This is a genomic window from Paenibacillus sp. FSL R5-0928 (genome assembly GCF_037970385.1).
Taxonomy (GTDB): Bacteria; Bacillota; Bacilli; order Paenibacillales; family Paenibacillaceae; genus Paenibacillus_AQ; species Paenibacillus_AQ odorifer.
In genome coordinates, this window is record NZ_CP150225.1 from 1,557,127 (window position 1) to 1,614,797 (window position 57,671).

Annotated in this window: 42 protein-coding genes and 1 pseudogene (2 of these 43 only partly in view); 33 read left to right on the top strand and 10 right to left on the bottom strand. The window is 42.9% G+C overall.

Going from position 1 to position 57,671, the window contains the following annotated elements; genetic code table 11:
- The 8 genes from MKZ16_RS06835 to MKZ16_RS06870 form a co-directional block, all read left to right on the top strand.
- On the top strand, positions 1-1,377 hold the end of the coding sequence (locus MKZ16_RS06835; protein ID WP_076107215.1) for a glycoside hydrolase family 2 TIM barrel-domain containing protein. 1,695 nt of this gene lie to the left of the window's left edge; only the last 1,377 of its 3,072 coding nucleotides appear in the window; its start codon lies beyond the left edge, outside the window; it ends in the stop codon at positions 1,375-1,377.
- 187 nt (positions 1,378-1,564) lie between these two features.
- On the top strand, positions 1,565-2,275 hold the full coding sequence (locus MKZ16_RS06840; RefSeq protein ID WP_076107213.1) for a lantibiotic protection ABC transporter ATP-binding protein: 711 nt from the start codon (positions 1,565-1,567) through the stop codon (positions 2,273-2,275).
- Positions 2,272-3,018: a lantibiotic immunity ABC transporter MutE/EpiE family permease subunit gene (locus MKZ16_RS06845; RefSeq protein WP_076107211.1), complete on the top strand. Its 747-nt coding sequence runs from the start codon at positions 2,272-2,274 to the stop codon at positions 3,016-3,018. The genes MKZ16_RS06840 and MKZ16_RS06845 overlap by 4 nt, the downstream gene beginning before the upstream one ends.
- Before the next feature lie 2 nt (positions 3,019-3,020).
- Positions 3,021-3,782: a lantibiotic immunity ABC transporter MutG family permease subunit gene (locus tag MKZ16_RS06850; RefSeq protein ID WP_038569276.1), complete on the top strand. Its 762-nt coding sequence runs from the start codon at positions 3,021-3,023 to the stop codon at positions 3,780-3,782.
- Positions 3,783-3,797: 15 nt separating this feature from the next.
- Positions 3,798-4,457 (top strand): response regulator transcription factor, encoded by a 660-nt coding sequence (locus MKZ16_RS06855; RefSeq protein WP_076107288.1) that lies wholly within the window; start codon positions 3,798-3,800, stop codon positions 4,455-4,457.
- A 113-nt stretch (positions 4,458-4,570) separates the two neighbouring features.
- Positions 4,571-5,821 carry a HAMP domain-containing sensor histidine kinase gene (locus tag MKZ16_RS06860; protein ID WP_339815492.1) on the top strand — a complete coding sequence of 417 codons (1,251 nt, stop codon included), beginning with the start codon at positions 4,571-4,573 and terminating at the stop codon, positions 5,819-5,821.
- A gap of 289 nt (positions 5,822-6,110) precedes the next feature.
- Positions 6,111-6,884 (top strand): SDR family NAD(P)-dependent oxidoreductase, encoded by a 774-nt coding sequence (locus tag MKZ16_RS06865; RefSeq protein ID WP_036675873.1) that lies wholly within the window; start codon positions 6,111-6,113, stop codon positions 6,882-6,884.
- 499 nt (positions 6,885-7,383) lie between these two features.
- Positions 7,384-7,743, top strand: coding sequence for a hypothetical protein (locus MKZ16_RS06870; protein ID WP_036675871.1), 360 nt, complete (start codon positions 7,384-7,386; stop codon positions 7,741-7,743).
- A gap of 64 nt (positions 7,744-7,807) precedes the next feature.
- Here MKZ16_RS06870 and nrdF read toward each other — a convergent pair whose 3' ends face one another.
- From nrdF to MKZ16_RS06900, 6 genes are all read right to left on the bottom strand, one after another.
- The gene (gene nrdF / locus MKZ16_RS06875) at positions 7,808-8,767 is read right to left on the bottom strand and encodes a class 1b ribonucleoside-diphosphate reductase subunit beta (RefSeq protein ID WP_076099522.1); all 960 of its coding nucleotides are present in this window, start codon (positions 8,765-8,767) and stop codon (positions 7,808-7,810) included.
- Between the two features lie 39 nt (positions 8,768-8,806).
- Complete coding sequence (gene nrdE, locus MKZ16_RS06880) at positions 8,807-10,891, bottom strand: class 1b ribonucleoside-diphosphate reductase subunit alpha (RefSeq protein WP_076099523.1); 2,085 nt, start codon at positions 10,889-10,891, stop codon at positions 8,807-8,809.
- A complete protein-coding gene (gene nrdI / locus MKZ16_RS06885) occupies positions 10,878-11,237 on the bottom strand; it encodes a class Ib ribonucleoside-diphosphate reductase assembly flavoprotein NrdI (protein WP_036675861.1) in 360 nt (119 codons plus the stop codon). Before nrdI ends, nrdE begins: the two co-directional genes overlap by 14 nt.
- A 404-nt stretch (positions 11,238-11,641) precedes the next feature.
- Positions 11,642-13,291 carry a helix-turn-helix domain-containing protein gene (locus MKZ16_RS06890; RefSeq protein ID WP_052096847.1) on the bottom strand — a complete coding sequence of 550 codons (1,650 nt, stop codon included), beginning with the start codon at positions 13,289-13,291 and terminating at the stop codon, positions 11,642-11,644.
- A gap of 30 nt (positions 13,292-13,321) precedes the next feature.
- On the bottom strand, positions 13,322-13,462 hold the full coding sequence (locus MKZ16_RS06895; protein ID WP_256715557.1) for a hypothetical protein: 141 nt from the start codon (positions 13,460-13,462) through the stop codon (positions 13,322-13,324).
- On the bottom strand, positions 13,432-15,048 hold the full coding sequence (locus tag MKZ16_RS06900; protein ID WP_339815494.1) for a histidine kinase: 1,617 nt from the start codon (positions 15,046-15,048) through the stop codon (positions 13,432-13,434). The genes MKZ16_RS06895 and MKZ16_RS06900 overlap by 31 nt, the downstream gene beginning before the upstream one ends.
- A gap of 323 nt (positions 15,049-15,371) precedes the next feature.
- Here MKZ16_RS06900 and MKZ16_RS06905 point away from each other — a divergent pair, with 323 nt between their 5' ends.
- The 4 genes from MKZ16_RS06905 to MKZ16_RS06920 all read left to right on the top strand — a co-directional run bounded on the left by MKZ16_RS06905 (position 15,372) and on the right by MKZ16_RS06920 (position 25,443).
- Positions 15,372-16,715: a sugar ABC transporter substrate-binding protein gene (locus tag MKZ16_RS06905; RefSeq protein WP_038569278.1), complete on the top strand. Its 1,344-nt coding sequence runs from the start codon at positions 15,372-15,374 to the stop codon at positions 16,713-16,715.
- Between the two features lie 98 nt (positions 16,716-16,813).
- Positions 16,814-17,758 (top strand): sugar ABC transporter permease, encoded by a 945-nt coding sequence (locus MKZ16_RS06910; protein ID WP_339815496.1) that lies wholly within the window; start codon positions 16,814-16,816, stop codon positions 17,756-17,758.
- A 15-nt stretch (positions 17,759-17,773) separates the two neighbouring features.
- Positions 17,774-18,613 (top strand): carbohydrate ABC transporter permease, encoded by an 840-nt coding sequence (locus tag MKZ16_RS06915; RefSeq protein WP_080742424.1) that lies wholly within the window; start codon positions 17,774-17,776, stop codon positions 18,611-18,613.
- Positions 18,614-18,762: 149 nt separating this feature from the next.
- The gene (locus MKZ16_RS06920; RefSeq protein WP_339815497.1) at positions 18,763-25,443 is read left to right on the top strand and encodes an S-layer homology domain-containing protein; all 6,681 of its coding nucleotides are present in this window, start codon (positions 18,763-18,765) and stop codon (positions 25,441-25,443) included.
- 160 nt (positions 25,444-25,603) lie between these two features.
- Here the strand turns inward: MKZ16_RS06920 and MKZ16_RS06925 are convergent, their stop codons facing one another.
- Positions 25,604-26,446 carry an AraC family transcriptional regulator gene (locus MKZ16_RS06925; protein WP_076107207.1) on the bottom strand — a complete coding sequence of 281 codons (843 nt, stop codon included), beginning with the start codon at positions 26,444-26,446 and terminating at the stop codon, positions 25,604-25,606.
- 180 nt (positions 26,447-26,626) lie between these two features.
- On the opposite strand from MKZ16_RS06925, the gene MKZ16_RS06930 reads away from it, so the two are divergent.
- The 11 genes and pseudogenes from MKZ16_RS06930 (at position 26,627) to MKZ16_RS06980 (ending at position 41,414) form a co-directional block, all read left to right on the top strand.
- Positions 26,627-27,769: a DUF2264 domain-containing protein gene (locus MKZ16_RS06930; RefSeq protein ID WP_076107205.1), complete on the top strand. Its 1,143-nt coding sequence runs from the start codon at positions 26,627-26,629 to the stop codon at positions 27,767-27,769.
- A 73-nt stretch (positions 27,770-27,842) separates the two neighbouring features.
- Positions 27,843-29,651: a heparinase II/III family protein gene (locus MKZ16_RS06935; RefSeq protein WP_076107203.1), complete on the top strand. Its 1,809-nt coding sequence runs from the start codon at positions 27,843-27,845 to the stop codon at positions 29,649-29,651.
- A 72-nt stretch (positions 29,652-29,723) separates the two neighbouring features.
- A complete protein-coding gene (locus MKZ16_RS06940) occupies positions 29,724-30,860 on the top strand; it encodes a glycoside hydrolase family 88 protein (RefSeq protein WP_036675853.1) in 1,137 nt (378 codons plus the stop codon).
- A 10-nt stretch (positions 30,861-30,870) separates the two neighbouring features.
- Positions 30,871-32,730: a DUF2264 domain-containing protein gene (locus MKZ16_RS06945; RefSeq protein WP_038569286.1), complete on the top strand. Its 1,860-nt coding sequence runs from the start codon at positions 30,871-30,873 to the stop codon at positions 32,728-32,730.
- Between the two features lie 206 nt (positions 32,731-32,936).
- Positions 32,937-33,140: pseudogene (locus tag MKZ16_RS06950) on the top strand (RNA polymerase subunit sigma-70); the annotation flags it as partial.
- A 776-nt stretch (positions 33,141-33,916) separates the two neighbouring features.
- Positions 33,917-34,882, top strand: coding sequence for a CBASS cGAMP-activated phospholipase (locus tag MKZ16_RS06955; RefSeq protein WP_339815501.1), 966 nt, complete (start codon positions 33,917-33,919; stop codon positions 34,880-34,882).
- A complete protein-coding gene (locus MKZ16_RS06960) occupies positions 34,882-35,853 on the top strand; it encodes a cyclic GMP-AMP synthase DncV-like nucleotidyltransferase (protein ID WP_076107197.1) in 972 nt (323 codons plus the stop codon). The genes MKZ16_RS06955 and MKZ16_RS06960 overlap by 1 nt, the downstream gene beginning before the upstream one ends.
- Positions 35,837-37,624: a ThiF family adenylyltransferase gene (locus MKZ16_RS06965; protein WP_076107195.1), complete on the top strand. Its 1,788-nt coding sequence runs from the start codon at positions 35,837-35,839 to the stop codon at positions 37,622-37,624. Before MKZ16_RS06960 ends, MKZ16_RS06965 begins: the two co-directional genes overlap by 17 nt.
- On the top strand, positions 37,624-38,088 hold the full coding sequence (locus MKZ16_RS06970; protein ID WP_076107193.1) for a Mov34/MPN/PAD-1 family protein: 465 nt from the start codon (positions 37,624-37,626) through the stop codon (positions 38,086-38,088). The genes MKZ16_RS06965 and MKZ16_RS06970 overlap by 1 nt, the downstream gene beginning before the upstream one ends.
- Before the next feature lie 491 nt (positions 38,089-38,579).
- On the top strand, positions 38,580-39,914 hold the full coding sequence (locus MKZ16_RS06975; protein WP_076107191.1) for a diadenylate cyclase: 1,335 nt from the start codon (positions 38,580-38,582) through the stop codon (positions 39,912-39,914).
- Between the two features lie 900 nt (positions 39,915-40,814).
- Positions 40,815-41,414: an RNase H1/viroplasmin domain-containing protein gene (locus MKZ16_RS06980; RefSeq protein ID WP_076107189.1), complete on the top strand. Its 600-nt coding sequence runs from the start codon at positions 40,815-40,817 to the stop codon at positions 41,412-41,414.
- Positions 41,415-41,470: 56 nt separating this feature from the next.
- On the opposite strand, the gene MKZ16_RS06985 is transcribed toward MKZ16_RS06980, so the two are convergent.
- From MKZ16_RS06985 to MKZ16_RS06995, 3 genes are read right to left on the bottom strand one after another with little or no spacing between them, the layout of a single operon-like run.
- Positions 41,471-42,430, bottom strand: a complete 960-nt coding sequence (locus tag MKZ16_RS06985; protein WP_076107187.1) for a tyrosine-type recombinase/integrase — start codon at positions 42,428-42,430, stop codon at positions 41,471-41,473.
- A gap of 1 nt (position 42,431) precedes the next feature.
- Positions 42,432-43,496 (bottom strand): tyrosine-type recombinase/integrase, encoded by a 1,065-nt coding sequence (locus MKZ16_RS06990; protein WP_076107185.1) that lies wholly within the window; start codon positions 43,494-43,496, stop codon positions 42,432-42,434.
- Between the two features lies 1 nt (position 43,497).
- Positions 43,498-44,631 (bottom strand): site-specific integrase, encoded by a 1,134-nt coding sequence (locus tag MKZ16_RS06995; protein WP_076107183.1) that lies wholly within the window; start codon positions 44,629-44,631, stop codon positions 43,498-43,500.
- Between the two features lie 932 nt (positions 44,632-45,563).
- Here MKZ16_RS06995 and MKZ16_RS07000 point away from each other — a divergent pair.
- The 10 genes from MKZ16_RS07000 to MKZ16_RS07045 all read left to right on the top strand — a co-directional run.
- A complete protein-coding gene (locus MKZ16_RS07000) occupies positions 45,564-46,337 on the top strand; it encodes a helix-turn-helix transcriptional regulator (RefSeq protein WP_076107181.1) in 774 nt (257 codons plus the stop codon).
- 71 nt (positions 46,338-46,408) lie between these two features.
- The gene (locus tag MKZ16_RS07005; protein WP_256715555.1) at positions 46,409-46,531 is read left to right on the top strand and encodes a hypothetical protein; all 123 of its coding nucleotides are present in this window, start codon (positions 46,409-46,411) and stop codon (positions 46,529-46,531) included.
- The gene (locus tag MKZ16_RS07010) at positions 46,524-46,646 is read left to right on the top strand and encodes a hypothetical protein (RefSeq protein WP_256715554.1); all 123 of its coding nucleotides are present in this window, start codon (positions 46,524-46,526) and stop codon (positions 46,644-46,646) included. The genes MKZ16_RS07005 and MKZ16_RS07010 overlap by 8 nt, the downstream gene beginning before the upstream one ends.
- A 205-nt stretch (positions 46,647-46,851) precedes the next feature.
- A complete protein-coding gene (locus MKZ16_RS07015) occupies positions 46,852-48,522 on the top strand; it encodes a recombinase family protein (RefSeq protein WP_076107180.1) in 1,671 nt (556 codons plus the stop codon).
- Positions 48,523-48,730: 208 nt separating this feature from the next.
- Positions 48,731-49,432, top strand: a complete 702-nt coding sequence (sigK, locus tag MKZ16_RS07020; RefSeq protein WP_042125228.1) for an RNA polymerase sporulation sigma factor SigK — start codon at positions 48,731-48,733, stop codon at positions 49,430-49,432.
- Between the two features lie 450 nt (positions 49,433-49,882).
- Positions 49,883-50,068, top strand: a complete 186-nt coding sequence (locus tag MKZ16_RS07025) for a hypothetical protein (RefSeq protein ID WP_076099596.1) — start codon at positions 49,883-49,885, stop codon at positions 50,066-50,068.
- 1,251 nt (positions 50,069-51,319) lie between these two features.
- On the top strand, positions 51,320-53,020 hold the full coding sequence (locus tag MKZ16_RS07030; RefSeq protein ID WP_076099595.1) for a histidine kinase: 1,701 nt from the start codon (positions 51,320-51,322) through the stop codon (positions 53,018-53,020).
- Between the two features lie 2 nt (positions 53,021-53,022).
- Complete coding sequence (locus tag MKZ16_RS07035; RefSeq protein WP_076107178.1) at positions 53,023-54,429, top strand: response regulator; 1,407 nt, start codon at positions 53,023-53,025, stop codon at positions 54,427-54,429.
- Positions 54,430-54,453: 24 nt separating this feature from the next.
- Complete coding sequence (locus MKZ16_RS07040) at positions 54,454-56,085, top strand: extracellular solute-binding protein (protein WP_042125232.1); 1,632 nt, start codon at positions 54,454-54,456, stop codon at positions 56,083-56,085.
- 218 nt (positions 56,086-56,303) lie between these two features.
- On the top strand, positions 56,304-57,671 hold the 5' portion of the coding sequence (locus MKZ16_RS07045; protein WP_052414504.1) for a glycoside hydrolase family 66 protein. Its footprint extends 417 nt past the window's final position; the window shows 1,368 of its 1,785 coding nt (coding positions 1-1,368); its start codon is at positions 56,304-56,306; its stop codon lies beyond the right edge, outside the window.

A 57,671-nucleotide genomic window follows, 5' to 3' on the forward strand; every position in this document is an offset into this window, starting at 1 on the left:
GATCAGGTGATTGTGAAAAATGATCGATACGGTAAGCCCTTCATGGCTTATGGAGGAGACTTCGATGACCGTTCAACCGACTACAACTTCTCCGGTAACGGAATTGTGTATGCGGATCGGAGATGGTCGCCAAAAATGCAGGAAGTGAAATTTCTGTATCAGAACTTCAAGCTGCTCCCGGACAGTCAGGGTTTTACAATCAGAAATGAAAACTTATTTGTGGGCTTGGATGCTTATGAATTACAATACGCTCTCAACTATGAGGGTAGGGTCATCCAGCGTGGAACTGTCTTCGCTCAGGTTAATCCGGGCGAGGAAAAATATGTAGAAGTTGATCTACCCGATATTAAGAATCAGCCTGGCGAGTATAGCTTGGATGTTTCTCTTGTTCTGAAGGAAGATTCATTATGGGCGAATAGCGGTTATGAAATCGCTTTTGGCCAGCATGTTTTTCAAGTGGCAAATACGTCAACCGAGGAGTCTTTAACAGATGCTAAGATAACATCTGTCGTGAATGATTTTCGCGTGGTTGAAGGAGATGTGAATATTGGTGTACATGGTCGTGACTTCTCCGTAATGTTCTCAAAGCAGGCGGGTACATTAATTTCTGTTAAATATTCAGGACAGGAAATGATCTCTTCACCGCCGGGACCGCTCTTCTGGAGAGCAATGACAGACAATGACAAGGGGGCGGGAATGCATTTTGACTCTTCCCCTTGGTATGCAGCAAGCTTGACCCGTAGAACGTTAAGCTTCGAGCTCGTGGAGGAGAAAGACCGTGCGACGGTGACTTACGTGTATAAGCTTAGTGTATCAGAGGGAGTACGGGTAAGTGTAACTTACACAGTGTTCTCCGATGGAAGCATACAGGTGAAATCAAGCTACCATGGAGCAGCGGGTTTACCAAAGCTTCCGCTCTTTGCTTTAAGCTTTAAGGTGCCAGCGGATTATCACCAGCTGAATTGGTATGCAAATGGCCCGGAAGAAAATTATATCGACCGTGCGTGTGGGGCGAGATTGTGTCGCTTCCAGAATCATGCGGTGGACAATGTGTCGTCCTATTTGGTGCCGCAGGAATCGGGCAACCGCACAGGTGTGCGCGAAGTATCGATTAAGAACGATTATGGCCAAGGCATTATAATATCGGCACCAGCTACAGCCCCTGTTGAAGCCAATATCTCGCCTTACTCGGCAATGGAGCTGGAGAATGCGACACATCATTATGAGCTGCCGAACGTTCACTATACCGTTGTTACCATTGCTGGACGTCAAATGGGCGTAGGCGGGGATGACAGCTGGGGAGCTCCAGTTCTTGATGAATATCAAATCAATCCATCCTTAGATATGGATTTTGAATTTACAATTCGCAGAGCATGATTTTTTTGCAATATTTGAAGTTCATGTATTAGATGATAAATATTCCAGGCTCGGTTCAACGTTAAATTTGAACCGAGCTTTTTTATGCTCGTTATAATCCCGTATAATTTGAGCTCAGTAAAACCTTATAAAGTCCTTAGATTTGCTATATATGATCAACGTATAGCAAATGAGAGGATGATAAAGGATGGGAGAGTATATTTTACAAACTAATAATTTATGCAAGAATTTCAGGGGGCAGCGTGCGGTTAACGATATCAGCATAACCGTAAAAACTAATTCGATTTATGGACTGTTAGGCCCAAACGGCGCAGGTAAATCGACGACTCTAAAAATGATAACAGGAATACTTCGAGCGACGTCAGGACAAATTTTATTTGACGGTCATCCATGGACACGTAAGGATTTACTACACATTGGAGCGCTGATTGAGTCCCCGCCACTTTATGGGAATCTGACTGCTGTCCAAAATTTGAAGGTACACACGACAATATTAAACTTACCGGATTCTCGGATTCGGGAAGTTCTTGAAATTGTTGATTTAACAACAACAGGCAAAAAAAGAGCGGGACAATTCTCTATGGGCATGAAGCAACGTCTCGGGATTGCGATCGCTTTGTTAAATCAACCTAGACTCTTGATTCTGGATGAACCGACAAATGGGCTTGACCCGATTGGAATTCAGGAATTACGTAAGCTTATACGCTCATTTCCTGCACAAGGGATTACAGTTATTTTATCGAGTCATATTCTTCATGAGGTGGAGCAAATTGCCGATCATATTGGAATCATTAGTAATGGTGTTCTAGGGTATCAGAATGCAATATTTCCTGGTGATGATTTGGAGAAATTGTTCATGGAAGTCGTGAGTCGGAACAGACAGGAGGTAACCAGATGATCCACTATCTTTTATCCGAAAATATTAAATTCAAACGAACATTTTCGCGAAAATTGATTGTCGTGGTGCCACTGTTTTTTCTTCTATTTTCATTTTTCACACAACAGAACCTGCAAACTGAAGACCACTATTTTATGGAAATGGTCTTTAATTGGTGGCCGCTGTTATTCATGACCATAGGATCTGCTTTGTTGTCTACACTATCGAATAACAAGGATCGTAAGGCTGGAGGATACCGCAGCTTAAGCAGTCAAGGAATTAGCATCGTTAAACTTTGGCTCAGTAAAATTATTGTGGTGTCATATTATTTGCTGTTGTCTTCGCTGCTCCTTATTGCAGTAATGTACCTATCTGGTCTTTTGTTTCCTTTGGGTGCAGCACCCTTATCTGAAATTACAACAGCCGCTATGGTTGTTTGGTTGACCTCTTTGGGGATGATTCCAATCTATCTATTCTTAGCTGAAAAATTTGGGTCTGTAGTATCTATTCTTGCAGGTCTGTTTGGGATGATTGTGAGTGTACTAGCAGCGGATCAACCTTCATGGATTTATGTTCCGTGGAGTTGGGCTTTAAGGTTAATGTGTCCCATTGTTGGTGTACGTCCAAATGGTGTGGCTCTTTCAGCACAGGATGCTCTAAGAGACTCTTCGGTTATTTTACCTGGAATTGTGGTGTCGCTTGTATTCTTTTTGGTAACCCTCACCTTAACTAGCTGCTGGTTTAGTAGAAGAGAGGTGCGATAGAGATGGTGATACTCCGGCTATTACAAGCTGAATGGTTGATGACTAAGCACACTGCAATTCGTTGGTTGATATTCCTTGTTCCTGTTCTATATCCGATGATGGTACTTTGGTATTTTTCACAGCGTGCGGATCAGTTTCACATCTATGATGGTTATTTTTCATTAATAGCCTTTGGGTTGCCTGTTGGGATAGGATTATTCTCTGCTTTAATGAGTGGTTTAGAGGAGGGGGCAGGGGGATTCTATAATCTATTAAGTGCTCTTTCACGTCCGAAGTGTTATATAAGAAAACTCGGGTTCATAATCTTGGCGATGATATGGATCGTATTCGGTTCAACATCAATTCTAATACTGGGCATGAAACAAATTTTGCATATAGAGCAGATACAATATCTAATATTCTGGCAAGGAGCTTGTTGGGTAGTAGGCACTGCTCTAATCTTAATGATCTTTCATCTCATCTTAAGTTATGCTGGAGGTTTGGGACTTTCTCTAACGGTGGGTAGTGCAGGTACGCTAATTGCAGCCATCGTAGGTGGAACCATTGTAGGAGATAAAGTGTGGTTATACATACCGTGGGCCTGGTCGATGCGGATGATTCAACTTCCCTTGTTTTATGCACAACCCAACGGGTTCATTGAAACGGAAGTATTGAAGCTGCAACTTCTTCATTCCGTACCTGCTATACTTATTAGTACAATGATAATGGCAATGTTAGGCTTGACATGGTTTCATTACTTTCAGGGTAGGAAATCATATGAATAAATAGGAGTGAGGTCACTGGCTAATATTTTAATAATAGATGATGAACCTGATATTTTGGCGCTAGTAAATAATATTCTTAGCAAAGATCACCATAGGGTTACGGTAAAAACAAGTGCACGACATATGCCTTTGAACGAGTACTCGACATTTGATTTAATCCTGTTGGACGTGATGATGCCAGATATCGATGGTTTTGAGCTCTGTACTCAAATCAGGGATATCGTAGACTGTCCGATTCTGTTTCTTACAGCTAAATCAATGGAGACAGATATTATGTTTGGACTTAGTGTAGGGGCAGATGACTATATCGTGAAGCCTTTTCGCGCAGGCGAGTTGAAGGCTCGGGTTAACGCTCATTTGCGGCGTGAGAATCGAGGGAAAAATCATATGTTAAGCGCATCTGGAGTGAAATTCAATCTCTCGGCAAAGGAGATTTCTATTGATAAAGAGAAAATAAATTTCACTAAAAGTGAATATCAGATATGTGAATTTCTTGCTAGAAATAAAGGTCAGGTTTTTTCCAAAGAACAAATTTATGAATCGGTTTATGGCTATGACAGAGAAAGCGATAGCTCAACTATTACAGAACATGTAAAAAATATCCGCAGTAAGCTGAGTGCGAGGGAGGTTTCACCGATTGAAACCGTTTGGGGGATAGGTTACAAATGGGTGTGAAACGAATACGGCTCCGTACAGTCTTCATTCAATATTTATTATCATTAGGTGCGTGTACTCTATTATTGGCATTTCTGTGTTTAGGGGTATTTACTCTCTTAATGCAGTATGGAATGATTGTTCCAGCAAACCATACTGAGCAATCCATTGCAAAGTCTTGGGATGTTTTGCAGCGTGCGCCAGAAATTACGCAAGAAATGATCCCTTGGGGAGCGGAACATGCGGTATTGGATCAGCAAAAGAACTATATTTCAGGAAATATTCCTAAAGAACGCGCTCTAGATATATTGCAGAAGAATCAAAGCAGTTGTAATCTCATGGGTACAAACTGCACCGATGTGATTGAGCGGGAGCATGAGGTTATCGTACTGCAATATGCAATCGTACCGCAGTTCACCTCGAATTTTCTGCATAACACGCTGCCTAATCCGCAATTAACGTTATTGCTGTTTTTTGTAGTTCTGATGTTACTGGAAGTTATTCTGATTTCTGGATTTTTCGCTCGAAGACTGAGTCAAAAAATGGCTTCCTTGCAAGAAGCTGCACATCACATTGAAGCTAAGAATTTGGATTTTACTGTCGTGTATTCTGGGGTCAGTGAAATTGATGAGGTGCTATCATCCTTGGAACAGCTGAGAGAGGAATTGAAAAAGTCGCTAGAACAGCAATGGAATTTGGAACAAATGAAAAAAGAGCAGATTTCTGCGCTTGCCCACGACATTAAGACTCCTCTTACGATTATTCAAGGAAATGCAGATTTGCTGATAGACTCAGATTTAGCGGAGAATCAGCAAGAATATATAGGGTATATTTCCAAAAATGCGGATCAAATCGAACAATACATGGCAACACTTATTGAGATTTCTAATACGAGGAAACAAATTTCTCCCCGCTCTAAATGGGTTGGAACGGAAGCTTTTATCCAGCAAATTCGTACGCAGTTAGATGCGTTGGTTGTCCCTAAGCATCTTCGGATAGAATTCCACCAGGACAATAATCTGCCCCCTGAGGTGTTGATAGACAATGAACTACTTCATCGGGCTGTGATGAATGTACTCGCTAATGCGGTAGAGTATTCCCCGTATGAGAGTGTGATTTATTTGCAGGTTGAGGCAAAACAAGATTGGTGGAGTATAACGGTAGCAGACAGTGGATCAGGATTTACGAGTGAAGGACTCCAATCTGCAGTTAAGCAATTTTATCGAGGGGACAGTAGCCGTACCTCCAAAAGTCACTATGGATTGGGACTTTATATTGCCGACACCATTGTCAGGCAGCATCAGGGCAGTCTGCATATTAGCAATTCTCCCCTGACGGGTGGAGGTCAAGTTCGAATCGACGTCCCAGTTCGTGGAGTTAGGTAGAGGTTTATTACACCTCTTAGAATAACATTGGATAAAACTTCTGGTTTATCTGATGAAATTCTAAGGGGTGTATTTTTTATGACGATCAAAACCAAATTCTCAATTGTTGGAAAAGTAGATTAAAATATTGATTGCTATATACAATTAAATACAATAAAGTTGTCATATAGAGGATAATTTTGTCGATTTTTCTGCAAAAATGTTCCAATCTACACTGTATCAGGTGACATTAGGGTCTATGAGGTTCAAATCCTCTTCCTGAAAAAGACATAAGAAAGTGGTGCGCATAATGAGTAGCAACAGATTTGAAAACAAAGTAGTTATTATTACGGGTGCTGGTACCGGAATCGGAAAAGCTACAGCATTGAGAGTAGCAAGAGAGGGTGGTACTGTAGTAGTTGCCAATCGATCAGATGCTGGCGCTAACACAGTCGAAGAAATCAAAGCTTTAGGTGGAGAAGCACTGTTTGTGCGGTCAGACGTTTCAGTTGAAGCAGACTGCAAAAATATCGTAGATCAAACCTTAGCAGCTTATGGAAAGATTGATTGCCTTTATAATAACTCAGCAATTACAGGAGATAATGCGGATGTTACAGAATATGATCCGATATTGTTTCAAAAGGTGATTCAGACAAATCTTAATGGCCAATTCTACATGTTGCATTATGCATTACCACATATGAAATCCGGTGCTTCCGTTCTAAACTGTTCCTCCTTGCATGGTATTTTTATTGGGATGGCAAATGATGCAGCTTATTCAGCAAGTAAACACGCCATTGTGGGCATGACTAAATCGGTTGCTAAAGAAGTGGGTCACCGTAATATCAGAGTAAATGCTATTTGCCCTGGTCCTATCCCTACACCAACCATGAACAGATACGAAAAGCTGTTGTCTGATGATGTAGAGATGCTTCAATCTCTTATCGCTTCTGGAACGGCTTTGGGCAGATATGGTACGCCTGAGGAAGTAGCTGCTTTTGCATGTTTCCTTCTAAGTGATGAGGCTTCATTTATTACAGGTACAGCACATGTGATTGACGGGGGTTACTCCGCAACTAAGTAATTAGACGGATTAATTTACTTATATAAGCATCTAGTATCGAAGGCTTTGCGGCGTATTCCTGTTCGGAAATCCTGTAGGATAAATGGACTGGAGTTGGAAGGCGCACGCAGAGCCTTTTTTAGTTGTTTCTAAATGATAACGGAATTACACAAGTGTGAATGAAATTAAGGCAAATATAACCATGGATATGTTGGAATTTGTAGAAATTTGTATTTTAATATAAATAAAAAAAGAAATTTGTCGATAATAATATAGGTAATAGGTATGAGTTAAAATATATTAGAAAGGATGTTGCAATAAAACGATACAGGATATAGATGTCATTTACTATTGATTGTAACGATATGGCATCATTTAAACAAGGCAGTTTGTTCCAAACCCAGTTGCCAAAAGTAGAAGTTACTGAAAAGCCTGGGCAGAAATTTTTTTGTCTGTTGGAGTTACATACATTTCTTTCTATTATTAAAAAATAACTATTAAAACTTGGAGGAATACAATTATGTCATACACAATTAAATACAACAAAAGTGAAAACCACATCGATGTAGTATCTATCGATTTTTCTGCTGAGGATGTTCCAGGATACTTGAAAGATTTTGAGAATATCATGAAGCTTGTTAGTCCTAAATTTACGGGTACAACTGATGTAACTGAATCTGCAAGTGTACTTTCTCCTGAAGTTGCAGCAATGTTGGCTCCAACAGGTGAGATGGCGAAAGCAGCTGGTCAAGCAGGATGGGCTTATGTAACTAAAAACCCAATTTGGAAAATGCAATTGAAACGTATTTTTGGCAGAGATTTTGCTGATGCTTACGATACCTATGAAGAAGCTAGAACAGTACTGAAAAAATTGCAATAATCTAATAAATAGATAAAACAAAAAGTGCGGAGAGCTTTCTCCGCACTTTTTGTTTTATCTATATTTAAAATTGAAAATCTTCATCCTTCAGTGGCTCCACATTAAGCGCCCGGACATATCCGTTGCCTTTCTTCGAGAAGAAGTCATGCTGCTTGGTGTGGGTGCTGATCCCGTTCTGAACAATCGGGTTGATCTCTTCCTCGTCAAATAGCGGATCATGGCCCAGATTCATCATCGCTTTATTGGCATTGTATCTTAGGAAAGTCTTAACCTCGTCCACCAATCCGATAGGGGCATAGATCTGCTCGGTATAACGCTCTTCATTCTCATGCAGCAGTCGAAGCAATTCTACCAGCGTATGGTGAAGTTCGCGTTGCTCGTCTTCTGGGAGCCCGTCAAAGATCTCTTGTGCCAGCACGCCGACATATACCCCATGGATGCTCTCATCCCGTAGAATAAGGTCGATGATCTCACCGCTGCAAGTCATTTTGCCCTGCCCAGCCAGATATAGGGGATAGAAGAAACCACTGTAGAACAAGTAGCTCTCGAGCAGGACGGAGGCTGCCATGGCAAGGTACAGGTCTTTAGGTGAGTCTATGTTTTTGTAATATTGTGATATGGTCTCCGCTTTGAACTGGAGGAAGGGGTTCTCTTCTACCCAGCGGAATACACTGTCGATCTCCTCTGTAGAGGACAAAGTGGTGAAAATACTGCTGTACGATTTGGCGTGAATTTGTTCCATCATGCCCATGAAGCCCAGTACGGCTTTACGTTGAAGGCCTTCGACATGCTCCATAATCTGCGGCATTCCGACTCCGCCTTGAATCGTATCCAGCAGTGTCAGACCGCCCAGCACCTTCATATAGGAGTCCTTTTCTTGCTCACTGAGCGTGAGCCAGGACATTTTATCATCGGATAATGGAATTTCATCGTCCGTCCAGAATTGCATAATGTTCTGATTCCAGAACATCAATGAGAAATCGTCGTCGGGACGGTTCCAGTTAACGGCTTGGATAGCGGTCATAATATTGCAATCTCCTTTTCTGCGGCTATAGCCTTCCTTTTAGATCGAGCAGGTGAGGCATTCCTCGACAGACAGCTTTTTGGTCCGGGTGTAATACAGCGACTTCAAGCCTTTATGCGCCGCATACAGGTAGGAGCGGGCCAGTTCTCTGGTGGAAACATCACTGTTAACATGCAGAACGGTCGAGATACCTTGGTCGATATGGGGCTGAATTTCCGCGATCAGATCGATTACCTTGAACTGGTCCATCTGGTAAGCCGATTTATAGAAAAATACATTGTCCGGCCGCAGGTACGGCATCGGATAATAAGTAGTCGAATTAGCATAAGTCCGAGTCTCAATCTGCTCAACAATCGGCATAACGCTTGAAGTGGCGTTTTGGATATAGGAAATGCTGGCCGTTGGCGCAATCGCCAAACGGTAAGCATGGTATAGGCCATTTGCTTTTACCGCATCCCGCAATTGTTCCCAGTCAGCTGGGGATGGGATATAAATATCTCCGAATAACTCTTGTACCCTTGGGGTAACCGGACGGTAATCGGTAGTCAGGTAACGCTCAAAATAAGCTCCCGTAGCATAATCAGAAGCCTCAAATCCATGGAAAGATCGGCCCGTCGCGGCAGCGATTTCCATGCTTTTCTCCAGCGAGTGGAAATTCATGGTCATAAAGAAGGTCCGGGCAAAATCGCGGGCCTGCTCGCTTTCATAAGCAATGTTGTTCTTAGCCAGATAGCCGTGCAGATTCATGACGCCAAGACCGACAGAGTGCATTTCCTTGTTTGCTTTGGCTACGCCTGGGGCATTGGAAATACTGGTCATATCGCTAACAGCGGTCAGGGCGATCATGCCCTCATGTACGGATTCACGGATTTTGCCATGTTCCATCACGTTAACAATGTTCAAGGAAGCCAGATTGCAGCTTACATCGCGGCGGATTGTACTCTCCTGTCCGTAGTCGGCAATCTCTGAGGTCTCCTGCAGCTGGAAGATTTCAGTACAAAGGTTGGACATTTTGATCTGTCCGACGTTTTTCAGGGCATGGGCCGCATTGGCATTGCTCTTGTTCATGATATATGGATAGCCAGATTCCAGCTGGATCATGGCAATTTTGGTCAGCATATCCCGTGCGCTCATAGCTTTCTTCTTTTTGACACGTGGATCGGCCAGCAGCTTATCATACATGTCATCCAGATCCATATCGTCGAGATGCGTTCCGTAGGCTTTGTACACACTGTAAGGAGCAAATACATGCAGCGCTTCATTGTCCTTCGCCAGCTTATAAAAGCGGTTCGGAATAATCAGGCCGATGGACAGGGTTTTGAGTCTTGTTTTTTCGTCGGCATTGATCTTCTTGCTGTCGAGGAATTCCAGAACGTCCCAGCCAAAAATGTTGTAATAGGCTGCTCCTGATCCTTTACGCTGACCCATCTGATCTGCATAGGAGAAGCCGTCTTCCATCAGCTTAAGTACAGGTATAATTCCCTTCGCAGCATCCTCAACACCCTTGATAGTTTCACCACGGGAGCGTAGCTTGGATAGGTTGACGGCCACACCGCCACCGATCTTCGACAACTGCATGCAGGTATTCAGCACATAGTTGATGGAATTGAGCGAGTCGTCCATTTCGATTAGGAAGCAGGAGACGAGCTCACCACGCCGGCTCTTACCGGCATTTAAGAAGGTTGGGGTCGCAGGTTGCAGGCGCTGTTCCATCATCGAACGGGCAAGTACCCCGGCAGTATCGGCGTTGCCGCGTCCCAGGTGAAGGGCGACTGCCGCCACACGGTCCGGGTAATGCTCCAGATATTGTTTGCGGTCATTGGTTTTTACAGCGTAATCCGTGTAGAATTTCGAAGCTGCCATATAAGATGGAAAACTGAAGTTGTAGGCGTGGGTAATCTGGTAGACTTCTTCAATTTCCGCCGTGCTGTACTGTTCGTAAAAATTCTCGTAGAAATCCTGTTCAATCATATAATCAACCTTGGCTTTTGTATTCGCAAAAGCCAGACTCCGGCGCTCTACATCCCGCATAAATTCGGCTACTGCCTCAAGATCTTTGTCTAACTGAAAGAAGCCACTTTCGTCTCTCTTCATCAACATGTTGTTTAATTCAATATGCCGCAACCCGGCTCACCTCCTGTTTAATCCGTTCTACATCGCCAAATGTACCCGATAACTCAAATTTACCGATAACGGGCACGTTATAACGATCTGCAATCAAGTCCGCGCTGTGCGCGAACAGCTCGCCCCAGTTCTTATTGCCGCTGGCGGCTATGCCTTTCAGATTGGCATTATTGTTCTTCAAGAAAGTAGACACCTTTTCTGGAATCTGTCCAAAGCCGGTGGTATATGTAATAAGCACATAGGGCTCGTCAATCGTCATATGCTCCTCAATCTGCACAGCCGGCAACTTAAGTTTGCTGATGAAGCGTCTGACATTTCCTGTTTTTGAATCATACGCGACTAGCATGGTGTCTGTCCCCCTGTAAATATTAAAAACTATTGAAAATAGTATGAAAACTGAATGGATAAGCTTTAAATACTGAAAAATTGTATCTATACTATATTTAGTGTGCGTTGTTTATTTTAATTACTATATGTTGAAAAGTCAATATGGGAACAGCCGTCTTAATAGCTGGGAAAGTGTCTCGTAAGCGGTTTTTTGGCAGGCTTTTAGGGCAGAAAGACCGGAGTATTAGTATTTTGCTAGTTTAAAAATAAAAATAAAAAAATTTGCAGGAGTAAGGGTGATACTTAGGGATGCTGCTGAGGGTGATGGCAAGCCAATAAATCTGCAAGGAACAGAGCCTGCTCCTTGCAGATTTATTGGCTTTATTTTTGCGAAGTGGGGTTATTCTTAATAATCTCTTGATCTCAAGAACGGTTGTTTACTCCGAGGCTTCGGTCAGGCGGTGAATCTGCTTTAAGTTGCTGCATGTATTCTCTGGGGGAAATTCCGGTTACCTTTTTGAAGACCTTGCTGAAATAGAAGGCACTCTCATATCCCAGCTTCTGTGAGATTTCGTAGATGCGACCTTCCCCGCGTGCCATCATTTCTTTGGCTGTCGTGATTTTGATCTCCGTGATATATTCCACATAGTTGACCTTGGCAACCTTGGAGAAAAGGTGGCTCAGATAGTTGGGACTGAAATTGAAGACATCCGCCACTTGATTGAGCGAGAGCTTAGTTCCGAGATTTCGTTTAATATACTCTTGGACATTTTTGACGAGCTGCTCCTTGTAGCTTTGTCTGCGGGTAGAGAGGATGTCCGAGCAACCGTCCCTGAACTGGATCAGCCAGCCGGCGATCTCTTCAATCGTATGCATCTGGTAGATAGCCCGGTAGCCCTCCGGTTCATTTTCGAAAATTTGCTCCACAATATTCTCACCGTCTGCAAGTAGTGAAGTGGCCATATACAGAATGTTGCAGGCGGCATCAGTGGCGGGAACCAGCAGGTCGGCCCGGCCGTCGAAGATTTCGATCATTTTGGAGATAATGGCGTATAAAGCTTGGGTATCCATTTCTTCAAAAGCACGGCGGATCTCTGTACGCAATTCGGAGAAATCAAACAACAGATGATCCTGCTCCAGCGACTCTCCTTCGGCAAAAAACACAAACGACTGTGCTTTAACCGCAGCAGGGAGCGCTTTTCGCGCAGCGAGGTAGCTTTCCCGCAGCAAATAAGGATCCTCGACCGCAAAGCCGATCGCGCCGATGATCCTTACATTGAAGTAGTTATGGAGTATGGAGGCCATATGGGTCAATAGCATTTCAATCTCAGGCATCCATTGCCGTGAATCCGTCCCGTTGACGGGCAGGGTTACAGCAAAATTGCGCAAGTCCAGACTGGTCACATAACAAGGTCTTATGGAAGTAAGCGTATCTTTGGCCATTTGGACGGTACTTGAGCACAGAGCAACCATTTTATCGCCGCGGGGCGGGACACTGTCTGGTCCCAAAATACGGCAAGTGCAGACTAGATAAGCAGGTTCCTTGAGCTCAAGGTTTAAATCATCTCTCTGCAGAAGGTACTGGTTTTTATTTGCGAATAAGTTATTGAACAGGCGGATGAAAAATTTATCGCGTTGGGCTTGTAGATTGCCTCTATGAGCAAGCATGGGATAGCTGTCTAGGGTTTGAAAAGCCTCCAATTGGGAAATTGCTTTCCGAATGGAGGCATCAAGTGCCTCTGGTGTCAGTTCTAGCTTCACTAGATAATCTGTGGCTTGCACTTCAATCGCTCCACGTGCGTATTCGAATTCCTCGTAGCTTGTTAAGATGATAAACAGCGGAAGCCGGCCGTGTTTTTTGCGTACCGCATTGGCAACTTCTAAGCCGCTTTTAATTGGCATTTTTATATCGCTGATTACAATGTCAGGACGGAGGGTGTCAATCATTTCTTCCTCTTGAGCCCCGTTGTGTGCAATGCCGACAATTTCTATATTATATTGCTCCCACTTCAGCATGGACTGCAAGCCGATACAGACCAGCGCCTCGTCATCAGCGATTAACAACTTGATCAATTCCATCACATCCTTGCTTGGTATGCTACTCTATTCCTTTTGCAGGAACGGCAGAAGAATCTTCATCCGGGTATATTGGCCCGACTCACTCTCAATCGAAAGACCGTAATTATCCCCAAATGCCAGGCGCAAACGTTCATTTACGCTGCGGAGTCCAATATTCTCGGGCATTTCTTTGCTTCCGTCACTGGATTCGACAGAATCGTGGAGATTTCTTCTTCCTTCATCCCTACACCGTTGTCTTCAATCGTAACTAGAATATCGGCGAATCCACTTTTGGCCACCTTAATGAGAATTTCTCCTCTGCCTTTGGGCTCAATGCCATGGAAGATGGCGTTCTCGACCAGGGGCTGGAGCGTGAATCGTGGAATTAGGCCGGTTAGCAGTTCCTCGTTGTCAATCTCCTTTACCATAGAGACCGTACTGCCATAGCGGTATTTCTGAATCAGAAAATAATCATCCAGCAGGCTCAGCTCATCCTTCAGCGGCATCAGTCTACGGTTGTCTTTGGCGATGCTGCGCAGCAGTCTAGATAGTGAAGTGGTCATTTCTGCGATGCCGGTAGCATTCTGAATTGTAGCCATCCATTTGATCGAATTCAGTGTGTTGTACAGGAAATGGGGATTGATCTGACTCTGCAGCATCCGGTATTCCAGCTCCTGTTTCTGTTTCTCGTCAGCGAGCCGGCTGTCCATAAGCGCTACGATATCTTGGGACAGGCGGTTAATACCCCGTCCGACATCGCCAAGCTCGCTGTTCCATTCGATATTGCGGTCCAGCAGGAAATTGCCCTGGGCGATCTTATCAATCCGCTTCTTCAGTTTTTCCACCGGAAGACTGATGGTACGGGTCAGATACAGCGTAATGATAGCGCTTAAGACAATAACCAGGAGACAGACGCCGAGCATAACCAGAATCCATATATTTGTCTTGGGAGCGAACAGGTCATTGGATAAAGTCTGTGACAGAATGACTCCGCTGCGTACGGGATAAGATACCACGATATGGCTCTCTTTCTCGTCCGCCAGCTTGACCATGGACAGCTCGGTTTGCGGACCGACAGGTTTATCATTGGTATAGGCCACCGGTTCATACGGCTCTGCAATGGCGATGACCTGATCGCCGATGAGCTGATAATGATGATTGCCGAGCGTCAGCAGCAGCCGGGAATTCTTCGGCAGGGAGTACCCTTTCAGCTTGTCGGTAATAACAGTGGTATTCGCTAACAGGTACACTGTTCCAACGCGGGAAGCTCCTTTGCCGTAAATAGGAAAAACAAAAGGAATTCCGTTCGTGTTGGAGAGCGGGTCCTTGATCACCCGGTCCCATTTCTCCTCGGCATCGTTGCTAAGGCCGGTAATTTGACCGATATTGTGTATGGTAAGCGGAACAGAGGTGCCGGTTTTATCCACCTGCAGAAACTTTCCGTTGCTATCCGTAACAATCAGACGGCGGGCATAGCTGTTGGAGCGGTTGTTCAGGAAGTCCTGCTGCATCGAGTTGAATACATTAACTGCTTCCTTAGAGCTAGCCTTAGGTGAGCTGAAGTAGTCTGTGATCAGGGTATTAGTAGAAGAGTTAGTGCTGCAGGTCATCGCCAGCGATGACAGATCAATCAAATCCTGTTCAATAATATGGGATACCAGCTGCAGATTGAACTCGGTCGCCTGGATGGTTGTTTTACGCTGATAATAAGTAATTAATTCATAGCTAAAAAAAGACAGCAGCGACGCTATCAGCAGTGCGAATACGGCCATGAGCAGAATAATGCGACTTTTAATGGTGGATTTTCTTACCGTATTTAACACTCCTCTACAAAATGTGAAAACATATAAAGCGTTTTCATATACCATAGCATATTCCTGCGTTCCGATACAGGGGGAGGTACATAAGCTGAATATTTTACATGTTTTAGATAGAAAATTACAGGTTTGAACCGGAGCAGGGAAGAAGAACACAGAAAAGTGAATGAACTTTGTTTGATAATGCATGCCATTCTTGCGGAAAAAGCTATAAACTTTGAACTAAGCTCAGAAGAGCCGATCGTAGTTACACAATCAGAAGAAAAGGGGATATTTAAATGAAACTGAAAAGATTCTATGGCATAACCCTCGCCACAGTATTCTCCATGAGTCTGCTGGCTGGATGTTCTGGTAATAACAACAACGAAGGTGCTGCTGCAACGACAGCTCCAGCAACGGGGAATTCTGCAAACGCTTCCGCTGAACCGAGCCAGGAGCCTGTGACTTTGAAATGGGCCTTGTGGGATTGGGAAGCTACCGCTTACTACAAGCCGCTAATCGATGCCTATAAAGCTGAGCATCCGAATGTAACGATCGAATATGTCGATCTGGGGTCGACGGACTATATGACCATGTTAAGCACACAACTGTCCGGTGGCGCAGATCTGGACGTACTTACAATTAAAGATATTCCGGGCTACTCGAACCTTGTGAAACAGAATCACCTGGAGCCGCTTAAAAGCTTTATGAGTGGCAACGCTATTGATCCTTCGGTATATGGAGGTACTGTAGAACAAATCGAAGTGAACGATGAGGTGTATGCGCTTCCTTTCCGCAGCGATTTCTGGATTCTCTACTACAATAAAGATTTGTTCGACAAAGCAGGAGTGGAATATCCAAGCAATGATATGACATTCGAGCAATATGATGAGTTGGCCAGAAAAATGACTTCTGGCAGCGGTTCTGAAAAAGTGTACGGAGCTCACTACCATACTTGGCGTAGTGCGGTTCAACTGTTCGGTATTCTGGACGGCAAGAACACTGTTGTTGACGGAAACTACGATTTCTTGAAGCCAACCTATGAGCGGATCCTGAAAGAACAGGAAGACGGCATCGTAATGGATTACGCCACACTGAAGACTTCAAGCACGCACTATTCTGGCGTATTCTACAATAATTCCGTTGCTACTATGAACATGGGCAGCTGGTTTATCGCTACACAGATTGAGAAAGTGAAGAGCGGCGAGTCCCAATCGGCTAACTGGGGCATTGCGAAATACCCTCATCCGGATGGTGTGGAAGCCGGTACAACCCTGGGTACAATTACTTCTCTGGCTGTAAATCAGAAATCCAAACATAAAGAAGCAGCACTTGATTTCATGAAATTCGTGACTGGTGAAGAAGGCGCTAAAGTTATTGCTTCCACCGGAACCATTCCAGCGATTAAGAATGATGAAGTTATCAATTCCATTACTTCCATCGAGGGCTTCCCTGCGGATGAGAACAGCAAAGCGGCACTGACTACTGTTAAGACTTATCTGGAAATGCCTATGCATGAAAAGAGCGCGGACATCGAAGTTATTTTGAATGAAGCGCATGACAATATTATGACTAAAAATGCTTCGATTGACGAAGGTTTGGATGATATGAATGCTCGCGTACAGCAGCTCTTGAATAATTAACCTTAAGAGAGCCGGTTCTAAGGGCGGGTGAAAGCCCGCCTTTTATATTAAAGCGTATAGATTTGTGGGGAAGTTTTAGAAGGTTTGGAGGAGAAAGAATGCAGAACGAAACCATATTGGGTACAAAAAAGATCCCTAAACGTCATTTGTCAAAAGGTGTCCGGGAAAACCTGGTAGCTTACAGCTTCATTGCGCCGAACTTTATCGGATTTGCCCTGTTTACACTGGTACCTATGTTTTTTGCCTTTATCCTTGCTTTTGTGAAATGGGACGGGGCCAATCCAATGAAGTTTATCGGGCTGGACAATTTCACCCGGTTGATCAGAGATACAACATTTCACAAAGCATTATGGAATACCATTGTTTACACTATTGGCGTAGTACCGTTCACCATGATTGTCGCGCTGGCGCTGGCGCTGGCGATCCTGCTTAATCAAAAGATAATGGCCCGCAATTTCATGAGAACCGTATTCTTTTTCCCTTATGTAGCATCCCTGGTGGCCGTTGCTGCTGTATGGAACTTTATCTTCAGTCCTACGATGGGTCCGATCAACAATATCCTGCATACCCTTACCGGTATCCCGCTGGAGGATCTTCCCCGCTGGGCGGCGGATAAACACTGGGCGATGTTCACAGTAATACTGTTCACAGTGTGGAAAAACATGGGTTATTACATGGTTATTTACTTGGCAGGTCTTCAGGGCATCAACCCTGAATTGTATGAGGCTGCTGAACTTGATGGTGCGGGCGCTTGGAGAAGATTCCGCAATGTGACGGTCCCTCAACTGGCGCCTACCTCTTTCTTTGTTCTGATGATTCTAGTCATCAATTCGTTCAAAGTCTACGATATCTTTATCAACCTATTTGCCGGCGCCGATAACCAGTTGAATGATTCTACAAGGGTTATGGTGTATCAAATCTACAATACGGCGTTCCGCTCGCTTGATTACGGATATGCCAGCGCCATGGCCATTGTATTGTTTCTGCTGGTACTTGGCATCACCATCGTCCAGTTCCGCGGCGAGAAGAAATACGGACAATAGGAGGATTCAAAAGATATGGTTGGTAAAAGTAAAGGACTTAGAATCAGCCTTATGGTTCTTGTGTATATTTTGTTGTTTGCGACAGTACTGGCGATGCTGGTTCCGTATATATGGATGTTGTCTTCTTCACTCAAGATGAACAAAGATGTGTTTTCCTTCCCAATGCAGTGGATTCCACAGAATCCGCGCTGGGAGAATTTCGCGGATATCTGGACACGCATTCCGCTGGGCCGTTTTATTTACAATACGGCGAAATTATCGATTATCGTAACGATTCTACAACTACTGACTTCCAGCTTTGCTGCGTATGCGTTTTCCAAACTGCATTTCCGGGGAAAAAACATTCTATTCCTTGGATATATTGCAACAATTGCGATCCCTTGGCAGGCTTACATGGTGCCGCAATTTATCCTGATGCGTTACATGGGGCTTAACAACACGCATTTGGCAATCATACTGCTGCAGGCATTCTCGGCATTTGGAGTATTTCTGATGCGCCAGTTCTATCAAGGTGTTCCGGATGAATTATGCGAGGCTGCCCGTATTGACGGCTTGAGCGAATATGGAATTTGGGCGCGAATCATGCTGCCGTTGTCCAAGCCAGCATTGTCTACATTGACGATCTTCACCTTTGTCGCCACCTGGAATGACTTCCTGGGGCCAATGATTTATCTGACGGATACGAAACTCAAGACCATCCAAATTGGACTAAGAATGTTCATCTCGCAATATTCCGCCGAATATGGCCTGATTATGGCCGCAAGTGTGGTTTCCATTATTCCGGTTGTAATTGTTTTTCTGGCTCTGCAAAAGTACTTTGTACAAGGTGTTGCAGCATCGGGCATTAAGGGCTAGAACCGTATTTCACCTGGCAGTTGCATTTTTCATAGGCTGCCAGGTTTTTTTATAAGTCAAAGGGGTCTGTATAAATCTAGTGATTATTCGTTTAACAACGAAATGAATACGCTTTCTTTTATTATTGGCCATCAAAGGAGGAGAAGAGAATGAACAGAAGGCACTTTCGTAAAAGGTTTTTCTCAATAACGATGACTACTGCACTCGTAGTTGGGATGTTTCCGGCATTCACTCTGCCTGCAGCCTCTGCTGCTACCGTAAATTCTATCTACGCTGCCGCCCATATGGGGGCTACAACAATTGCAGATACTACTCTGCCAGCCAGCATTGATATCGGAGGCCAGAGCACAGCAGTGAACTGGAATATTGGAGCAGATACCTTTGCCGTGCCATACGATGCCGTGACCGTCAGCGGTACAGCAAACGGGGGGCCGGTCGTTGCCAGTGTGGAAGTTATTCCGCCCGCAAGTAATCCGTTGGTTTACTTTGTGGATAGCGGCAGAGGGGGCGATTCCGTAGGCAACGGGCCTACTTCCTCGCCGCTGTACGAAGCGATTCGCACGCTGAGCGGCAGCGATTTGCTCAACCAGTCCCCCGACCAGAAGTATATCAGCGGTACGGCGGACTGGGGATTTGATGATTCCGTAAACAAGGTTAAGAATTCCAAAGACGGGGGACTTACCGATCCAGCTACTGATCCGTCCCTATGGACTGTCGGACTTCGTGCCGACCCTGCCAGCAATCATATCGTGTATAAATTAAAAGCGCTTGAAGCTGGAACCTATACGCTCAGCAGCGGTTTCCATGATTGGTATGGCAGCCGCTCCCGTGTAATACGTCCTCAGATCGAGTATAAGGATGCTAGCGGGGCAACCAAGACGATCTTGTTTGACCAGTTCAACACTAATGTGACTAAGCTAATTTCAGGCGAATTCACCATTCCTGGAGACATTGACGTTAGTAGTCCAATGACGTTGACTTACGCCTATGTTGCTGACGAAAAACCTATTTTGAGCTGGTTCGCCGTTGCCAAGGGCGGAATCAAGAAACAGATCGAAGAAGCTACACAGAGCGCAGCTTCTATGGTCAAGGTTCTGCTTGACGGCAACGATATCCAAGCTGACAATGTCAACGGCCTCACATTTAAGGGATTTGGCGTACTAAGCGCTAACAGCACCAGTGCGCTTTTGCTGGACTATAAGTCAGAGCATCCAGAGGCTTATGCAGAAATGCTACAGATCTTGTTCGGTGGAGAACATCCGCTCATGACGCATGTGAAAATCGAGATGGGCAATGACCGCAATAACTCCACGGGACCTGACCCGGCGACTATGCGTACGGCCGATGAAGAGGCAAATGTTACCCGGCATCCCGGCTTCCAGCTTGCCGCAGATGCCAAGGCAGTGAACCCTGATCTTAAAGTGAGCATCCTGCGATGGAGTGCTCCGGCCTGGGCGAATAACAACGACAAAATCTATACCTGGTACAAAAAAACCATTCTGGCCGCTTATCGTGAATACGGTTATATGGCCGATTACGTTAATCCTTATATCAACGAGCACGCTCCAGATTTGGCGTGGACCAAACAGTACGCTGAGAGAGTCAAGACTGACAGCGAAGGCTTCAACAGCACCGAAGAGCGGGAACTGTACAACCGGATCAAGTCTGTGATTTCCGATGAAGTCGGGATTGGTAGCTTCGGTGCCAGTATGGTGAGTGATCCTTCTCTGCGGGAAGCTGTGCCGATTGCTGGATACCACTACAACACGGACGACGACAGCGCAGGCAATTTCAAAAAACTCGCAGAACAATATGATATTGAGGTCTGGAACAGTGAGGCGCAGTCTACCTTCAGTAATTCCTCTTTCCGTCCTAACAACAATATGAAAGATCCTACAGTGGCAGGAACCGGCATTGGTGGTGTCGGCAGTCCGCTGGAGATGAGTAACACGATTATTAAAGGATTCGTTAACTCCCGCCGGACGCACTTTATTTACCAGCCAGCCATTGGCTCCTTCTATGAAGGCGGACAATATTCCTTCAAGGAATTGGTCAGCATGCGCGATCCGTGGTCAGGCTGGATTCATTATGATGCGGGTCTTGTTACTCTGCAGCATTACAGCTGGTTTGCGAATGTAGGCTGGGAGAACGAGGATAATACTGCTGGGATCTGGCGAGCGGTTCCTCAAGCCAGCTCCACAGGTGCGGCAGGCACCAATCCGGTCAGCGGCCGCAACGGTTCCCCTAGCTATATAACCCTTGCAGCACCTGATAAAAAAGATTTCTCGACGGTTATCGTGAACGACAGCGAGTATTCCAAAATCTACAAGCTGCAGACAGTCAATATGGCTTATACGGGTAATCCATCCATGGAAGTATGGGAAACCCGTGCTGCTGATGCAGGAGAAGCGTTCAACAGCAATTATATGCAGTATCTCGGTGATATCACTGCTGATGGCAGCGGGGTGTATACCGTTAAAGTTAAACCGTATTCGACCGTGACCGTGTCTACTTTGAAGAACAAGGACAAAGAAGAATATAATACACCGCTGCCTGTAGAAGGCGAGCGTACCGTACTGGATACCGATACTACAGGAGCGGGACACAGTACTGGGGACAACATTCTGTACGCTGATGATTTTGACTATTCTAAGCAAACTGTCGTGAAGATTGGTGCAGGCGGCCAATATGAGGGTACCCAGAGCTATATTGAATCCCGCGGCGGTTCCCAAAGCGTTATCCCGCGTTATACCCATGACCGCAATGGGGCATTTGAGGCCTATCTTCCGGACGGGTCTGACAATTATGTCCTGCGGCAGCAGCTGGACACGGGAACCATGGGGCTTGGCGGCACATGGAACAGCGGAGATCCAGTAACGGCCATCGGCGACAACCGGTGGATGAACTACAAGGCCAGTGTTGATGTTTCGTTCGAAACAAACAATACTCAGGGCGGAGCCAATTATGCTGCGATAGGTGCCCGTTATCAAGGAGGTGGCAGTTCCCACTCCATAACCGGTACACCGTATGTGCTGAAATTCTGGTTCGACGGCGGCTGGCAGCTGCTGGTCAACAATAGCGCAGTTGCGAGCGGAAATGCCGCGAACGGTTCCGGCGGCGTGAAGATCGACGGATTCGATACCGCATATGACGCATGGCATAATATTGCCGTTCAGGTTGCGGGCGATAAAGTGACCGCCTATCTGGATGGGGTGAAGCTGGCTTCCTATACCGATCCTACTCCTGAATTGTCCGGCCGGGTAGATCTGGCCAGCGGCTACTATCACGTCCGCTTCGATAATTTGAAGGTGGAGAAGGTTGAGGGCTACACGCCGTATTATTCAGAGCTTCTAGACAATCTTGAAATGTATGACCTGGCTGCTGCTCCGAACCCTAAATTGATATATACCGGGTCGTGGAGCCATATAAACGGAGCGGGCATGTACATTTACCAGCGTTCTCTTTCTACCAGCCAGGCTGTAGACGCTGCAATGGAATACACGTTTGAAGGTACCGGACTGGATATTCTAGGAGCGAATAACGGATCGGCGAAGCTTGAGGTAACGGTGGACGGAAAAGTTATTACTCTATCGGCTGATACATTAGCTTCCAAGGAGCTGTACCAGACGTACACACTCCGCGGGCTTAAATATGGCCAGCACCATGTGCAAATAAAGGTGGTGAGCGGCACCTTGGTTGTCGATGCGGTGGCGGTTGTTTCCGGGGAAGTAACCGGTACTGTAGATACTGCTGCTCTTCAGGCGGCGGTAACAGCCGCGAAAGAAATGAACAAACAGGATGAATATTCGGACAGAGACTGGCAGCTCTTCGTAGATGCACAGAGCGCTGCACAGGAAGCGCTGGATAATCCTATTTTATACAAATTGGATCAGGAAGGAGTTACTCAGCTTGAAGCACGCCTGATCTCCGCCCAGAACCAGTTGACTACGGGAGATATACGGGAGCTTGTCGCTCCTCAGGATTTGGCTACTTATGCCGGAAAACTGCCGAATCTTCCAGACAAGGTGGAAGCCACTCGGGCAGACGGATCCAAATTGCTGGTATCAGTAAAGTGGAATGTAAATGCGGCCAGCTTCAATAATCCGTATGAACGGGTAGCTGTAACCGGCACTTATGGAAATCTGAAAACAACTTGTTATGTGGAAGTGGTGCCGGAGGGGCTCTTATACTTCCTCGATGCTGGTGTATCGGTGGACGGTATCACGCCGCCGTATACATTAATCAAGGATTTTGTAGGTGACAGCTTGCTTAATAACAAGGCGGATCAGCCTTCGACAGGCAATGGGGTATGGGGGCATACCAGTACTAAGTACCTCCTCAAGGGGCTTGGTGGTGCTGTAGTTCCTTCTGACAAAAGTCAGACAGGTATTTATGGTTCGGATACAAAAAATAATCCACTTGTATACCTGCTCCCTTTGAACGCAGGCAAATATACGATTACGTCATTCCATCGGGACTGGTGGAACAACACCAACCGCACGATGGATATTACGCTCAGCTATATTGACGCTGAAGGGAAAGAAGTGACCAAACCGGTCCGAACCGGCCTCGTCGCAGGTCCTAATGGCGCTATGATTAACTATGACTTCACGCTTCCGGTGAGCGGTACTGTGAAATACTCAATAAACAATACGTATTCAGGCAATCAGGCTGCATTGATCAGCTATGTGGCTGTAGCTAGAGATAAAGCCAGCGTTGCTAATGAGCAGGCTGTAAATGAGGCTAAGAGTATCATAGAAGGTGCGGTATACAGCGTGCAGAAGGAAGCGGCAAACAGCGAAGAAGCTGTCCAGACTTGGCTGCTGCAGACGATACGCGCTCTGCCCGGTCTCAATGATACTGGAGTTGCGATCGGTGAGATTACCTTGTCTTCCTTCCAAGAAGCAACCGATGAGACTAACGGCAGCTTCAGCTTTACGGTATCACTGAGTAAGGGAGAGGCTACAGCGGACAGTTCAGCGAGCGGAACAATCAAGCTGCCGGAGCCGGATACTGTTCAGCCTTTGATTACTCTGTTAGGTGATGCGACAGTGAATTTGCACATCGGTTCTGAATATACAGATGCAGGAGCGACTGCTTATGATGACAAGGATGGTGATATTACAGACCGTATAACTACAACAGTTAGCAGTGAAGTATACGGCTTGACTGCTCTCGATACGGCGAAAGCTGATATTTATACCTTCCATTATAATGTCAGCGATACTGCAGGCAATGCGGCTGCGGAAGTGACAAGAAAAGTAGTCGTTGCACTTGATCCGGATGTAATGAAGCCGGTGATTACACTGCTTGGTGAACCATCCATTCAACTGGAAAATGGCGCAAGCTATACGGATGCCGGAGCCACAGCGGTAGATGACCGTGACGGCGACATTACGGAGCACATTGTAGCAACGATTACGAAGAATGAGGAGAATGTGCTGGCACTGGACACTAAGGCGGCAGGCATCTACACCTATCATTATAATGTGAGTGATGCGGCGGGCAACGCGGCTATCGAAGTGACTAGAACCGTGACAGTGGGCGAAGCAGAGCAACCTCCGGTAGTGACACCAACACCAACACCAACACCAACACCAACGCCGGAACCGGAGCCAACAACAGCACCAACATCTACGCCGGCGCCAACGGAAGCACCAGTGTGGACGGCAGCACCAACGCCAGCAGTCACCCCGTCCCCGGCGCCAACACCGCTGCCGCAGGCCGAAAAGGTTCTTGATCGAAAGGATTTCACGGCACCGGTTGGAGGAGTAATAACGGTTCAGCTTACTGAAGCTACAGAATCCATACTGCTTCCAGCAGGACTATCAGGAATCATCGGAGAGAACACTCTACGTCTGGCTTGGAGTAAGGTTGCTATCGATCTGACCCCAGAAGTGCTGAAGAGCATTCAAGAAAAAGCTATTGGAGGTCAAACGGAGGGGGCGCGAATTAAGCTCTCAGCAGTGAAGGTATCCAGAGATGCTGTGGAACAGTTAATCAATAATCGGGCTGTTAATGGTTCCGTACATTTATCTGCGGCAAGTGATGTGATCAACTTCAGCTTGGAGGTTGTTGCTGCGAACGGCACTGCTGTAACGGTAACTGCTTTTGATAAACCGTTGACACTTACGTTCAACGTAGATCCGGATGCCAATATAAGCTTGCTAGGCAGCTACTATATTTCTGCAAATGGTGCGCTTGATTTCATGCGCGGAACGTTGACTAATGGTAAGTGGACTGCTGAAATACGGCATTTCAGCCAGTATGCGGTCCTGGAATACGATAAGCTGTTCACGGATGTCAGCAGTGACAGCTGGGCTACTAATGTGATTAAGACCATGGCCGCGAAGCATATTATCGAAGGCATTTCCAGTACGGAATTTAATCCGCAAGGGGATGTAACTAGGGCACAATTCGCTGCTATGATTGCACGCGCGCTTGGGCTTAAGGCAGGAAGCCATGCAACATTTGGTGATGTGGATTCCAAGGCCTGGTATGCCGAAGCCGTTGCAGCTGTTAGCGGAGCTGGCATCGTGCTCGGACGAAGTGCAGATTCGTTCGCACCGGATCAGAGCATTACCCGCGAGGAAATGGCTGTGATGATCGTTCGTGCTTATGAATATTTGCAGGGAAGCGGGACCAATGAACCTGCTGTAGGATCGTTCAGTGATTATTCCCGGATTCATGACTGGGCGAAGAGCGCAGCAAATATCGCCGAGCAGGCGGGACTGATCAAGGGACGCGGCAATAAGCAATTCGCGCCACAAGAGACGATGACCCGTGCCGAAGGTGCGCAAGTTATCTCCAATCTGCTGGGATATTTGTAAGTAGCATTTCAAAGAACCTGGCAGGCTGCATTAAGCGGGCTGCCAGGTTCTTTATAGATTTGGAGAGGCAGGGAGTGCTTAGGAAAACAGCGGCCGGAAGTCCAACTATTCACCGCAGTTGCGAGTGCATCTTTTTTTGAAAAATCCTTGAATTTGAGTTTTATAGCTCAGCTCTTTTACCATATTTTCCGGGTGGAATGCCCGTGATGTTCTTGAAGGTACGGATGAAATTGGCATAATCGTTAAAGCCGGACAGATAGCAGGTATCGGATACGGAGTTCCCGGCGGACAAGAGCTGCTTGGATAACGCTATTTTTTTGAGCAAGACGTAACGGTAGATGGTTCCGCCTGTCTGCTGTTTGAACAGATGGCTGAGATAATATTTATCGACGTTCAGTTCTCCAGCGATTTGCTCCAGTGACAGATTTAGATGCAAGTGGTTGTCGATATAGCTCATGGCTGATTGAATATGTGAGGAAATAATGCTGGGCACGGTGGATCGGGTACGGCTGTACAGCTCATTGATGAGGACGAGGATTTGAACCAGGTAGGTCAGAGCCAGAACTTCGCTCCCGTACTGCTTATTCTCTAATGTCTCAATCAGGCGGGAAGCAAGGGCTGTATACTCTGCAATCAGCGGTTCATCCATTTGCGCGAGATTATGCTCTCCGGGCTGGCGGTTCTGGAAACAAGCGAGCAGATTTGTAGATGCGGTACAGAAGGGATAGACAAGTGGAGCTTTGAAATGGATTGTCAACCGTTCATAAGGCTCGGGAGATAAATTGATGATTTTATGAATCTCGTGATTGTTGAACAACAGAACATTGCCCCGCTGCAGGGGATAGCTGAACTGATCTACAAAACCGTTCACCTTGCCGCCCAAGAACAGGAAAATCTCATAGTGATCATGGATGTGAAAATCCCTGGTAGGTGAGATGGGCGAGTTTCCGATACCTGCCAGAATATCTCCATCGAACGGCTCATAATACTGGGCATGCTTCATTGGAATTGCCCCTTTCAGATTGATCACAATATACGCAATAAAACATCATTATTCGCAAAGACATTGCAATAATACAACACTAAACTATAGTAGAAGATTACGCAATATAACAAGATTCAGGCGGTAGGCAAGAGAAATAGCTGTAGCTGATTAGACGCAATTGAAAGGGTGGAATTGTGCATGAATGGGAAGGAACAGCGTAAATACTGGCTGGATACAATGCTGCTGATCGGGGGGCCTGTGCTGAATGCTTTGGCTGAGCGGAAATTAAAGGAACAGCTGCCTACAGAGTTTCATAGGGATCGGAGCCAGTTTGCCCATTTGGAGGCTTTTGCGAGATTGGCTTGCGGAATGGCCCCTTGGCTTGAACTAGAGGGACTTGAGGGTGCGGAAGAACAGCTTAGAGCACGTTATGCAGGGCTAATGCTGGAAGCCATTGATGCCGCTGTTGATCCGAATTCACCTGATTATATGGAATTCAAGACCGAAGGCCAACCGCTGGTTGATGCGGCATTCCTGGCACACGCGCTGGTTCGTGCACCAAAGCAACTTGCCGCCAAGCTGAGTGCGCGGGTCAAAGGGAACTTAATAACAGCGTTGAAGCAGACACGCCGGACAGCGCCAAGCGGAAGCAACTGGCTGCTGTTCAGTGCAATGGTGGAAGCCGCTTTGTATATACTCGGCGATCCTGAATATGACCGGATGCGCGTTGGTTATGCGGTCCATATGTTCATGGATTGGTATAAGGGCGACGGAGTTTACGGGGATGGCAAGGACTTTCACTGGGATTATTACAACAGCTTTGTTATTCAGCCGATGCTGGTGGATGTGGTAGCACTTTTTGAACAGGAGTCGGAGCAATATTCGGCATTGAAACCGCTGATTCTGGAACGGGCACAGCGATACGCTACTGTTCTCGAACGGATCATTGCACCGGATGGAACCTATCCCTTTATAGGGCGTTCGATCGTTTACCGTTTTGGGGCGTTTCAACTGCTGTCGCAGGCGGCGCTGCAGCATTTTTTGGAGGAAGCATTGCCTCCTGCACAGGTACGCTGCGCTTTGACAAATGTGATTACGCGAATTATGGAATATCCGGGTACGCTGGATGAGTCCGGATGGCTACGTCCGGGGGTATACGGTTATCAGCCGGAGCTTGCGGAGAGCTATATCAATACAGGCAGTCTTTATTTATGCGCCTCCGTATTCCTCCCGCTGGGGCTGCTCCCTTCTGATCCTTTCTGGTCAGGGGAAGAGATGAAATGGACTTCACTAAAAATTGCAGCCGGTGAGGATGTTATGAGAGATCATGCCTTGGAATAAAAAGTATTCAGCCATATTAGTGAAGAATAAGATGCTTCGCGGATCTGACTGATCTATAAGGAGGAAAAAAGGCATGAATAAACAGATGCTTTTGGAAATAGTGCATAAAATGAAACCAGTCGATCTCAGCTTGTATTATCCAAAGGGGGATGCGGCTGCTTTTTGGAAACAGGCGTTAACATCGGGAGTACTACAGGCAGATATCAGCGAGATCCGCGCGGAGGCGGTAAGGCTGGACGGGCAGTCTATACCTGAACTGTCGTATACGTTATTTTCCATTTATTCGCGTACGGGTTCGAGGCTGGAATATGAACGGGTCTATTTTGAACGGAGAAGAAGGCTGAATACTTATGTATTTCTGGCTTTGCTGGAGCCGGATCATCCGGAAGTACTGGAGAAGCTGGAGGACATCCTCTGGGCTATATGCGATGAGTACACCTGGTGTCTTCCGGCCCACCTCCCAGCGGATCATAATGCAGCTGATATCAACCGGTATATTGATCTGTTTTCTTCCGAGACCGGATTTACTTTAAGTGAAGTTTTACTTTTGCTCGGGGAACGACTTTCGCAGCTTCTGAGATCCCGAATCCACCATGAAGTAGAGCGGAGACTGTTTCGTCCATTTCTTGAAAATGGTCCTTATGAGTGGGAGACAGCGCGGCATAATTGGGCAGCGGTCTGTGCGGGATCAATCGGGGCTGCTGCCTTGCTGTCTGTGGAGGACCCGGCCATGCTTGCGGATATTCTGCTGAGGACAGAGCGCGCCATGTTGTATTACCTGGAAGGGTTCGGTGAGGACGGTGCCTGTCTGGAAGGCCTTGGGTACTGGAATTATGGGTTTGGTTATTTCACTTATTATAGCGATCTTCTCTGTTCCAGAAGCGCAGGCAGACTGGACTGGTTCAACCAAGAGAAGGTAGCGCAAATCGCGCGCTTCCAACAAAAATGTTTCATTGACGGAAGTCATGTAGCCAATTTCTCTGATTCAGTGCCTCAGGTGCTAGTACATATGGGATTGTCCCATTATCTGGCGGAAGTCTGTACGGATGTCGAACGCCCCCCATCCGCTTTGCGTGCTCCTTACACTGAAGATCATTGCAGCCGCTTTGCACCGGCTTTCCGCAATCTGATCTGGAGCAGGGCTGGCAAGGAGGACGAAGCTTGGCGAGCCGCCAGCTATTTTCTCCCTGATGCCGCTTGGCTTGTCTCGCGTCATGTGTCGGAGGCGGGTTCATTCGGGTTCGCCGCCAAGGGCGGGCACAATGCTGAACCGCATAACCATAATGATCTGGGACATTTCATTCTGAGCGGCCGGGGAGAGATCTACGCATCCGATCTTGGAAGCGGAGAGTATACTGCTGATTATTTTGGGGCTGGCCGTTACCAGTATGACTGCAATGGATCACAGGGTCATTCGCTGCCGATCATTGATGGCCAGTATCAGCTGGCCGGTCGGGAGTTCAGCTCCACAGTGCTGTATGCATCGGCGGAGGAGAATGATGAGCTGACACTGGATCTGACACAGGCGTATCAGGTAACAGGACTACAGTCCTTAATCCGTTCGTTCGTCTGGCATAAAGAGGAATGTCCACGGCTGGAGCTTACAGACACTTACCGGTATGCGGGAATTCCGGCGAGCTGGACGGAGCGGTTTGTCACCTGGCGTGAGCCTAAGCTTTTTCATCCGGGTACCTTGCTGCTGCCGGGGACTATGACTCGCGGCGTTGAAGTGACTTACGATTCACTGAAAGTTGAGCCGGAGATTACTGTGCATATGTACCGGGATCATTTTGGCATGGAGAAGCTCTGGTATAGTCTGGACTTCCATGTGCTTCAGCTTGGCGCGGTGGGCAAACTGGTATTCACTTTTCAATTTCTATAAAAGATGGGCCTGAGCTTATAAAAAGTCCTCTATCAGAGGGTAGAGGCTAATTCGAATAAAGGCGGGATTTAGATGAGTAGATTAGTAAAGCAAGCTTGGGTAGACGAGGCTTGGGGCAAAGCCTTGGAGAAGACTAGAACGAACAACCGGAGAATCGGTGCAGAATTCCCCCATGCGAGTCAAGGCGGCAAATACGTGCTTGAAGCACCAAACTGGTGGACAGCCGGCTTTTGGCCGGGAATGCTCTGGCAGCTCTATGCTGAGAGTGGTGATGAGGATTTGAAAGCGGTTGCTGAGCAGTGTGAGGAACGGCTTGACGAGGTGCTGGATGGTTATGTGAAGCTGGACCATGACCTAGGCTTTATGTGGCTGTTGACCAGTGTTGCGAACTACAAGCTCACGGGCAGAGAAGCATCACGAGTCCGGGCGTTGAAGGCAGCCAACTATCTGGCGGCCCGCTTCAATCTGAAAGGACGCTACATCCGGGCCTGGAATCCATGGAGTGAAGGCGAGGATAACAGCGGGGTAGCCATTATCGATTGCTGCATGAATACCAGCCTGCTTTTCTGGGCTTCCGAAGTAACAGGGGATCCACGTTATCGACATATCGCTGAGGCGCATATGGATACGGTGCTGGAGCACTTCATCCGGCCGGATGGTTCGGTTTATCACATCGTCAAATTCAACCCGGAATCGGGCGAAGTGGTTGAAAAGCTTGGCGGGCAAGGTTTTGCGCCCGAGTCAGCTTGGTCGCGCGGGGCAGCCTGGGCGCTCTACGGACTGTCATTGGCCTATCATCATACAGGCAAGCAAAGTTACCTCAATGCAGCCAAGCAGGTCGCGCATTTCTTCTTGACCCGTCTGCCCGAAGATCATGTTCCACATTGGGATTTCCGTGCTCCCGGTGAAGTTGGGGAGATTCGGGATAGCTCTGCTGGTGCCTGTGCAGCGAGTGGCTTGCTGTTGTTAGCTAGCCAAGTAGATGACTCGGAGGCACATGTGTATCAGAACGGGGCTATAAGAATTACAGAATCCCTTTATAGGAATTATGGAACTTGGGACAATGCAGAAGAAGAAGGATTGCTGCTTCATGGTACGAGTAACTATCCTGAGAATCGGAATATAGATGTTCCGCTTATCTATGGTGATTTCTTCTATGTCGAAGCGCTAGCCCGGCTAAAAGAAGCCGGACCGTTCTACTGGGAATAGGGGGCACATAATGCAGACTGAGAAGACATTTACGACTATTGCTAAAAATCCGCTAAAGACCCGGGAGGATCTGATCTCTGCTCTTGAACAGCTTACAGATCCGCTTCGGCCGCTCTACAGCAGAGGCGGTGCACGGCTGGCAATCGGCGGAACAGGAGCGAGCTATCCGGCTGCAACTGCAGAAATGGAAGGTTTCTCCCGGGTATTGTGGGGCTTAGTGCCCCTGCTCATGGGAGGCGGTGAAAGCGGGCTTTGGGATACTGTGCTGGATGGCATACGCCACGGCACGGATCCTGCCCATGAAGAATACTGGGGTGTAGTTCAAGATTATGACCAGCGTCTGGTAGAGATGGCGGTCTTCGGTTTCGCCTTAGCCGCCATTCCTGAACAGATCTGGTCACCACTTACCCAGAAGGAACAGGAGCAATTGTACAGTTGGCTGAATCAGATTAATTCCCATCCTTGCTATGACTGCAACTGGCTGTTCTTCAACGTGCTGGTTAATGTCGGATTCCGCAGAGTCGGCTGTCCCTACGACGCGGAGCAGCTGGAGAACAATCTGAAGCGAATGGATGATTTTTATCTGGGTGATGGCTGGTACAGTGATGGAATTAACGGGCATAGCGATTATTATGTTCCTTTTGCCATCCATTACTATGCGCTACTGTACGCGAAGCTGATGGAACAGGAGGACCCGGAACGTTCACAGGTGTTCAAAGAACGGGCCCGGCTTTTTGCCACCGAATTCTTGGGCTGGTTCGCTCCGGACGGATCTGCCCTTCCTTATGGAAGGAGCTTAAGCTACCGTTTTGCCCAGTCTGCTTTCTGGGGTGCCCTCGTCTATGCAGGCGTTGAAGTATTCCCTGTAGGTGTGGTCAAAGGATTAGTACTGCGCAATTTGCGCTGGTGGTTCAGCCAGCCGATCTTTGATGCCGGAGGCGTTCTGACGATTGGTTATACCTACCCCAACTTGGTCATGGCGGAGAATTATAATGCTCCCGGTTCCCCCTATTGGGCGTTAAAGACATTCCTGCCATTGGCTCTCAGCGCGGAGCATCCATTCTGGAAGGAAGAAGAACTGCCGCTGCCGGATATTCCTGCAGTTATAGTCCAGAAGCCTGCGCATCTTGTCATTGTCCGCGAACCTGCTTCCGGCCATGTGGCTGCCTTCAACAGCGGTCATCTATATACGAATGAACATACCCACACGTCTGCCAAGTATGAGAAATTTGTATACTCAACAGGCTTCGGATTCAGTGTGCCCCGCTCCGAATGGGGATTGTCTCAAGGGGCATTTGATTCCATGCTCGCTCTGAGTGAGAGCGGGGACAACTTGTATCGGGTCAGACGGCGGAATATGGAGACAACAATTGTGGACAATGTGCTGCACTCCGTCTGGAAGCCATGGACTAATGTGGAGGTTCGGACCTGGATCGTTGCTGGGCTGCCCTGGCATATTCGGATACACCGGATCGAGACCGGACGACCGTTGGACGCCGCAGAGGGCGGCTTCGCGCTTGGTCAGGAAGCGGGGGTGGAACAGCAGATCGGCCTTACAACCGCCGCAGTATCTACAGCATGGGGAACAAGCGGAGTCAAGGGTTTGATCGGCTATGAAAAGGCGGAGCTAATTTGGCCTAATGCCAACACAAACCTGCTTCATCCCCGGACTGTTTTGCCTACACTGACGACTTTCCTTGAACCTGGAATCCACTGGCTGGCTTCGGCTGTATACGGTGATCGGTCCGGAGATTCTTGCGGCGGTATTATAGAACAATCACCTGAGTCTATTTTGAAGGTTACTTTTGATAAGGACATCATAAAGGTTTTTACGTCTAGTGAAGCGGAAGTTATTATCAAAAGAGAGTGAGAATTACCGCTAACAACATCGTGTTAAAAGACAAGTGAATGAGTAGAGTATGACTGATTTCTCGTATAAAAAATAAATTTCTGTGGTTGTACAATTTCCCCCGTACAGGCACTTCTAGGCGCACGCCCACATACAATAAGGATGACCATGAACCCGTAAGGCAAACAGATCGGTTTCATTGTACAAGTGCGGGAGGTGTCGCCAAGTTGCCTGGATTCTTAAGCACGATTGCGTTGCTGATCAAAGAACTGACGCTGCTGGTATCATACGTAAGGAATAATGCATTTCCACAACCGCTCTCGGAGCAGGAGGAAAGCCGATACTTAGGGATGATGGCTGAGGGAGATGCCAAGGCCCGCAATTTGTTGATTGAGCATAATTTGCGGCTCGTTGCCCATATAGTGAAGAGGTTGTGGACACGATACGATGTCAGGGATACTAATGCGTCATTCAACCGATCGATTGGTATGATGAGGGTGAAGTGATAGCCCCCCTTGTTTCTCATTTGATATTATGCTATCGGTCATAATATGATATCGATGTTTTCTTCTTCGTAATCTTAGTGACTTTCATAAGGCTGTTATGATGTACCTAAGGTAAGAGTTAAACCAGAAGTGGATTTGGGGGCAAACAAAAAAAATGCGGTGATTATTTTCTAATGTGATCAAACCGAGCATGATGTTTAAAATGGGACAAGCATTCTAATATGAATTGTATACGGAAAGATTAATAAGAAATATGTGGTTTTAAAATGTCGTAATTAGCGATAAAAAGGGTGTCCTTAAGTGTTACTAATGAGTGTGCTTTGGAGGAGGAACTGTGGAACTTCATGGACGTTATTGATTAATCAAGATATGCTTTAACGTGCTAAAATACAAAGATCCCTAGCTGTTATATGAAAAAAATGTCGGACAAACTCCTAATATGTCGGTTTTTACTTCTGTCCTTATTCTTCCTATCTAGTTATAATTAATAGTATAACAAGCCCAGCTTTGTTACTTTAGCTGGGCTTGTTAATTGAAAGTGAATTGTGTGCAAATGTAGTGTCTCCTACAACACTCCAACTGCTGAGACTTAGAATATTTTTCGATATCTAAAAATATTCTACGACTCTTGGACAATTCCTTCTTTTATTTTTTAAAGAGAAGAGGGATGCTTTTTGAGTTCAACTGACTGTTACAAAATTTTGTCTATTGATGGTGGAGGGATAAAGGGCTTATACTCAGCGGCAATTTTAGAGCAATTCGAGAATAAGTTTGGTCCCATTCATCAGCACTTTAATCTCATCTGCGGCACTTCAACTGGGGGGATTATTGCACTGGCACTGGCCGCGGGGATTCCAGCGGCGGATATCGTTAAATTTTATACGGAGAAAGGAACAAAAATTTTTCCATATACGAAATCATGGAAGAGGAAACTACATGAATGGAAATCAATAGCTTTTTTGTCCAAGTATAAAAATGATCAACTAAAAAACGCACTTCAGGAAGTTTTTCAAAATAAAAAAGTTAAAGATTGTATCTCTGATGTTCTAATTCCCTCGGTAAATATTACTACTGGTAAACCCTATATATTTAAATCGGATTATATCCCTAAGTACACAAGAGATAGTGAGCGCTCATTAGTGGAGGTAGCGCTTGCCACTTCGGCAGCTCCAACCTATTTTCCAATAGTAGATCTTATGACGAACGAAGGATTACATCAATTTGTAGATGGTGGCCTTTTTGCAAATAATCCATCTTTGTATGGGATCCAAGAATTTTTGGCAAATAAAGAAGAGATAGGCTATAAAGATTATTGTCTTTTATCGATATCCTCACTTCATGAGGGGACAGCTATACCTGTTTCGAAGAAAGTGCGAAGACCTTTCATCGGTTGGAAAGAACAACTCATTTCTTTGATGATTGATTCTCAAAGTATTGCAACTCACTTTCATATTCAATATTTAAGAGAATATGCAGGTGGAGAATACATTCGTATCCCTAGTGCTGAAATGACAGGAAATGAGCGAGCACTTATAGCTCTTGACTTGGCACACAAAGCATCCATTCAATTGATGATGGAGAAGGGGCGAAAAATGGCAGAAAAATGGATTAATGATGACAAGATCTCACTTTTTTTTGAAGACAAGTCTGGGGAGGTATCTGCTTAATGTCTAATTGCAATGATTTATTCGCTTCTTTTCATGATGAAATTTATCTCCATTCAGAAAAAAAAGAAAGTCTCCGTACTTCTCGTAACTCCATTCGTAAGAAAATAAAAAAGTATTTTAAGGAAACACTTGGTTTAACTGAACCGAAATTCTATGGCCAAGGTTCTTACATGATGAACACTATGGTTAATCCTATAGAGGGAGAATACGACATAGATGACGGAATATATATTGAACATTTAAAAAAAGAAGATGAAGAGAATTGGGACACTCCAATAAAGGTTCACAATTGGATTGTAAAAGCAGTAACAGGACATACATCTACGGCGCCGATAGATAAAAATACATGTGTACGAGTAATTTATAAAAATGAATATCATGTAGATCTCCCTATTTATGTAAAAAAAGAAGGAGAACATCCTAAACTGGCACATAAATCCAAGGGGTGGGTCGATAGTGATCCTAAGGAATTGACAAAATGGTTTAATGATCAGGTGAAGGAGAAGGGAGACCAACTCAAAAGAATTGTTCGCTATCTAAAGGCTTGGAAAGACCATAAGGAGGGTGATATTAAGTTACCGAGTGGAATGGTTTTAACCATTCTAGCTGCAAATCACTTTGTAACAGATTATCCCGATGAAGATGACGCTGCACTTACTGCAACCGTTAAAGCTATTTATGATGAGCTTTCGGTTTCTTTTTCGCTAACGCGACCGGTTTTCCCGGATGAGGAACTGCTGGATTGGTCAGATTCAAAACAAGAGAATTTACTAACGAAGCTTGACAATTTAATAAAAAAAGCTGAAAAAGCATTGGAAGAACAAGATAAAACAAAAGCATCGAAAAAATGGATTGATGTTTTCGGGGACCGCTTTCCGGAACATCCTCCTGAAGATTCACAGTCAGAATCTAACTCAGTACTCAAATCCGCTGCTCCTGCAGTGCTTGGTAATCATGGAAGATCAGCATAATCTTGAACTATATTATGATGGAGTGCTAGAAAATGTGGCACTTCATCTTACTGGTGAATATAAAGCGGTGGAAGTAGATTACTTAGATTTACGTAAAAATGGAATTGTGAAATCTTTTCGTATAACACGCCAAGTGGATCAGAATATTTTGGAGATAATAGTATCAATCCCTTATAATTTTCCAGATGTATTTCCAGTTGTAACTATACCAGATCCGCTTTTCTCTGAAATATATCCGATCCCACATTTAGATTTGCATAAAGTATTGTGTGTTTTTGATGCTGAGATAGCACACCCAAACTCAGAGAACCCGAATGGAGTTTTAGATGAGGTGATCAATAAAGCCTTCGTTTTGATTAAGGAAGGTAAATCTGGGCAAAATTCATCAGATTACATAGATGAATTTGAATCCTATTGGGGGCAAGATGCAAAAAGCCAATTACTATCCCTTATTTCAATTACTAGTGAGCCAAAAGAAATTGACATTATAACTTTCAAACAAAAAAATTGGAATGAAAATAGAATAGTAACTGATTCAAGACGAGAAGGTGAATATTGGCTAATAAAGGCTGGAGCTAAGATAGAAGCATATAATAAAGCGTTCTATTTGCCATTACGAACTATAGGAAATCCTCCGTTCCCAACTTTAAATAGCGATTTTTTAAAACTGTTAATTATTAAAAATCCTGAAATAGTAAAACCTTTCTTGGATTTTCTTGATAATAATAAACGGCCAACTACTATAGTCTTTTCAGTACCTTATAAAAATGATTTTTTAGTTGGTGCATGGGAGCATAAACTAACTGAAAAAAAGGTAATTACACCTTTTAAAGGAAAAGTTAGGGTGCAGAAGTCTTTAAATGGTTTCCGTATTGGAAAACAAAATGCATTTTTAGAACTGCAGCGTGATTTCAGGAAATTGGTTGTAAATAAAATAAACGTTATGCGTGTTGATAAAGAGCGATTATTTACTCGTGGGGGAGATGGAGAACTACCAGACGATGTGAGAATCGGAGTAATTGGATGTGGATCAGTAGGGAGTCATGTAATTGGTTCACTTGTAGATTCAGGAATCGATCAATTTCTATTGATTGATGAGGATACATTGAAATTTGAAAATATTGCTCGTCATACTTGTGGCGCAAGCCAAGTAGGTAAGCCGAAAGTGGAAGCTATAAAGCAAAAATTGGTCGATCATTTCCCATATATTGAAATAAGTGGATACAAAGAGAACGTTTTGAAAATTCTTAAAGATTATTCGGAAATCTTAAATAGTTGTTTTTTCTCAATTGTAGCCTTGGGCAATTTTTCAACCGAATGGCGACTCAATCAACTTCAAAATAATGGTTTAATAAATAAGCCTTTAATGTATGTTTGGGTTGAGCCCTATTTAGCAGGTGCTCACGCTGTTTATGTAGATCCATCACTTAATGGTTGTTTTGCCTGTTTGTTTGATAGGCAACATAAGTTTCGGCAAAGTGTACTTGCAGATCCTAGTTTATATTCTAAGAGGGAAGCAGGATGTCAAAGTACATATGTTCCGTATTCAGTGACGGAGGTAAAGAGGTTTATCTCTGATTTAAGTTTTTTTATGGATGACGTTCGATCCGGAAAACTTAAAGAAAACACTTTATTCACTTGGCTTGGGAATCTATCATATCAAAAACAAAATGGAAGGAGAATAGCTGGCAGATGGGCTATTGCTGAGAACTATTCCGTAAGGAAAGTTCCGCTTTCCGAGTTTGGAATTTGCGAGCACCGTAAAAAATAATGGAGTATTTATTTTCAGATAAAACCATTTCTTTTAATCAAGATGTTTTAGAAACATTTAGATCATTTCGGCAAGTAGGCACTCATCAGCATGAGGCTGGAGGAATTTTGTTAGGGCGCGTTTATCAAGATGGAAAAGTAATAGTCGAACAAATTAGCACACCTGGGAGATATGATAAATCAGGAAAATACTTTTTTGAACGAAATGTAAAGTATGCACAACAGATTGTAAATAAGGCGTGGAAAGATTCCAATGGTGAAATACAGTATCTTGGAGAATGGCACACCCACCCAGAGATGAACCCCACTCCTTCCTCTGTTGATCGTAAATTACTAAAAGGAATGATAAACGATTCGAAATTAGATATTGATTTTCTTTTTTTGGTGATCGTTGGAATTGATGGGTTTTATGTTGCTTCTCAAACTAAGAACGAAGAGCTGAGGGAGTTACATCTTGTTAGATAAAAGATGAAAATAATAAACGAACAGATCCGACAACATATTCTTAAGTGGGAACTGAAATCTTGATAGGTAGTACGGATAATATTGAATGTTAGTGAAAGTGATTATATGTATGAAGAAAATAACACTTTGAATCAAGCCAAATGCCGATAAGTACTAATGATTATTATTAATCTATTTCTGAATGAACTCTCAGCTTTGAATTTCAATAAATCGTGCTATAGTTAATCTGAAAATATATTTTATTGTGAATAAATCTAATTCTGATGATTAATATAAAATACTTGTTTTTGGAGTCATTCCTTTTCGGAGTGGCTTTTTGTGAATTTTGGAAGAACAAAAAGTCTAAGACAGGAAAATAAAATATTAGACTGTCGAGAGCATTGAACTAACGGGCAGGAGGAGAGTTCAATGATTTAACAAATAGTCATTGATGGGGTATATTTGCGAAGTTTGTAAGTATGACTTTAGGCTAAATGCGAGGAGATAGTACAATGAAAAAAAGGGTAATTAGTAAAGAAACTCAAGAAGAATTAATATACCAATTAAGTTTGATATTCTCAATAAAAGGATGTACTGCATTAGGAAAATCAGAAATAGAAAGTTTGCTGAAAGAAAATAGTTTTACAAATAAATATTTATTTTGGGATGATATAAACAAAGATGTAGTTGCTGTTTTATTCGATGAAAGAGAAGCAATATATGGTATGAAACTAAAAACGCTTAGAAAACCAGCCGATCTTGATATTTTTTTCGGTAACCTTTTTTGCAGAGTATTTAATAATGATATACAAGTTTTTCCTGATGCGGACAAGAATCTAGAACATTGGTATAGCTTAGGTGACTCACGATTTAGAAGAGCTATCGCGAAATTTTCAGCATTCAGTACTGAACCAATGTTGAATTGGATGCAAACGATTGAGAGTAGCGTAAATCTTACATACGAAGGAACCCCATTTAGTTATTGTCTTTTTATGACAAAGCAGAAGGAATGGATTCAAAATAAATTAACTGGAAGATTTGTTGATTTTAAAAAGCATATACCATTTAGGAGAGCATTACTCTCAGAGAAATGGATTCGGGCGGCTACTTTGAGTCATATTATAGGAATTGCAGGGCTTGGTTTTAGTGGAGATATATTCGGGATGTACTCAATCCCTGAGAATGATCTTAATGAGAGCGACTTTATATTAACACCTCATGAGAAAATAAGACCCATTGTCAATCTTATAACGCCGGGAACATGTATGTTTCTTACAACAACTTATGGTGATATCTATACAATCCTACCCAATAAGGCAATATTTCTTAAGACAAAAGGTAAGTGGCGATATCTGAATTATTATAATATATTGGGCGTCTTAGAAGAGTTTCTTGAGGGAAGTATTGCAAAAGAAGTTATACAACTCACATTAAATTTAAGTTATGAACGAAGTGGTGCATTAATTGCAATTCCAGACAAAGACGAATTTATACAACAAATGGTGCCTGATTTTGCTAAAAGTCACACTAATCGAGAATTACGAAGTTCTTTAAATGGGTTGAATATATCCAATAGTGCGAATAGAACAGTTATTATGGCGGCATCTAAAATTGATGGAGCAATAATCTTATCAAAAACAGGAATACTTCTAGATGTTGCATGTATGATAACAGAGCCAACAAAGGAGAGTCTTGAAAAAATAGGATTAACTGAATTAATGAGACATTCTGGGGCGCGTTCAACTGCTGCTTGGAATTCAAGTGTTTTTGGAATTGCAATAAAAATCTCAGAAGACGGACCTATATCAATATTCAAACATGGAATACTATTGGAGGAAATAGGGTGATCCTTGCGGTTTTTGGCTAACAATGCATTCATGCTACGGGTATTACTCCCCTTGGTCGTCAAATGGATAATCAAATAAGATGCTAACTCACCTGTTGTAAGAGGGGTGGTTAATACGGGATAGAGAAAAGTTATTGTAATGTCACATGGATTTACAGGAAGGATATTAAGAGGTCTGTACATGTCTGACATCTCCCGAACTACATAGATCAGATCATTAAAGGTGAAGCTCTTAAATCTGAACAATACAATAAACGAATTGAAAAAATCAATAAAAATTTGATTTACCAGATAACTATCTCATACGCTTTCACTTCTACAATTCAAACAACGTATACTTGCTCAAATGATTGCGTAGGTTCAGAGAGAGATCCACAAGTTGAAGATTTATTGTACGGTTTGGATAATATTCTAGACATTTATTCTCTTTACTTAAAGCGAAAAATGATCTGAAGAGTGCGAATAACAAGCGGAAATAGAACACATGTGCAGTTTCATAACCAATTTAAGGAAAGCTTGTAGGCCTTATCAAAAAGCGTATTTATAGTTTGGATCACTGCCTAGTGCAGAACATGAATAGTTCGAAATGGGGATAACACTCCGTAAACCACAATGAACAATTCAAGATTGTACTCACACATAATTTACTGGTACACAGCTAATCAATTGAATAATAAGCTTATACAATTCTGTGATTATTTATCAGGTAATCTCAAGGTAACATCCATAGAACGATTCCTTTTCTTATAAATGAAACTAATCTAACAAATACAGTTACATTTGTGGCTCTAGATCATGATGGTATATCAACGCCTTCACAATCGAAGAAATTAGAGATACTTCTACGAAAAAAATCTAAAAAGCAAAAAGTTGGAGAGGTAATAGTAAATCGGGAGGTTTTATGAAAACAAAATTTTATGTCGTTGTTAAAGGGAGAAAAATAGGGATTTTTGATATTTGGGATGAAGGAGCCAAACAATACGTAGAAGGATATAAAGGGGCTGTATACAAGTCATTTTCTAAGATTGAATTGGCTGAGATGTGGTGGGAGCAAATGTTACCAGAATCAAAAAGTCCGATCTTTCATTTTGATACTGCAAAATATACTGTTCAAAATTACTCTTCTCCCATGGAAGATGAGGAACCAGGGCCATATTTTACTTATCTTATTATTGATCCACGGACTAATATACCTTTTTATGTAGGACAAACTTGTAATATAGAATACAGGAAAATTAATCACTTAAAAGACTCGCATAAATATAGGGCATATAAAAAGATGATTTCCAACATTCAGATGGACAATCTAGAACCAGAATTTCAGATCGTTGATATTCAGCCTACCAAAACAGATTCACTTCGTTCAGAAACAGAGTGGGTGAAAAAACTTGCGTACCAAGGAATTCGTGTCTTAAACGGCTGGAGGGAGCATAAGGAATGGATAGACTTGATTATGAGCAGTAGTACACAAGAATCTATTACGCAGCAAGCTACTGAATAATGGTCATTTCAATGGACATTAGATTAAATCCATTATTACGGCAGATAAAGGGCACATTATTTTCGAGATCGAAACTTTCGATAAAATTCCTCATGCTCTTTTATTCGTATGTGTGCATTCCTCGTGTAATATGACTGAGTATAATTTAGAGTGGTTTGAAGTTTCTGATGACCTAGAAGTTCCATTAAGGTTAATAAATCCATACCTTCGTCTCGCATGTGAGTAGCGAAGGAGTGCCGGAGACTATGAATTCTCAAATCAGGTAAATTGGCCAAGAGGAGATATTCTTTAAAGAGATTACTTGCGAACTGTCTAGTAATAGGGATATTTTTGGCCTTTCCGGGGAAAAGACATTCGTTGTCCTTTAATTCATTTATAGACTGGTACTTACGTAGTAGGGCTCCAAACCCCTTGCGAAGGACAATAACCCGTTGGATTTTATTTTTTGTTTTGAGAAGTGTGATCATCTCATCCTCAAAGTTTAGATCAGAAACCTTCAATTCTGTTATTTCTGATATTCGACAACCTGTAGATAAAAGTAATGAAAACAAGAGAGTATCACGGATTAAGTTGTCACTATGGGATATTAAACTATGTAAAAACCTTAGCAATTCATGCCTGCTGAGTATGCGTATTGGCTTTGCGGCTGGGTTATAATCGTTGAGTTTGAATCTCATATGAGGCACTATATTAGGGAAATTACGGTTGTTTGCTAAAAACCTAAAAAAACTTTTCATTGCAAGGGTGGACGACTCTAAATTTGAATAACCATTCTTTACTTGGTCCATAAGATAGTAGTCAATGATCCCCGCATCTATTGGTTTGTAAGCGATGATGCTGTCTCCATTTTTTAGTTGATAAATCTTATCAAGGTTCACTTCATCTGGATTGCAGTGAAGTTGATCCGCAAGGAAATCGCAAAAATGATAAAGACAGTTTAGATACTGATTGAATCTATCTTTTGATAGTCTACTTATCTTCTTATAGTTATTAATTTCCTTACTGAAATTGATCATGCTAATTCTCTCCAATCCCCATAATTTGGGCAACTAGCTTTTCAAGCGGAAATGGATACTTATTTACTGCATTTTTCAAATCGATGGGACGACGCTTTGTATAGATTCTTGTAGTCTCAATATTATTGTGACCTAAAATTTCTTGGAGATCGTATATTGCCATACCTGCTGATAATGAATTATACGCGAATGTATGTCGTAAACTGTGAACAGTGTACGCTCCTTTAATCCCGAGTTTTTCATATATGCCTGTCACCATTCGTTGGATATTACGAATCATGATGGGTTCGCGATTCTCGTAACATCTTTTTGCAAAGAGATAAGATTCATCTCTTATGTCCCAATGATAGACTCCGGTTCTCGCTAGAAAATCTAAAATGACTTTTTTTACTTGTGGATACATGGGGATGTAACGCTGTTTGTTTCCTTTCCCTTTTCGTATGAAAATAAGGTCCTCATGAATTTGAAAGTCACAAATCCTCAGGTTCGCAACTTCACTCACTCGACATCCAGTACCAAGCATAAAATAGATTAAAGCAAAATTTAAAAATGGCCAGTTAGTTTGTTTGGCTTGATTTAAAATTAGAGGTATAAGCTCATCGGGGAGATATCTAGGTAGAATTTCGCCTCTGAATTTTTCGATCTTAAAGCGTAAATCCTCACTCACGTACCTTCGTGTATGTGCAAAATCCATCACGTTTTTTATAATCGATTGGTAGGTGTTGAAGGTTCTAGCTGTTAATTTTTCTTCTTTCCTAGGCTTACAAGTATCAGTGAATTCGAAAAAAAGCTCCTCCGTTAAATCTACCATTTTAAATTCGGACTCTTTTAGTAATAAAAACCGAGCAAATTTTCTAAGGACTGTGATGTAATACTTTATGGTGAGTTCTGATTTTATTCTGTTCATTCTTAAGGTTTTTATATATTCCTCAATAACATAAAGTATAGTTTTTTCGTCTCGAATAGTTTTTTTGCCTTCAACAAGCACCAGGAAATCGTGGACATCAATTTTGTAGAGTTCACATATTTCATCGGGAGTTATATTAACTTGGTATTCAAAGTCCATGTTACACCTCGTTCATTCGATTTAAAGGATTACGGGGGAGGGATTTAGCCAGCAAACGTTGCACACTTCTATGAATATACCATTCCGTTGAACGACGATGTTTGTGCCCCATGGATTCAGATACTTGATCAAAATCATTAAGATTATCAAGAGCATTAGTTGCATAGGTATGTCGGAGTGATTTTGCACTAAAACGTATCGTTCCAAAACTAATCTTATTACTATGATTAAACATTGAGCTTATCATCTGAGATGTTATAGGAGACCTTGATCGATGAGTCACAAAAAGATTATTGTGTTCGACTGGATATAAAGAACGAGTAAAATGAAGATACTCATGAATCATATCCGTCAGATCCTTACTCATTTTTAGAGTTCTTGTTTTTGATTTAACTGAATGGAGAGTAATAAGTCTTTCGGTTAACCTCAGATCATCTAGATGGATATTAGCTACTTCAATCGGACGGCAACCAAGTTCCATGATGAGCAATACAATGCACATATTCCTGAGTTTTGAATTTGAACTACTTTTTTCTATCGATTCAAGCAGAACATGTACTTCCTCAAGATTAACAAATTCGTTTGATCTATTGGCTTGGGCACGCAGTGACTGCGGGATGATGTATCGAATGTAATTTACTTTAAGAGCAGATAACATATCCAAAAATAATTTCATTGAAAAAAGCACTCTGTTCAAGGTGCTTTTTTTAATTTGGTCTAGATGCATCCGTTCGACTAAGTGTTCTTCATAGGAAACAACCATTGATTTAGTGAATTTTTTGCAATCATAAATCGAATGTAGAGGGGCTACACCGATAAATTGCCGTTGAACATAACCTAAAAACTTACCGACATGATAGATATGATGCTTTAATGATGTCTGTGAGTATTTTTGAGCATAATGATTTTTAAATGTAAGAATTAGCTGAGGAAAATCAGAGCTACCACGGACATGAACTCTCTTTTTATTACGCTTTACAATATGCTTTTCAATATCTAGTAACAACTTGTTTGTAAACTCAGGATCGGCACCAGAACGTTCGATAATAGTCTTCAGCGTAGTGTAATTAACTTTTTTCTTTCCTAGATCAGTTTCTGTGAAGTGTTGAGTATTTTGTATCATTTTAGGTATCATTAATAATCCCCCCTCAAAATCTATTATTCTAGTATTTATTGATTTATATACTTGGTTCGTATAAAATTGGATGTACAACGAACCACACTAATTTTCCTTGTTACTAATGTTTTAACAGGGACGGAGAAGTTGCTCAGGCAACGATAAATAAATGGAAAAACAGCGTTAGAATCAGTTCGGAAAGATGTGGATTTCTCTGCTAATCCGTTTTTCCTTTATTATCCATTTGTGACGTAAAATTTCTTTTTTACGTAAAACACTTTACTTTGGTAAAGTTTTTTATGCTGTTTTTAATGGAGTATGAAGCTTAGTTCAATTGAACTAGGCTTTTTTATGTGGACTTTGCTGGGTTATCTTTGATATACATGTGAAATATCTAGTAAGGAAGTGTGGTAAATAGATAATTTAAGCTTATATAGCCCAAGCTTGTTATCCGAAAAACTTAAGTTATAAATGGAAATACAAATGTGTGTTCTCGCTTACTTTCGTATAGTCCGGAGAAAATCTTAGGATTCATGAGTATTATAAGATAGTGGTGTATATATTAAAGGCTTTAAAACAGAGAAAGAACGGGTGGAATATCATAGGTAACTAAAGTGTATTTCATTAATAATCAATATCCCAAATTCGAAAATTGATCAAATCATAATCCAATCTGTAGAAAAACCTAGGATGGAGGTGGGGCAATGAAAAACAAATATTTAATGATAAATAAGTTACTAATAATCTTATGTGGTTTAAACTACTTGTTCCCCTTTTTTATACATTCTACAGGTCGATTTTGGGATGATTAGTATAGTTAAAACATACACTTTGTAATTGATTAATCATTATTTACGTGAATTACTCGTACTGCTCATTTGTATTTTCGAAAATACAAATGAGCACCATTACCTTACAGCTTATACACTTTACTTGGTGATAGTATGGGAATGAGTAGTTCAACTGATGAGTATTCTTATTTAGATAGAATGCTAGAGGCCGCAAGAAATGTTGGCAGAGGGAAAATGACCGATAAGTACTACCAGGAAAACTTCCTTAATAAGGGGCAATTTGTGTGTAATCCGTTGTTAAGGTTATACTCAGAGGATTATCATAGGTTTTTAGCGAGGTTGTCTTTAAAGATAAGACGTGAATTTCTACTCAAATCTACCGGTATGACATATAGAGAAGTTGCAAAAATTATTGGTTATGCTAGTCATACACCTATTCAAAAGTTCTTGGGATCGGGTTCTTTCGATACTAAAATTTCGCAAAAACTTATAGCTCAATTAGCGATACTTTTTCGTGTCCCTCCTGAATGGTTAGTGGAAGAAAGAATATCGGATAACGAATGGGTAACCTATCATTTTCATCATTTAGGTCTTGAAAAGAAGAAGTTGATCTCTTTTTTAGAAATCCTAAATAGTGTGAAAGATACGGAGGTCTGGATACGAAATTTTATTCTTAAGGGAGTTAATCCTGATAACTCTCTATTTCTCAGAGTTGAATGTAGGAATGGGAATTTCCTCGTGGAGATCTTTAATCAGTTAGGAGATATAAGGGAATATAACGAGTTGTTAGCAGCATTAAATAGCAAGTTTGACTGTGTTTTTGGAGATGTACTTACTGCCATTCCTAGTCAAAGGAATGCAGCAATTATATGTATAGCAAACCACCAAATACTATTTAGTCTACCCATAGAATTTAGAAAGTTGGATTTTTGAAAATACAAATGAAAAGCGGTAGCTATTACTGTAAAACCTTCTGATAACTTGATTATCAGGAGGTTTTTATTGTGTCTAGAGTAGACCAGGAAAACAGAGATAGGGCATTAGAGATTATCAAGCAATGGATAAAAGAAGAAGAGGAACGGACTAAAAAGATTGAAGTTACTAAGAGTCCGAAAAAAAATGAATAATGTTAATCCAAGAGCAAACAAACTAGAAATAAGTAAGGATGTAGTGAGAGTAACTGAAGCAGCGAAAGTAAAAGAAAAAGTCATCGATTATATATTAAAAAAATTTATCAAATAACCGACTAATTGCAGTCGGTTTATTTTTAATTCAATTGGATACAATAGGGCATAAGAACAAATGTTCCTATAATGAGGATTTGGTAAATAGCTCTCGTGAAAACCAAAGGTTTTCATACTGCAAAAAAAACTGTAAATAGTCAGTCCTATTTAAACTTTAGGGAAGTTGTAAAGAGAAAAAAATGTTATTAGATAGGAGGGATTCTTTGTATACTGCGATTTACGCTCGTGTATCGACTGGTATGCAGGTGGTTGAAGGCCATAGCTTAGAGAGCCAGGTAGAGCTCTGCATGCAAAAAGCAAAGGAGCTTAGCGTTCTTGAACATTCTGTAAAGGTCTTTAGGGAAGAGGGGGTTAGTGGTGAAGATATTGAACGACCAGCAATGAATGAGCTACGTGAATTAATTAGTGCAGGACTGGTTAGACAGATCATAATCACCCATCCGGATCGTCTCTCACGTGATTTGACAGATAAGTTGTTCTTGTGCCGGGAGTTTGAGTCACGTGATGTTCATCTGATCTTTGTTGATACGGAGTATCAAAGTACTCCTGAAGGACAACTTTTCTTTAATTTAATGAGTGTTATTGCTCAATATGAGCTTTCTCTAATTAAGAAGAGGACTGTTCGGGGAAGGCTGAAGGCCGTAGAAAAGGACAAAAAGATCATGCCTATGCGCGTGGCCCCCTTCGGATATGATTGGGTCGAGGGGCAGCTTATTGTGAACCAGATGGAGGCAGAGCATGTAAAACAGGTATATCACTGGTATCTGAATGAAAATATGACAATCCGACAAATTGGGAATAGACTTTTCAAAATGGGAGTCCGTCCAAAACGTTCCGTCAATGGAAACTGGGGAGGAAGTTCAATAAGTCGGATGCTTAGTTCGGAAATATATATCGGCAAGTATTATTACAACCGTAGAAAAGTGAAGAAACTCAAGGGACAAAAGAGTAAATTTGGAAATCCCAAAAAAACATACACAATACGAGAAAAAAACGACTGGATTATGGTTGGAATTGAACCGATTATAACCGATGAGTTATATGAACAAGCGCGCCAACGGCGTATTAAGAATTTTACTCGTTCGGGGAATGTACATTTTAATTACTTGTTGAGATCACTTATTCGGTGTGGTCATTGTGGTCGTAAATGGGGAGGGACTACATACACTGGGCGAAAGGATAAGAAGACAGGTAAAAGAGTTAAATACACTTGCTACCGATGCCTTAATCTTTTTCCTAGAGTATATGGGATATCCCAACCTTGCCCTTCACGCAGTATTCGAGCAGAGGTGCTAGAAGAGTTTATTTGGGATATGGTCATGGAGGCATTGTCTAATCCAGAAGACTATATGCAGAGATTAGCGGGGCAAGTAGAAGAAGTCATTGATGAATTACTTTTTACTGCTGGTATGATCCAAAGCCAGATCGTTGAAAAGAGAAAAGAAATGGATAAGTTGAAAATCATGTTCCGACGGGATGTAATTACGGAAGATGAGCTAGCAACTGATTCCTATAAGTTAATTCGTGAGATTAATGAACTGCAATCACAATTGGAGTTATATGAAGGGCAGAGCAAAACGCACAGAGAACAACACTACTCGCATGAGGCGAATCTTAAGATAGTCGAGCAGATAAACGATTTTATTAGCAGTAAAGGAGCAGAACTGGCATTTGAGGATAAACGCTTTATCATTGAAACACTCATTGATGAAATTGTTCTCAAAGCAGAAGATGGAGGATTTAACATTAGTGTAGTCGGGAGCCTAAGCGAGCTTACAGGAGGTCAAGATGGAGGAAGTAAGAGCGATATTCCACTGACGTTGAATAAGAAACTTTCCTTACCAACTCGGCGTAAGGGTAGCATTAATGGTTGATGCTACTCGTTTGCCAAACGTAAGTTTAACCTTTCATTATGATACTTAGCATAGTTAAGTGATTTTTAATGAGAAGACTATTTTTTTATGATGCTGCTTTCTTATGTACATGCACTTCTGGGCATCTACCCACATACAATAAGATGACCATGAACCCGTAAGGCAAACAGATCGGTTTCATTGTACAAGTGCGGGAGGTGTCGCCAAGTTGCCTGGATTCTTAAGTACGATCGCGTTGCTAATTAAAGAACTGACGTTGCTGGTATCTTACGTAAGGAACAACGCATTTCCACAGCCGCTCTCGGAGCAGGAGGAAAGCAAATACTTAGGCATGATGGCTGAAGGGGATGCTAAAGCCCGGAATTTGCTTATCGAGCACAATTTGAGATTAGTAGCTCATATAGTGAAAAAATTCGATAATACTGGGGAAGACATGGAGGATCTGATCTCCATCGGAACTATTGGCTTGATTAAAGCTATTGAGAGTTACCGTCCAAACAAAGGCACAAAGCTGGCCACATTTGCAGCACGTTGTATTGAAAATGAAATCCTGATGCATCTTAGATCATTGAAAAAGACCCGCAAGGATGTTTCATTACATGATCCGATAGGGACTGATAAAGAGGGGAACGAAATTACACTCATCGATATCCTTGGCTCCGAGGCTGATGATGTCATTAAAGAGGTCGATCTTAAGATTGAGAAAAGCAAGATTTATCGTAACCTTGATATTCTGGATGACCGGGAAAAAGAAGTCGTAGTGGGCCGCTTTGGATTAGACACGGGTGGTGAGGAACGAACGCAGCGGGAGATTGCCAAGGAGCTTGGTATCAGTCGCAGCTATGTGTCGCGGATTGAGAAGCGAGCGCTCATGAAGCTGTATCATGAGTTCTATAAGGCGAAGCGCTAGGATCTTAGATAATAACTGAAGATTCACAATAGATTTTGTTAAAAGCGACTTGCCAACAAGGGGGTTGCTTTTTTGTTAATTCAAATAGTTGGGCTAATTGAACATAAAAAAAGCAAATTCAGAAAATTAACTTTTAACTGCTGAGGGGTGCTATTATGTCATATAAAGAAATATATGATCTACATATTCAATTGTTACATGTATATGAAAATAATGAAAAGTACCAAGGTCCATATCAGAAGCAACTTAATTATTTTAAGAGACAGTTTTTTATAGCTGAAGATATAGTTCAACGAATTTTTGTTTTAAACCAGTTAATAAAAATTCATGAGAAAAGTAGAGAACTAATGATAAAGTGGTGTTCAGAAGAATACTTTAAGTGAAGATATACATTAAGCCTAAATTAAAGACCAATGAGTAGATTAAGGAAAAGAAATGGAGTTAATTAGCATGGACAATTCGAAAAGCAGACATATGATGGATAGACCCTATATTAAAGAAGTCATTCGTGAACTTAGTCTTCTTGGTTATGAGGAAGTTCAAGCTAAACAGATACTAATCAAATACTATAGACCGCTAAAGAGGACGTTGGGATTCCGACTCAATTCTTACGATTTTGCTAAGGAATTGATTTAATTAATAAAGCAGTTAACCGAAAATATGATCCGTCTGACCCTAATCAAATCTTCATAGGAGATTTAAAAAGTCGGAAAAGTCATATTATTAAAGGTAAATAAAAATACCAAGAGCAATGGGCAACTTCCTTTTGAAGAAGCTCTTGATTAATTCTATGTTTCGTTGAAAGTTATAACAACGCTCGCTATTAAAGGTGCGCATATAAGTAAGGATACGTTCTCACCGTTCAATTTGTATTGAACGGAATTAACCCTTCAAGGTCTTGTCTTTAGTGGGGCTACCCAGTGCGGAGGAAACTATTAGTGATTAAGAGATCGAATTGAAGAGTTAGAAGGATCAGTAGATGGACTTGTTAAAGATATAGATAATTCGGAAAATTTTTCTTATTTGATTAACTTACTTTCTTTAGTTAATATCAATTTCAATAAGGATGTTAGTTTAATTGGTAGAATAATCAACCGGAAATTTGATTTTTCTGATTCCTAATCGAATCTATAATAGAACATCTGAAAAGAAAACTATTAAAGATTTATAGTGATATGTCAGATAAAGGTGAAGGAAATACAACTTCAAGTCGTTGAAGATCTATCACAAAAATATAGAGTAGTTTTGGAATAACGAACAGACTTCAATTGAAGGCTTGGATTAAGAATATCAGGAACTTGGAGAGTTTGGACTTGGGGATCAGCGAGGACTAAGAGGAAATATGTCGACAAAATAGGTAAATCGAGCGGTTGAAGTAGAAGAAAGAAATGCTAAAAAGTGCTCGTAGGTCTGGATGCAGGACATGAAAAAGAGTGGTATGAAAAGATTGAAAAATTCGAAATGAATGTCTAATTACTCATCATTGCAAGGTTTTGTGGTCGCAAGAAATGGGTATCACGCTCCTCTAAAACACAAAGAATTCGATCGAGATCTTGATGATAAGACACTGATAAAGAAGGTCTACGAGCAATACAATAGGGTCAGTAAATATCTTATCTAGGTCCTTAATTTTCAAAAGTGTTGAATTGAAAGTTATAACTAAATATTAATTGACTTAGTTCAACTCCTTATAGTTAGTATGTTACAATCTGGAAAGGTATCGTTTCCAGTCTGTCATAATACACTAAATCTATTGCAGAGATATAAGTTACTTTTACATAGATAGTATATTTCTCAGTGATAGAGCTTTTATACCAATCTACTAAGGGAATTGAAAACGCTGATATCTCTTGACTACGATTCTATAGAAAACAAGGTGTTCCTGAGATGACTTTGAAGAAAAGGATTTTTTTCATTTATTTAATAAGTTCGTTAATTCCGTTTGTTTTTATCAGCTTGATCTCATATTATACGATCAATTCGATTCTAACAAATAAACTTGAAACAGGTATCCAAAGTAATCTTAAGCAAGTGACCTTATCCTTGGATAACTCGCTCAGTAGCCTTAATCACATCTCGCAACAGTTTGCTTACGAAGGCACCATCCTGAAAGAACTGGATGAGCTAATGCGAACGGAGGAACCGTTTCGTCGGATGAAATTGCAGCATCAGTTCAAAAGTAAATTGAATTTGATCACCTTCACTAATCCGGAGATCGGCCTTGCAATGTACTATTTTGATAAAGATCAAACCTATCATTTCACCAATTTCCCAGTAAAGTATAGTTTTTCTCCCAACAAACTGCCTCTTTTTGCCCAATCTTATGGCATTACTTACTACGGGCCGCACGAAAGTTTTAACCGGCTTGATAATGAATACGTATTGTCTGTACTTAGAAAAGTGAATTTTCCCGGACGGGATGATGTGTATGTCTATATTGAATCAGGATTTCAATTATTGAAAAACATGCTTGATAATGAGGAGGCACAAAACAACTCTTCACGCTTGATTCTTCTGGATGCGGAGGGGAGGATCATATACAGTGAAGTTCCACGTCTGTTCAAGAGTGGAACATTTTTCCCTGAATCTGACAAAGGAAAAAAATCCGGCCACAGCAACGATTATTACTGGTTCCAACAAAAGAGTAAGCAAGGTTGGAGCGCAATTTCAGTTTTTGCGGAAGCGGATTTCAACCGGGAAAAGAACAGGTGGTTCCTTCAAATTTCTCTATTCTCTTTAGTGTTCCTTAGCGTGGCATTAATCATGGCCTGGGTCTTGTGGAAAATGGTCTACAGGCCGCTTAATTTGTTCCATAACGAAATCAAGATGATGACGCACGCCGAGCATCAAGTGACTCTTAAGTCAACGAAGATCCCGGAATTCGACAGTTTACTGCGACAATTTCAAAATATGAAGAAAAACATTTGGGAATTGTTCGGCGAAGTTAAGGAAAAAGAAAAGCAACGCGTTGATCTGGAAGTGGAAAAGCTGCTCTACCAAATCAACCCCCATTTTTTGATGAATACCTTAGATACCGCACACTGGCTGGCGGTTATGAACGGTCAGCATGAAATTGACCGCCTCATCCAGGCTTTGAATAAATTATTATATTATAATCTGGGGAAATTAGGCCGTCCTTCTACCATCGAGGAAGAGATTAATGCTATTAAGCAGTATTTGACGCTGCAGCAAATTCGATATGATTTTCAATTCGATGTCCGTATCCAGGTGGACGAAGTCTTGCTAAAAAAAGAGGTACCCCGGTTTATCCTTCAACCACTCGTTGAGAATTCCCTGTACCATGGGCTTGACGATGAAGGATACATCCTGGTTATTGTCAGGCTGAACCAAGGTATAGAGATTGCCGTACATGACAATGGAGTGGGAATGTCCGATGAACATATTCAAAAACTGTTGACCAACAAGACATCAGAGCAACAGAAGTCAGGGATGGGAATCGGAATGAATTACGTTAAACGGACGATTGAATCCCGTTATGGTCAGCTGGCCAAGCTGGAGATTAAAAGCGAACCAGGCAAAGGAACTAGTATTTTCCTAACGCTACCGCTAGAAGAGGAGAGAGTATAAACATGATTAAGGTACTTGTTGTGGATGATGACAAATTGGTCCGTAAAGGACTAATTTCAATGATGCCATGGCAGGAATTTGATATGAAGGTTGTTGGTGAGGCGAGCAATGGGGAAAAGGCCCTCCAGTTTTTAGAGTCTCATTCTGTTGATTTAGTATTGACTGACTTAGGCATGCCAGTCATGTCGGGCATTGAGTTAATGCGGGTTTTACGCAAACGTTATTCAGAACTTCACGTTGTCGTTCTTACGGTGCATCAGGATTTTGAATATGTGCAAGAGGCGCTTCGGCTTGGGGCTATAGATTATATTTCCAAGGTCGATCTAGATTTAGAGAAGGAGCAGCTTGAAGACATGCTCGGAAGAATTGCCGACAGAATACAAGGGCAAGCACGTCAAGGAATAGTCCACCAAGATGGGGCATTGGAGCAAGGATATTCCGTCGTGGTTCTTGATCACAAGGATTTAAAAGACTGGGCCGAGGAATTGAAATATATCCCTGATATCAAGGTGGTTGAAGTGGATCGAAACAACTGGTTAGTGCTTGCTTTAAATGGAAATGAGCGCGATCTATTTGATGAACTATCAAAACGTATCCGTTTGTTGCAGAACGTTGTGCTAATTCAGTTGTCGGATCTGCAACAATTCACATTGACTCAAGTTCAGCGATGGGTTAGAAGCTTTACGGAAAGAGAGTTATTCTATGAATATAATCCCGACAACACGATTCTGTCGGTGTGCATTAATAAGAATTATGACGATCTGTATGAACAGAATCGGGGAGTAGGAGATCAACTGGAAGAACCGAAGGAACTGTTGTTGTCTGGGGAGTGGCTTTACGATGATGTATTGTTCCAGCGGCTTTTAATACAATTAAAGATGCTTCGTATACCGCAAACGCGACTGATCGGTTTATTATATTCTTTTGTTAACGAATGGAACAGAGCTTTTGCCGGAACGGTGTTTGGAAAGATCAAGCTTGATGAGACACTTCATTCCTGGTTTCAGATTGAGCGATGGCTGGAGGATACCCGCACAATGATTCGGTACACAGCGCTTCAAACTAATTACTCCCCGGAGATTGTCAACTGTGTGCTGAAAGCGGAGAAAAAGGTGCGGATGAGATTGGATCAACCGTTGACCTCTGCCGAGGTGGCGAAAGAAATGAATATGAGCCGGAGTTATTTTAGTCAGTGCTTTAAAGATATCATTGGACGTACTTTCAAGGATTACGTTCGTGAATTACGGATGGAAAAGGCGAAGCAGTATCTGGTGCATACGAACAATACGATTCAATGGATTGCCGAGCATACTGGATATACGGATGAAAAATATTTCAGCCGCACCTTTCGCGATTTAACCGGACTACTTCCGAGTGAATATCGGGTTCGTAAACGTATTCCCCAATAAATCGTTGTGTTTAAGGAGGACCGCATGCTGAAAAGAAGTTTAATGATTCTGTTACTCATATCGCTAATATTATCTGTATCCGCTTGCAGTCAGAACAAAACCGATATCATCAAGGAAAGGGGGGAGGATCCAGCGTTCGAGAAATACGAAGTACCGACTACGCTGAATATCGTAATGGGAGTTGATCCCAACTACAAGTCATATACAGGGGAAACCCCCGCTAATAATCCGTGGATTAAGACAATTAAAGCCAAGTTGAATGTGGATATCCATATCGACTGGTTTGCCACACATGAGAATATGGATCAAAGAATTGACTTGGCGATTTCCAGTAATGTGCTTCCTGATGCAATGGTGGTTTCTCCCTATCAATTTAATCAAATGGTTGAGGCGGATGAACTGGAGGATCTGACAAAAGCTTATGAGGAGTACGCCTCACCGATCATGAAACGCATTATTGAAGGCACTAACGCGGGACTAAAGGAAGACGTTATGATAAACGGAAAAATGCTTGCTTTACCTTCAGCTAATCCTGAAGATTTTAGCATGATGTGGATACGGAAAGATTGGCTGGACAGATTGGGATTGGCACCTCCATCCACAATGAAAGAATTGGAGAGTGTAGCGAAGGCGTTTGTTGAACAAGATCCTGATGGCAATGGGCAAAAGGACACAATCGGCATTGCCGCTGGAACTTCCCTTTATGACGAATACAATGCAGGGCCAGGAAGTTTTAACCTGAATCCAATATTCTCTGCCTATGATTCATACCCGGGTTTTTGGCTGAAAGGTAAGAACGGAATGCCAGTTTACGGATCGATTCAGCCGGAAACCCGAACTGCGCTGGCCGCACTTCGTGAGCTGTATGCCAAGGGGCTGATTGATCGTGAAATGGGAATCCGTGAGACGGAGGCGGAGGTCGTGATCGAGGGTAAGGCAGGCATATTCTTCGCTCCTTCCTTCGGGGGAGATTGGCCAATCCCGGAAGCGCTGAAGAATAATCCGCGGGCGAACTGGCAGGCTTACGCCTTGCCACTTGATACCGCAGGCAAATTTAATGTGAAGATATTCCGGCCGACGCAATCTTATATTGTTGTGCGCAAGGGCTATGAACATCCTGAGGCTATTATCAAAATTGCGAACTTGACATTGAGAGACAGGGAGAAATATGGGGATGTTTTTCAACCTTTACAGAATATGCTCGTACCACGGGATGAAATTGCCTTTTCGGTAAGAACTATTCAAGACGTGATGGCCGGAAGGCAGGAGGCGGGCAATTTTCAGGGGAAGGAAGAGTATCCGATGCTGGCAAGTGATCTGGAAACTATTTATAATGTCAAACGGCCTCCTTACGATAACACCGATATTCAATATTGGAATCTACGGGACGGTAATTTCAGACGTGCCTATTCCTTGCTGGTCGGAGGAAAGAACCTGTATGATCCGAATTTGAACAAGGTTTACAGCATCTACAATGAAGGCGGGAATTCTTTCGCGAAACAATGGAAGTATCTTGCGGATGAGGAGATGGATGTGTTTACACAAATCATTATGGGGGTGGTTCCGCTGGAAACGTTCGATCAGTGGGTCCAAAATTGGAAGCTCCAGGGAGGCGAGCAGATTACCGATGGGATAGCAAAGGCAATATCCCCTTAAGAGGATCTGAAGGTAGACATACGTCGCTCATCAGGAGGGGGAATGTCGTCTGGCACTAATCATTTATCCACCTTATCTCGGGACGGATTCCTATCTTAGGAATCCGTCCTTTCCTTGTATCCTTAATATATAGGAATCGAATTGAATTGAAAGCGATTGCAAAGCTGTTTTGCGGCTGCAGCAGTATTCCTTTATTAATATGAGAGGTGTTTAAATGGATGAAATTGCATCTGGCGAAAGTGAAACACTCCCGAATTTTGCTGGCCTGCTTCATGACGCTCGCAGTATCTGGATGCAGGCCGATCAGTGAAATTTCCGCTGTGCAAGTGGTAAGTCAAGGAGGGGTGAAGGCTTTAACAACAGATAAGGCCAACTATAAACCCGGTGAATCTGTGAGCTTCTCCCTCCAGTTGAGTTCGCCGGCGCCTAAGGCGGAGCTGATCATCCAGTACCGGCATTTAGGTGAGAAGATTGGCAGTCAAAAGGTGAAAACGGATGAAGGTCAGGCCTCCTGGAGCTGGACTCCACCCAAGGAAGACTATAAAGGATACATGGTGGAAGTTTTTGTGTCCCGAGATAACAAGATTACAGATCAGATGAATATTGCGGTTGACGTTTCCTCGGATTGGAGCAAATTTCCGCGTTATGGTTACTTGTCTGATTTCCCGAGTATGGGTCAGGGACAAGTGGAGAAAGTCATTGAACGCTTGAACAGATTCCATATTAATGGAATCCAATTCTACGATTGGCAATACAAGCATCATGACCCGATCAAAACCTTTGACGGCAAACCTGCGAAAGAATGGGAGGATATCGCGAGCAGGAAGATTTCCTTCAATACAGTGAAAAGCTATATCAATCTGGCCCACAGCCGAAATATGAAGGCCATGAATTATAATCTCATTTTTGGCGCTTATGAGGATGCGGCCAAAGACGGGGTCAGTAAGGAATGGGGGTTGTTTAAAGACCGCGACCTAACTGATCAGGATAAGCATCCACTTCCGGGCTGGATCAGTGATATTATGCTGTATGACCCGAGCAATCCTGAATGGCAGAGCTATCTGATTGCGAAAGAAAAGGGAGTGCTTGAGCACTTGCCGTTCGACGGATGGCATGTTGATCAATTGGGAGACCGGGGAACGCTCTATAATTCGGAGGGGCAGATCGTCAAGCTTCCGCAAGCTTACGTTTCATTTCTAAAAGCAGCTAAAAAAGAGCTGGACGTCGATTATATCATGAATGCGGTTGATCAGTACGGACAAGGATTACTGGCGGCATTGGCACCTGTTGATTTTCTCTATACAGAGGTCTGGTCCTATCCTGAATATGGGGATCTGAAAGAGGTTATTGACAGCAATAACCGCGCCGGCAGAAATAAATTAAATACGGTCCTAGCTGCTTATATGAACTATGAGCATTCCAAATCCGGACAGGGAATGTTCAATACACCGGGCGTGCTGCTGACGGATGCAGTGATATTTGCATCGGGCGGGTCTCATCTGGAGCTTGGGGAAAATATGCTGTCAAATGAATATTTCCCCAACAAAAATTTGTCTGTGCCGCCTGAGCTTGAAGCACAGCTGATT

Excerpts from the sequence above, each read along its gene's own strand:
- MKZ16_RS07025 (WP_076099596.1), top strand. The coding sequence starts at position 49,883 with ATGGACAATTCGAAAAGCAGACATATGATGGATAGACCCTATATTAAA.
- MKZ16_RS07030 (WP_076099595.1), top strand. The coding sequence starts at position 51,320 with ATGACTTTGAAGAAAAGGATTTTTTTCATTTATTTAATAAGTTCGTTA.
- MKZ16_RS07040 (WP_042125232.1), top strand. The coding sequence starts at position 54,454 with ATGCTGAAAAGAAGTTTAATGATTCTGTTACTCATATCGCTAATATTA.
- MKZ16_RS07000 (WP_076107181.1), top strand. The coding sequence starts at position 45,564 with ATGAGTAGTTCAACTGATGAGTATTCTTATTTAGATAGAATGCTAGAG.
- MKZ16_RS06920 (WP_339815497.1), top strand. The coding sequence starts at position 18,763 with ATGAACAGAAGGCACTTTCGTAAAAGGTTTTTCTCAATAACGATGACT.
- MKZ16_RS06960 (WP_076107197.1), top strand. The coding sequence starts at position 34,882 with ATGTCTAATTGCAATGATTTATTCGCTTCTTTTCATGATGAAATTTAT.
- MKZ16_RS06970 (WP_076107193.1), top strand. The coding sequence starts at position 37,624 with ATGGAGTATTTATTTTCAGATAAAACCATTTCTTTTAATCAAGATGTT.
- MKZ16_RS06895 (WP_256715557.1), bottom strand. The coding sequence starts at position 13,462 with ATGCCCGAGAATATTGGACTCCGCAGCGTAAATGAACGTTTGCGCCTG.
- MKZ16_RS06935 (WP_076107203.1), top strand. The coding sequence starts at position 27,843 with ATGAATAAACAGATGCTTTTGGAAATAGTGCATAAAATGAAACCAGTC.
- MKZ16_RS06840 (WP_076107213.1), top strand. The coding sequence starts at position 1,565 with ATGGGAGAGTATATTTTACAAACTAATAATTTATGCAAGAATTTCAGG.
- MKZ16_RS06985 (WP_076107187.1), bottom strand. The coding sequence starts at position 42,430 with ATGATCAATTTCAGTAAGGAAATTAATAACTATAAGAAGATAAGTAGA.
- MKZ16_RS06870 (WP_036675871.1), top strand. The coding sequence starts at position 7,384 with ATGTCATACACAATTAAATACAACAAAAGTGAAAACCACATCGATGTA.
- MKZ16_RS06915 (WP_080742424.1), top strand. The coding sequence starts at position 17,774 with ATGGTTGGTAAAAGTAAAGGACTTAGAATCAGCCTTATGGTTCTTGTG.
- MKZ16_RS06940 (WP_036675853.1), top strand. The coding sequence starts at position 29,724 with ATGAGTAGATTAGTAAAGCAAGCTTGGGTAGACGAGGCTTGGGGCAAA.
- MKZ16_RS06980 (WP_076107189.1), top strand. The coding sequence starts at position 40,815 with ATGAAAACAAAATTTTATGTCGTTGTTAAAGGGAGAAAAATAGGGATT.
- MKZ16_RS06930 (WP_076107205.1), top strand. The coding sequence starts at position 26,627 with ATGAATGGGAAGGAACAGCGTAAATACTGGCTGGATACAATGCTGCTG.
- MKZ16_RS07010 (WP_256715554.1), top strand. The coding sequence starts at position 46,524 with ATGAATAATGTTAATCCAAGAGCAAACAAACTAGAAATAAGTAAGGAT.
- MKZ16_RS06865 (WP_036675873.1), top strand. The coding sequence starts at position 6,111 with ATGAGTAGCAACAGATTTGAAAACAAAGTAGTTATTATTACGGGTGCT.
- MKZ16_RS06990 (WP_076107185.1), bottom strand. The coding sequence starts at position 43,496 with ATGGACTTTGAATACCAAGTTAATATAACTCCCGATGAAATATGTGAA.
- MKZ16_RS06905 (WP_038569278.1), top strand. The coding sequence starts at position 15,372 with ATGAAACTGAAAAGATTCTATGGCATAACCCTCGCCACAGTATTCTCC.
- MKZ16_RS06965 (WP_076107195.1), top strand. The coding sequence starts at position 35,837 with ATGGAAGATCAGCATAATCTTGAACTATATTATGATGGAGTGCTAGAA.
- MKZ16_RS06975 (WP_076107191.1), top strand. The coding sequence starts at position 38,580 with ATGAAAAAAAGGGTAATTAGTAAAGAAACTCAAGAAGAATTAATATAC.
- nrdI (WP_036675861.1), bottom strand. The coding sequence starts at position 11,237 with ATGCTAGTCGCGTATGATTCAAAAACAGGAAATGTCAGACGCTTCATC.
- MKZ16_RS06900 (WP_339815494.1), bottom strand. The coding sequence starts at position 15,048 with ATGGCCGTATTCGCACTGCTGATAGCGTCGCTGCTGTCTTTTTTTAGC.
- MKZ16_RS06850 (WP_038569276.1), top strand. The coding sequence starts at position 3,021 with ATGGTGATACTCCGGCTATTACAAGCTGAATGGTTGATGACTAAGCAC.
- MKZ16_RS06945 (WP_038569286.1), top strand. The coding sequence starts at position 30,871 with ATGCAGACTGAGAAGACATTTACGACTATTGCTAAAAATCCGCTAAAG.
- nrdF (WP_076099522.1), bottom strand. The coding sequence starts at position 8,767 with ATGACCGCTATCCAAGCCGTTAACTGGAACCGTCCCGACGACGATTTC.
- MKZ16_RS06910 (WP_339815496.1), top strand. The coding sequence starts at position 16,814 with ATGCAGAACGAAACCATATTGGGTACAAAAAAGATCCCTAAACGTCAT.
- MKZ16_RS06845 (WP_076107211.1), top strand. The coding sequence starts at position 2,272 with ATGATCCACTATCTTTTATCCGAAAATATTAAATTCAAACGAACATTT.
- MKZ16_RS06925 (WP_076107207.1), bottom strand. The coding sequence starts at position 26,446 with ATGAAGCATGCCCAGTATTATGAGCCGTTCGATGGAGATATTCTGGCA.
- MKZ16_RS07035 (WP_076107178.1), top strand. The coding sequence starts at position 53,023 with ATGATTAAGGTACTTGTTGTGGATGATGACAAATTGGTCCGTAAAGGA.
- MKZ16_RS06995 (WP_076107183.1), bottom strand. The coding sequence starts at position 44,631 with ATGATACCTAAAATGATACAAAATACTCAACACTTCACAGAAACTGAT.
- MKZ16_RS06860 (WP_339815492.1), top strand. The coding sequence starts at position 4,571 with ATGATTGTTCCAGCAAACCATACTGAGCAATCCATTGCAAAGTCTTGG.